Raw genomic sequence first — 57,671 nt, 5'->3', positions numbered from 1 at the left:
AGTCAATACATTTGAGGGGGTGCTGAAAACAACCGAGACAGGTTTGTACGAAATAACCGTGTATGTGTACGATGCCCGCACAGGCAACACTGGCGTAGACAAAGTAAATGTAGTAATTGGGAAGTAACAATACATTCCCCTCAAACACCTATTTTATCAGGAAAAATTCTTGTGCAAAAACCTTAGCAATACTTACAAAACAGGCATTGCTAAGGTTTTGGTTTTAAGGCGTACCCAAAGCTCTTTGCTTTTGCAATGCTTCAGCGTACCAATCAAACTCGTTTAAAAAACGGGTAATGCGCTTAAGATACGCCTCGTCCTGAAGCTTTCCTTCGCTGTTAAACACCTGACCTATTTTAGAAAAATACATAATAGAAGGAATACTGGGCATTCCCAGCTCTCCTGTCAGGTTGCGTAAATGCATGGCTACTCTGGCTCCTCCAAACGCCCCTGGTGAATAGGTAACCAATCCACTTGGCTTGTAGAAATACTCTTTTTGAAAATGGTCCAGCATATTCTTAAGGGCAGGAGGCACACTATGGTTGTATTCACCACTTACCACCAAAAAACCATCGGCTTTGGTAAGTATTTGGGCTATTTTCTCCATATTTTCAGGGGCTTCTCCTGCAGGATATTCTTTGTACATTTTGTCGAGCAATGGCAAAGGCAACTCAAGCGGATCTATAAGTGTAGCAGTGTGCCCACGTGCCTCGACCTGCTGGGCTACAAACCGAGCTACATGAATACCTTTGCGATTTTGGCGTACTGAACCATACAGTAGAGCAATGTTTAACGACATAGTTTGAGATTGTTAAGTAAGGTTTAAGGTAATTTAAATAACATTTGCTATACAACAACCGTTTTTTTAGCTTAATTCATCAAAGCCCCAGTCTTAACAATACACTAACACTCTTGCTGTTGTATTACCACGCAAAACTATTTTAGCTTTATATACCCCCACTTGCGACCTTTACGCACCAATGCTATTCCGTCAGAAAAATCATACGCTTCCTGAAACTGAGGCTTAATCACAAATTCGCCTTTTTTATTAATGTATCCCCATCGATCGTTTTTTTCAACTGGTGCCAAGCCTTCTGCAAAAACCAACGCCTCGTCGAAACTGGGCTTAATCACATACTTCCCTTTTTTGTTGATGTATCCCCACTTGCCTTCGTCTTCTACCCTTGCCAACCCTTCTGAAAAATCATCTGCTTTGGCAAAAACAGGCTTGACTACAAACTCCCCCTTTTGGTTGATAAACCCATAGCTGTAGTTGTATTCTACACAAGCAAGTCCTTCGATAAAATCATCAGCAACGCTGAACTTGGGCGCAATCACTATTTTTCCTTTTTTGTTGATATACCCCCATTTTCCTTGCTGTTTAATGGGTGCCAGCCCTGCCGAAAAAGCCCAGGCTTCGTCAAACTGTGGTGTAATCACTATCTTTCCGGCTTTGTTGATATATCCCCATTTTTTGTCTTGACGAATAGCCGCCAACCCTTCCGAAAAATCTCCGGCAATGATATACTGTGCTGCAATCACAAAATCACCTTTTCGGTTAATGTAGCCTTGTTTATTGCTTTTTTGTACTCTTGCCAAGCCATTGGGGGCAAAGTTCCAAACCATTTCAAACTGAGGCTCAATGACCATTTTACCTGTTCTGTTGATGTAGCCGTAGCGATTATTTTGGGCTACAAACGCCATTTTTTGAGAAAAAGCTCCAGCACGCTTGTACTTTGGGGCAATTACCCACTCAAAAGATTGTTGTGCAGTTGCCCAATGATGCGTTATTAGGCAAAAAATTAATGTCATAATTGTTCTCATAGTTCTTTTATTTATCAGAGTAATGATTTTGCTCAACCTTTCTCTGCAAGGGTGTAGCTTTTTGTTATAATTCCTCTCTTCTAACATACAAAAAAAGCCCTTGTTACTACAGTAATTTTATAACTTTAAAAGTCACACAAATACTAATTGTACTATTTTATCTTACAATCTTTTTAAGTAAACATCAAGATGTTCCCAACCTGGCGATGCCTTCTTTGATTAATACAATAAAACTTTTCCATTCATCCCAAATATTGATACTTTTGTGCAATTATTTTTTTGGTCTACTTCTAAATTTGACTTTTTAATTCAAAATGATATCTGTATCAAATCTATCCCTTCGATTCGGGAAACGAACCCTTTTTGAGGAAGTTAATATAAAATTCACCCCTGGAAACTGTTACGGCGTAATTGGAGCCAACGGCGCTGGAAAATCTACCTTTTTAAAAATATTATCAGGGGATGTAGACCCTACCACTGGTCATGTAGAAATCACCCCTGGTGAGCGCATGGCAGTGCTTAAACAAGACCACTTTGAGTTTGACGAGTATCCTGTGTTAGAAACTGTCATCATGGGGCACGACAAACTTTACAGCATCATGAAAGAAAAAGATGCTATTTATGCCAAACCTGACTTTAGTGAAGATGACGGCATGCGTGCTTCGGAACTGGAAGCTGAATTTGCCGAAATGGATGGTTGGAACGCTGAAAGCGACGCGGCTGGTTTGTTGAGTGGCTTAGGGGTAACCGAAGACTTGCACACCAAAACAATGGGCGAACTAAACGGTGGCGATAAAGTAAAAGTATTGTTGGCGCAATCGCTGTTTGGCACCCCTGACATTCTGATTTTGGATGAACCTACCAACGACTTGGATGTACACACCATTAAATGGTTGGAGGACTTCCTGATCAACTTTAAAAATACAGTAATTGTAGTATCTCACGACCGTCACTTCTTAGATACGGTATGTACCCATATAGCAGACATTGACTATAGCAAGCTTAACCTTCATACGGGTAACTACAGCTTTTGGTATCAGTCAAGTCAGTTGGCAGCCCGTCAACAGTCTGACCGAAACAAAAAGAACGATGAAAAACGCAAAGAGCTTCAAACATTTATTGAACGATTTAGTGCCAATGTAGCCAAGTCTAAACAGGCTACAGCAAGAAAGAAAATGCTTGAAAAGCTTTCAGTAGACGATATAAAGCCATCGAGCCGCCGTTACCCAGGCATTGTGTTCAAACCCGAACGTGAAGCGGGCGACCAAATACTAATGGTTGAAAACCTAAAGAAAAGCATAGAAGGTAAAACCTTATTTTCTGGGGTTAGTTTTATGCTACACAAAGGTGATAAAGTGGCTTTTGTGTCTAAGGATAGCCTTGCTGTCAGTAGCTTTTTTGAAACCTTGATGGGTGAGTTGGAACCTGACGAAGGAACTTATAAATGGGGACAAACCATTACTGCGGCTTATTTGCCTAATGATAACACCAAATATTTTGAAGGGGTACAAGATAACCTGATAGATTGGTTGCGTCAGTTTACCAAAACCGAAGAAGAACGCGAAGAAACTTATGTACGAACATTTTTAGGACGTATGCTTTTTACAGGCGAAGAAACACTGAAGAGTGCATCGGTACTTTCGGGAGGTGAGAAGGTAAGGTGTATGGTATCTAAAATGATGCTTCAGCAACCTAACTTGCTAGTGCTAGACGAGCCTACCAACCACTTAGACCTGGAATCAATTACAGCTTTTAACAATGCATTGATCGACTATCAGGGTAATGTGATGTTTGCTTCGCATGACCACGAGTTTATGCAAACAGTGGCCAACCGTATCATTGAGCTTACTCCTAACGGAATGATTGACCGCATGATGTCTTATGACGAATACCTTGAGCGGGATGATATTCAGAAGGTACGAGAAGAAATGTATAGTTAGGTAATGCTCCCCCATATTGGGTAGTTTTTATAGCAAAAAGCGAAGGGGTACCCAAGTGTACTGTTTCGCTTTTTTGCTTTAATTATGGTAATTAAAGCATTCAGAATCAAAGCTGTTCAAACAATTGGACAAATTTATTGGTATAAAATTAGTATGATGAATTAGCATATTTTACATTCTTATACTTTCGTAATAAAGCTTCTCATGCAAGCCATTATATTTACAGGCATACAAGCTACCGGAAAAAGTACTTTTTATAAACAAAAGTTTTTTGACAGCCACGTACACATTAGTCTTGACCTATTGCGTACCCGCCACCGTGAAAAGGTATTTTTAGATGCTTGTTTACAGACCCAACAATCTTTTGTCATAGACAATACCAACCCTACAAGACAAAACCGACAACAGTATATAATGCTGGCAAAGGCAAAAAGTTATGAAATTATTGGCTATTATTTTGAGTCTAAAATAAAAGACGCCATCACACGCAATAATTTACGCTCTGGCAAGGCACTTATTCCCGAAAAAGGAATCAAAGGTACCTATAACCGCCTGGAGGTGCCATCGTTAGACGAAGGTTTTGACCAATTATTTTATGTACGCCTCAACCACAATGATTGCTTTGACATAAGCCCCTGGAAGATATAAAACCCAGGTCAAATTTTATAGATTTAACTCCTCAGACAATGACAGACTCTATCCACAGTAAACTAGACATTATAGAAAATATCACTCAAGCTTTTGATCAAGTATCAGGCTTTATGTATAGCCTCACCTCGGCTCAGTTTATGCAAGCCTCCACTGGCCAATGGTCAGTCGGACAACACCTTCATCACCTGGTGCTATCTACCTTGCCTATCAATGCTCTATTATTGGGCGATATCGAACATATCAAGGTTTTTGGTGCTCTTGAACGTGATACTTGGAACTACGAACAGCTTGTGACCCAGTATCAAGCATACCTCACACAAGGGGCTAAAGCCAAAGGTAAGTTTGTTCCGGATGAGCTTACACCGTATGATAAACAAGAAGTGATTGAAGCCTTTGTGCAGGCAAAAGAGGCCTTGATACTAGCAGTAGAACAATGGGATGACGATCAACTGGACAACTATTGTATTCCTCACCCACTGTTAGGCAAGCTATCGGTGAGAGAAATGCTGTTTTTTACAATTTATCACACCCGTCACCACTTCCAAGGAATCAAGCGATTGTTACGAAATATACTGAACTAAATATAGCAAAATGAAATTTGATGAACTGGATGCCAGAATGCGGGTTTTCGAGAGCGCCAACGATTTTCTGGTACTGCCCAATGTGTATATGGTTGCCCGACTCGATGGCAGAGGATTTACCAAGCTTACCAAGCAAAACTTGTCGCTCGAGACGCCTTTTGACGTGCGATTTAAAGACTACATGATTGCTACTACTACTCACCTGATGACGTGTGGGTTTAAGTTTGTATATGGCTACACCGAAAGCGATGAAATATCTTTGCTGTTTGACCTGGAAGAAAATATTTTTGGACGCAAAACCCGCAAGCTGGTGTCTTTGCTGGCAGCCGAAGCCAGCGCCAAGTTTGCTCTATTGATTAATCAGGTGGCCAGTTTTGACTGCAGAATATCGCAGCTGCCCCGCAAACAAGATGTCATAGATTATTTTCGCTGGCGCAATGAAGATGCTTTTCGGAATTCACTGAATGCACATTGCTACTGGATGCTCAGAAAACAAGGAATTTCGGCTAAAAAAGCCAACGATGAAGTAACAGGGCTATCAGTAGCTCAAAAAAACGAGCTGCTTTTTCAGGCAGGTATCAACTTTAATGATTTACCTTTGTGGCAAAAAAGAGGGGTGGGTTTTTACTGGACCACTATAGACAAAGAAGGGTTCAACCCTCGAACTAATGAAAAGGTAACGGCACAACGAAAAACACTGGTAACTAATGATGCCTTGCCTATGAAAGATGCCTACAGTAATTTTCTTACCGATTTGCTGTAATTTCAATAGTCCAGAGGGAGTTACCAAGTCTATAAAGTATTGATTTTCAGAAATTTATAAAAACAGCAGTTAAAAGCAGACTCGAATAAATGTTTACCTTACTTATGCTTGATCATCAAAGAGTGAAAGTAACTTTATTTATATAGGGCTTTCTTATAAAAAATGAGAAATCTCTCTGAAGCTTACAAAGTTCGAGGTATCGATCGGGCGTGAAGACACTGCCCTCCGAGGACAAGCTCGGAGCAGGCAAGGCGGGAATGTGGTTTTCGAGGGTATATTCTCCTGAAAAACCACATCACCGCCTCCGCTAGTGTCTCCACCTGCGGATGAGTACATGAATAAAAACTTGAATAAAATGTTGATAATGAGCCTTATATAGGTTTTATAAGAAAACCTTGTTTATTTATATGACTGATTATCAGCAAATACTTTCACTTGAAATCACTGCAGAGTATTGGTGATTTAGAAAGTTTGCTTTATTATATGGTGTTATAATTAAAAACTCCCTGACAAACTTAGTCTTGTCAGGGAGTTTTTGTAGTGGGTAATAAAGTAGCTTAGTTTAAATTTTCTTTTTAGACTCAGCCTCTATAGTTTCCACTTTACCATCTTCATATTTTGATGGACACTTCATCAAGATTTTGCTTGCTACAAACTCATTGCCTTGCACTTTGCCTACTACTACTACTTGTTCGGCTCGCTCAAAATCATTGGGTTTGGGGCTATGGTAAGTTACTTTTACCGAATTGCCTTTGTTGTCTACCAATATAAATTTAAACAAGTTCGGGTCTATGTGTGGGCGATATTCCATTCCAGTATATTTCCCGTTACTGTCTTTTTTAAGCTTGCCTACTACGTGTACATTCTGATTGTTCCCGTTTTCGGCTTTGGCAAATGCCTCGTCAAAGCTTACATATTGGCTGGCATCTCCTGCCGCTACTATGATCATCGAAATGGCGATGGCTATTACTACAATACCAATAATATGTGATGTTTTCATTCTGTATAAATTTTATTCTGAAAAAGCTACCTTGTTAACCACGTACTTCCTTTTCAAGTTTTTTTATTTTTCTATCCAAATTAATCAAGTACAAAAATACTCCAGTGAGTACTATGCCCAGCACCAATACTACCACATAGATTTTCCCATTTTGCCTCAGCACATCTGCCATAGGAGCATCAAAAGGGCGCTTTACCTTAGGAGTTTGGGCATACAAGTTTATAAATGAAAGTGATATAAACGCAATGACAAATGTTAGTTTTTTAAATATTTTCTGCATAATTATCATTTTTAAGATCCTGCTATTTCCTTTTCATACTCTTTGTCTATCATTGTTTGGGTTACTTTACGTAACCTCACTCTAAGGGTAATGATCCACCACCCTAACAATGACCAACCTATAATGGCAGGATAAAACACCACCCGCATAGCTGAGTTTACATCATTTTGCACATTAAAAGTAGAGTTTTCGGCACTACCAGGGTGCAACGATGCCACCAAACGAGGCAAAATATACAATAATGGAATAAGGGCGGCAAAAGCAAAAATATTATAAACAGCTGATATTCGGGCTTTTTGCTGCTCGTCTACCAGCGAACCTCTCAGTACAAAATACGCCAGGTAAATCAAGATACCTATAGCCGCCATATTTTGTTTAGGATCGCCGCTCCAGTAGCCACCATCGGCTATATACCAGGTAAATCTAGCCCAAATCATTCCAGTGACTAACCCCAACACACCAAATATAATCCCGGTGTTGGCGGCTTCTACTGAATAGTGGTCATAAACAGGGTTGTTGGTTTTGAGGTAACGAATCGCATTGTATACTGACACAGTAAAGATAATGAGCATACTAAACCACATAGTGACATGAAAGTACAGGTTCCTTATGGTTTCGTTGAGTATGTCTTTACGGGGAACATCAAATAGAAAACCTCCTACAAGTGTGTAAAATAACAACACTATGCATAGAAGCTTCCACCAGGCGAATTTCTTCATATATAAGTTATCTAATAATCATCGTCATAATACGTGGGCAAAGTTAATGATAAATATTTTCTTCTTAACAAAAACTTGAAGGATGTATGCAGGCATTTCTTACATGCCTTATTCAAAAATGGTGGGTAATCTCTATCATCTCATTAAGCCTTATTTTTATTCTCAAAAAAACTTGAAAACTAATTTTTGAGAATATATATATATTCAAGTAAGAAAATCAGTAAAATAGTAACTAAAAAATACCCATTAGTGGGTATTGTGCTGCCTTGCCTCAGACCGTAAATTTGTAATATAAATTAAAACACTGTGGTACACCACCACATCATACGGCATTCTAAGAGAATATAAACATTACAATAAACACTCAATCATCGACAAGTATTATGAAAAATGAAATCGCCTTCAAAATGTTACAGGAATCGCCCAAAAGCCTGATATGTACTCCTGAGTTTCAAGAAAGTATTCAAAAAATTGTACGCAGGTTCAAAAGCAAAGGAGGATTTAAACGCGAGAGTATCGCAGACATTGTTCAGGATATTAATACTCAGTTACTTACCAACAAGCTGGCTTGTATCCAAAGAAACTATAATCCTCAATATGGTTTGCTAAAGCAATACTTTGAACGCACAGTATACAATATTGCTATAGAGCTTGTAAACGCTTCTAATAAAAGAAAAGAGACGAGTTATGATCTTGACCAAATTAACCCACAGTATTTGTCCAGAGCAGACGAGGAGCAAAATGATTTGATGACAAATGAGTTGAAAACCCTACAGATATTTTTTAAAACCGAAAAACGTAAAGCAGCCAAACTATGGCTATTGCTTAAGCTTTATAGCAGGTCTGTCATTACCCCGCAAGATATTAAAAACTATCACCCTGTTGCCAACAACAAAGTAATTGCCGAAACACTCAAAATATTTGGTAACAACTACGCTACTTTTGATGATAATTTTTTGTACAGCAAAATCAGTGGCTTGATCAATCATGCTGAAGGCAAAAAGAACTCGGCAGATGCTTTACGCAAATGGTTGAGTTCTCGTTTAAACGATTTGAATAGTTGGATGAACCAACGTTCGTCGTTTACTTATGACAACGAAGCTTTGAGAAACTTAATGCAAGTGTTTTTTATGCATCATCAAGAGAAGGCACTTTACTAAAGTTTACTGGCTTTGCATACAAATATGTCAGAGCCTTCGGCAAGAAATACCGAAGCAGGTGTTGTGCTCAAATAAGGTACATACTGACTGCCATATAATTGGGTAAAGTCGCACTGTACATTCAAGTCATTTACCTGGTATGCTTCCCACTTTGGGTGTCCTACTTCATATTCCAGCGTGCCCCCCTTATGGGTTACTCCATATCCCCAGTAATGCTCTGCGATGAACTCTTCCTGAGAGCCCGCAACCAATGGAACAGAAGTTGGGTTGGCTTCTACTTCTATAGATTGCCAACTTTTTGCCATTTTCCACTCATACTTTACTTGCAACAATTCAGCCGTATGATGGATGTTATGTCGCATGGGCATAGACACATAGTTTTCGTTAAAACGCCAGTTGGCAATTGAGGCAATCATTGTTTTGGGGACAATCTCTTTGATAAATACTACCCCTCTACGCCACTCGTTTTGGTGTTTGTGCCTGACATAAAATCTTAGATTTACCTCCTCAAAATTGACGTGGAAAGGAAACTTTAGGCCTCGCACTTTAGTATTTAAAAACATAAAGGCTACCAGGCTTACATAGGTCTTACCGTTCCAATAATCTATTTCTGTTTGAGGTGGCACCAAAGGCTCAAGCACTTGGGGGTCTATCTCGTAGTTTACCATGATTAGCTTGCGCCATTCAGCGGTTAAAAACTTGGGCTGAGGTGTACGTTTTTTTTCCATAAACAAATTGGGGGTTAAGAAGCAACGGCTAATCCATTGTATCCATCTCTCATGTTTTTAAATTGCTCATTGGGTACCAACCCTTGCTCGTCTGCAGATAGCTCAACTTTGATTCGGCGAACAAAATACATATCTATCTCGCCTTTGCCTTTGGCAGTTACTTTGCCCCGATGCTCACATTCAAAAAAATCCTTGACCAACTCATAAGTTTTGCCCGATATATTTACTTTACCCACTTCTCCGCTCGACTCCATCCGGCTTGCTGTATTTACAGTATCGCCCCATACATCATAAGCAAACTTCTTTTTACCAATTACTCCGGCAATGAGCTTACCAGTATTGATCCCTAAGCGTAGCTCCCAATAAGGCTCACCAGCCGCTTGTTTTGCCGCCTTTAGTTCGTTCATATACCTTTGCATTTCCAATCCGGCAAGTATCACATCCAGTGGGTTGGTTTGATTAGCAATAGGAATACCGCCCGCTGCCATATAGGCATCGCCTATAGTCTTAATTTTTTCAATGTTGTATTTTTCAATAATTTCATCAAACCTTAAAAAACACGTTTCCAGTTCACGCACCAAGGCTACTGGCGTTATTTTTTCGGCAATGCTGGTAAACCCTTTAAAATCGGTAAATAATACAGATACCATTTCATACTGGCGAATAGAGGCTTTTCCGCTTTCTTTCAGTTCCTCAGCCACCTCACGAGGTAATATATTGAGCAATAAGGTTTCGGAACGTTCTTTTGCTTCTACAATTTCGGCTTGTTGACGACTAATAATTTGGTTTACTTTTTTCTGACGGCGATAACTGTAAAATAAGACGCCAACAATGACAAAAACCAATACAAAACCCACAATCATAGAGGTGGTTAATAACCTTGACCTTTTGAGTTGGGCTTCTTGGGCAGCAATTTTTAGTCGGTGGGCCTTTTCTTCATTTTCTTTTTGTATTTTCAGATTTTCGCTTTGTAAGGCACGCAACCGGATTTCACGTTTGGCAGATTCAATTTTACGGCGTTGGTTGGCAAGAGCCAACGAATCTTTTTCTTTTTCTACCTTTTTAATCTGGAGTTCGTTTTTCAAGGCTTGCTGCTTTTTTTCCAATAACTCCTGGTTTAGCTTTTGGTTCAGCAACTTGGTTCTTGAAACCACCAGGCTTTCGTCTTTTATTTCAGAAGAATACTCCCCAAAACGAGTAAATAACATTCTGTATTTGTCAGATGCCTGCTTGTAGTTCTTTTTCTCTGAATAATAAATATCCGCCAAATCACGATAAACAGTAATTACTCCACCTTCGAGAAACCTAAGCATTTTGGTACGACTGAGTTTGCCCTGGCTATAAAGTTTGTCATAAAGATCAAAAGATTGGCGGAAATACTGGGCGGCCTTTTCATAGCCTTCTGTGGGGTCGCTTTGTTCATCAGCAAGAAAAGCACTGGCCTGCCCCAAATTGGCGTAAGCGTCGGCAAGTCCTTCCCGATATTTAATTTTTTTGGCTACCTCAATAGATTTTTGGGCATACTTAATGGCCGCCTGGGTATCTTTGGCTTTATATGCCTTACTCAATGCATTGAGAGATTGTACTTGCTGGTAGGTGTTTGGGCTTGAGTTTATAACCACCTTGAGGCTGTCTGTATTTTGGCTCATGGCAGGAAGGACTCCACCCAGTATACATATTATAATAGCAAGTATTTTATGCATTAATCTTTAGTTACTGTTTTTAGGGCTTGTTTAAAATTAGCCGAAAAGGCTGCCCCCTCCGAACTTGGCTCGGAAGGTTTAGGAACTCATCTTGTTTATTCTGTCTATTGACTTCAAGGTTTTTTCATCACCATCGCACTATGCTTCTTCTTGCTAAATTCCGGTCTGTCAGAAAAAAAATCTTGTCATTCAACAAAAGCAATGGTTTTCACAAACATTCAGAAAACAGAGGTAAGCTAAGGCTCTTCGGTTTTGCATTCAAAGTACTTGAATCCCGAATTTGATTTGGGCAGAGCTATGGGCAGTAAAAAAAACAAAGCATCGATAGCGAAGATCATTTCTGAAATAGAAAGCTTACAGTTCCAGTTCATCAGAGTTATTTTTTGCCCGCTACTAAATGTAATATTTTTTACACGGTCATACAAATTACTCTCATCAAATGTTTTGCCTAAACAACAGTACCCTACCTATGTTGATGTTTTAACTTGATACCCACAGACCTGAAAACTATCAAAATTAACTAGAGTGGTCAGCTACAATGAGCCATTGCCCTTTGATTTTGCGCCAAAGCAAAGAAAAATGACCATTGGGTGTATCGTTTTTTCGGGTAAGGTGCCATTTTCCAATCACAAACGCAGCATCATCGGATATTTTTTCAACAGATAAAATGGTAAACTTGAGTATGCCCATTTTTTCCTTACTAGGATAGCCCTTTTGATACCCCTCCAGGGTGGCTTTCCAACCGTATTTTACTCCTTTGCTGCCAACAAATTGTAGCTTTTTTGACTTCCAATAGCCTTGCATAAAACCTACCAAATCGCCTTTGTTCCAAGCTTTGCTCTGGTTATCCAGTATTTGCCTGATTTGCTTCAGGTCGGCATCATTGTTTTTTTGGGCTTGCAACATCAAAGGCGCCACCAACAATACAACTAAAATGAATACTTGTTTTTTCATAAAATTAAAGGTTTTAAAATGCATCTTTTTCAAATATTTTTATATACTCTAAGCCTTTTTTGACATAATTTGGATCGTAGGTGCGTGTACCTATGCTGGGCATAGGTTTGCCCGTATTATGGATATGAAAAGCATCGCCAAAACGTCTTTTTTTCAAATATTTACCATAACTTTTCTTCACCCATTTTATGCTATAGTATAAAGCAAATTCTTCTTTTAGCCAATGTAAGGGAATTTTCATTGCAATGGTTTGGTATCCCATTACCTGCAAAGGTCCCCAGGATGTGGCCAGGTCTTTCAGGGTTTTGTCAGAAAACTTTTTCAAATGTGTTTTAGTCAAACTTCCATACCTTTTCCTTTTGCCCCTTTTTACTTCAGACAATTTGTGGTACACATGACGTTCATATCGGCTTTTGGGCGGAAACCTTCCTGAGCATTCCAGCACAATCAAGGCTTTGAAATAGGCTGGAGGTAAGTCCATTTCTTTGCAAATCTGGTTGACTTGCTTGCTGTAGTTTTGCCGGGTCAATTCTACCGATGACAAATGTAGCTTTGGTCTTGCCTTATAATTACTTAGCCAATAAAACACAACTACCAGCCCTAAAACAATCAACCATTTTATATTCTTCATCGACTTTGTTGGTTTACCTCCTTATTTTAATCAACAACGTATCTTTCTTTTGTACATTCAGCAATGTCAACTCCTTTGCAGAAGTTTTTTCTATCATGAACTTTACTTTTACTCCCTCATTACTCTTCAATACAAGCAGGTTATTTTGGGTTGCCCAAGTACCACGGTCTTTAGTATCAAAAACTTGCATACTGTAGGTTTGGTTTGATTTAAACCTGATAAACGCTTTTTTTAGTTTTTTTTGATAAGTGGCTCTTTCTACGGGAGAAAACTTTTCATACTCTTGAAAAAATGAAGCAAAGCCACACCAGGTAATTTGCCATTTATGAGTTAAATTCACTTCCTGAGTCGCACTTTTGGGCAACAACAATAACATACATACACTCAAAATCAGTATTTTCATTATTTACAGTTGGTTTGGGCGCAGGTCAAAAGCCGCAGTTTTTACCCTCTTACTGATGGTATTGTCCGACATGCGTTCTTCTAAAATCATGTGTTGTATCTCTTTTTGTTCAAATACCTCTGGCATCGTCCTGATTTGCCCGGCAGGTACTCCATTTTTGTGAAATACCCCCATTATCTCGTCCAAATCAAAAGTTTGGATAGCGGGAGCAAGTGCTTCTTTCAACGCTTGGCGGTTTTGTACCCGATACTGATTTTGGGCAAACCGATCATCACTAGGTAAATGAGGTAAATTTATACACTGACACAAAGCAATAAATTGTTTTTCGGTGCCTACAGCCAAAATCACAGGCTTCTGGTTGCGGGTATAAAAAATATCGCCGTAAGGGGCAATATTAGGATGCATAGTACCCATACGTTGTGGCACGTGCCCTGCCATGAGCCAGTTGGTCGCCTGATTTGCCAATGAAGCCACCGCTGCTTCAAGCAAAGATACCGATACATAGCTTCCTTGGCCTGTTTGAGTACGCTGATACAAAGCAAGCAAAATAGCTTCTTTGAGTTGGTGCGCTGCCAAAATATCAATCAATGCTACGGGCATTTTCACAGGTTCACGATTGGGCTCTCCTGTCATAAACAAAAAACCTGCTTCTGCCTGTAGCACCACATCAAAAGCCGTGCGATGACTCTCTTCGCCAAAAGCACTGAGGTAGGCATAAATTAAACGAGGGTTAAGGCTTTGCAAATGAGTAGCAGCCATTCCTAGTTTTTCGGCAGCACCCGCTTTATAGTTGGTAATGACTACATCTGCCGACTTGATCAACTCTTGTACCTCAACACGGTCTTGGGCATCTTTTAAGTTCAACAGTTTTACTTGTTTGCCCCAATTTACACTACAATAATAGGCTGAATAGGCTGTATTTTTTTCTTCTGAGGGAAGCTTCCAACGGCGGGTTACATCTCCCTGAGTGGTTTGATTTTCAATTTTAATCACCTCGGCACCTAATTCGGCAAAAAACATTCCTACCGATGGTCCTGCCAATACACTGGCAAGTTCAATAACCTTTAAACCTTTAAATATAGTTGTTTGCATGATTCAGTATTTAACTAGCCAAGTTAAATAGGGAACAGCACAATTTTTTATTTTTTTTACTATATTTTAATTTATTATACTCTTTAATTAAGGAGAGGCAACTTTATATTTTACTATATACAAATCTGTGAATCTTTTATGAAGTAAGAATAGTATAAATATTAATATGTTTTTAATAAATATTGAAAAACTACCTAAGCATATTACTTAATCATTTAACTGTGCACCAAATCCGGAATATATGAAAGTTCAAATTTCCACTGAATCTAACAAATACTTTACTGCATATTTTGACGTAGATTTATGTTTGATTGAAGTATACTGGCAGGAAGAATCGTCAGATATGACAGATGACGATTACAAAGAATTAATGGGTGGGGTTATTCAACGAATGCTTGACAACAATTACCTTCCTTTGCTTCGGTATCAGCTATTAGACAATAGGTCTAACTTGTTTACCATGTCGCCTGAACTACAAGAATGGCAAAACGAACATGTTGGTAAAAAAGTGGTAGAAGCCATAGGAGACTACCCCAAAACTGCCTTCATTCAAAGTGAAGATTTTATTACTCAGCTTTCATTTGAACAAACAATGGAAGAAACCGACGAAACATCTGGTTTGGTAAGGTATTTTGACAATGTAATAGACGCTAAATCTTGGCTACTAGGAGTAGCCGATTCTACTGTCTAAAGATTTTCGGGGGCTATCTTACCCGAGGCACCCCCTTTTATCTCCGGTTGGTTAGCCAAGACTAACTACACATTCTCTCCAACTAAAATATTTTACTATGCCTTACCTTTATTCCAATATTTGGTGTATCATAGTACTTATATATTAAACTCCTAAAAGTATGAGAATTCAAGCATCTAGCAAAGACAACACTTATTTCGAGGCCTTTCTTGACGAAGATCTAAAACTATATGAACTTTATTGGCTGGAGGGTTCAGAAGATATGACAGATCAAGAATATGTCACACTACTAACGCATCAATTTGATATTGTACTAAAAAATGATCACATCAAGGATACCCAAAGTTTTTGCCAACTGCTAGACAATAGGTTCAATTTTTTTACTATGTCACCTGAGTTACAAGAATGGCAAAACGAATACATTGGGAAAGCAATTTTTGATACACTGGGTTACTACCCTAAAACTGCTTTTATCCAAAGTGAAGATTTTATCACTCAGCTTTCATTTGAGCAAACAATGGAGGAAACAGAGGAAACATCTGGTTTGGTAAGGTATTTTGACAATGTAATAGACGCTAAATCTTGGCTATTAGGAGTAGCCGATTCTACTGTCTAGAGATTCTCGGGGGATATCTTATCCGAGGTAGCCCCCCTTTTATATCCTGTTGGTTAGCCAAGACTAACTACACATTCTCTCCAACTAAAATATTTTACTATGCCTTACCTTTATTCCAATATTTGGTGTATCATAGTACTTATATATTAAACTCCTAAAAGCATGAGAATTCAAACATCTAGCAAAGACAACACTTATTTCGAGGCCTTTCTTGACGAAGATCTAAAACTATATGAACTTTATTGGCTGGAAGGCTCAGAAGATATGACAGATCAAGAATATGTCACGCTACTAACGCATCAATTTGACATTGTACTAAAAAATGATCACATCAAGGATACCCAAAGTTTTTGCCAACTGCTAGACAATAGGTTCAACTTTTTTACTATGTCACCTGAGTTACAAGAATGGCAAAACGAATACGTTGGGAAAGCAATTTTTGATACACTGGGTTACTACCCTAAAACTGCTTTTATCCAAAGCGAAGACTTCATTACTCAACTGTCTTTTGAGCAAAGCATGGAAGAAACCAACGAAACCAATGGTATGGTCAAGTACTTTGACAATGTAGAAGACGCCAAACTCTGGCTATTTTATGAAACTGAAGACTAAAAACTGTTTTTAGTCTTCAAAACCTACACACCTCTTATACTCCCTTAATTAAACCTAAAAAAGCCATACTTTATATCCATAGAACCATAACTAATTTGGTATATAGTTATAGTAATCACTAAACATTGCTTACAAGTAATGTCTATATTTTTTAACTATGTATTAAATCCTAAGAAAATGAGAACTCAAATATCCTCCCTATCCAACAACTACTTTACTGCATATATTGACACAGATTTAGATTTATATGAATTATACTGGCACGAAGCATCAGCAGATATGACTGACGAAGATTACCAAACGCTATTATCTGAGGGGCTCAAAGTTCTGATAGACGAGGGTTATATTTCGTCATTTAAATATCAGTTGTTAGACAATAGATTTAATTTTTTCACTATATCGCCTGATCTACAGGAGTGGCAACACGAAAACATTGGCAAAAAAGTAGTAGAAACAATTGGGTACTACCCCAAAACAGCTTTTATCCAGAATGCAGATTTTATTACCCAACTCTCTTTTGAACAAACCATGGAGGAAACAGGTGAAACTGCTGGCTTAGTCAGGTACTTTGACAATATAGAAGATGCCAAAGCCTGGCTGTTTGATGATGCTTAAGTTTAAAAACACCAACAGTTTACGGTTCCCGTTACTTAATGGGAATTGTAAACTTAAATACACTCCCCGCTCCTTCTGTGCTTTCTGCCCATATTTTACCTCCGTGTACTTCTACAAACTCCCGACACAAAATAAGCCCCAAACCTGTCCCTTTTTCATTTTGGGTACCACTGGTAGAATAGTGTACATCAGGGCGAAACAACTTGGCAATGTTTGTGGCACTAATTCCCATGCCAGTATCTTTTACACTTACAGTCGCTTCCTGAACACCTGTGGTAACAGTAATAGTAATTGTCCCACCTTTGGAAGTAAATTTAATAGCATTAGACACCAGGTTTCGTAGCACTGTGTCTATCATATCACTGTCCAATACCAAGTGGTGTACTTCTTTTACCCTTAATTCAAAGCTTACCTCCTTATCTTGTGCTTTTTCTTTATGCAAGTCAATGTTGTTCTGAATAAGCTCGTTTAAAGAGCATACTGCAGGGTTAAAGCTAATGCTTCCGGTTTGGGTTTGCGACCAACGCAACAGGTTGTCTAGCAAGCGAAAGCCTTGCATTGATGACTCTTTGAGGCGTGCCACAAACTGCACAATTTCTTCAGTAGTAAAAGCCTCTATGTGATTCTCCAACATATCGGTAAAGCCTATCATTTGAGAAATGGGGCTACTAAGGTCGTGTCCTATAATGCTAAAAAACTTGTCTTTGGTGGCAATGAGTTCTTCCAGTTGTTTATTCTGTGCCAATAGCTCTTCGTTTTGGCGCTCTATTTCGGTGGCCTGGGTTTGAATAGTACTGTAAGACTGCATCAACTTTAACACTGAAGACGCCCTTGCCCATAGTTCTACTTTTTGAATTGGTTTACGCAAATAGTCGTGTGCTCCTGCATCCAGCGCAGTTTTGAGGTCTTCAGAACTGGTATACACTCCTGTAATAAGCAATATAGGAATATGTTGGGTAGAGGCATTGGTTTTAACAGCCTGAGTAAGCTCCAGTCCATTCATAAAAGGCATATCCCAATCAGTGATGATCAGGTCAGGTAGGGTCTTTTTAGCCACCTCAAAAGCAATCTTACCGTTTGATGCAATCAGGAGTTCGTACCCTTGCTGTGCTTCTTCCAAAAAGTGAGTGATAGTTTGAATATTCTCACTTTGATCATCTACAATAAGTATAGTGGCCTGGGGCAATTGATTTTCTGGCATGTTACCTCCAAATTTATCTGTTTTTGTATACAATACAACCTTTCCATATACAGGCTTGCCGCATGTCTGATGAGATTTACCTCAATTAAAACAAAAAGAAGATAAAAACGCTGGATGAACACTAAAAAATCTAATATTACCGATAAAACTTTACTCATACATATTTACTGGCACCAACAACTGATAATATTGGGGCCTTAGCAACTTGATTGATTTGAACAAGTATTGGTCGGCCTGTATTTCATATAGCTTTTGTGGCAGTTGTGGGTACGATTGAGCTATTTTCGCTGAACGATTGATATACGCCACTCCTTTTAAGCAAGTTTGCCTATCCTCCCCATTCAATATTAGGCTTAGTCCGGCAGACTTGAGGTATTGCGACAGTCTCATGTCATAGTCTTTAGGGTTGTACTTGGCAAGTTCTTCGTATATTTTTATGATGCGGGTTTGGTGTGCCTCTTCATTGAGGCAGTAAATCAACTCATGCATATACTTATGGGGTTCATCTAACGCAAGGGTTTCATAAATTTTCACTGCTTTATCGGCTTGTTGATTATTTTTATAAAACATTGCCAAGCTTTCATACAACTCAGTAGCGTAGCGTTTGGCATGGGGGTGCCCTGGGTTCTTCTTCTTAAGCGTTTGGTAATGATACCACTCGTTCAGATAAATATTTTCGATGGTTTCATTATGGTTTGCCGAAAACCCAAAGCTCTCCAGGTTCCACAATATAGTCAGTAATGCATAGTTATGCTTGCGTGGCAGTTGTTCGGCAAGCTGACGGCTAATAGTAAGCCCTTTTTTATAATAACTCAATGCTACCCGATAGCGCTCTTCCTCAGGTATATTGTTCCAATCGCGGTAAAGGTGCCCTATGCAATGCAAATTATAGATCATACGTGGCAAAAACCTTCCAGCATTTTCAGCCGCCAATCCTTTATTAATTTCCATGGCTTTCTGAAAAAACAACAAGGCCGTATTATAATGCTTTGCCTCACGGTACCAATTGCCTAAGTACTCATAACACTCGGCAAGATACGCCCGGTATTTTCCCGCATCTTGAGCAACTAGTTTTTTATAGTATTTCATTTGATGGTGGTAGAGTTGAAACTCTGCCTGGCGGTAAATTGGTGCCTCACAAAAACTATATAAAAATGAGGCTTTTTCCATGCTTTTAAGCTTTTGTTCATCGGTTTCGGAAAGCGCCATTGCCCTCAAACACCAAGGAATAATCTCTTCTTCACTACACTCTTTCTGCTTGGGGTTACGCAGTACTGACGATGCCGAACTCAAGTATTCGACATAGTACATCAGGTATTGATAGCACTCATGGTGCTTAATGGCTGCTCTAAAACAAGCTTCTGCCTGGTCGAACTGTTCATTGGTGACTAAAAAATGGGCTTTGAGTATTAAAAATCCGGCAATATGGGTAGGGTTTTTAATCTGCTTTAGGCTTTTTGGCGACATCAACAGTTGATTCACTTGTTCGAGCTCACCTGCCACAAAAGCGTTGAATATCTGACGATACAAGGGGAAGTTGCACTTAAACTGTTTGTCGGAAAATAACAGCAATAAATGACGCACCTGACGCAACACATTATCTTTATACCTTTGAAGCTCTGCAAGTTTGGGTTTAAGATTGTATGCTTGTTGTTCGTTTGCATTTAATATGCTTTGGCGATAAACCGCAATCAGTTCATCTTCATAACCAGTATATTTTTTTAGAAATTTCTGAAATGATAATTGTTTGGGTGTTACCTCTTTAGACTCAGGGCTTAGAATAATCGTATCAGTTTCTTCGTCAAAGAAAAGATACGGGTGGGGAGTTTGTTCCATGGTCATTCAAATAATTGCTGTCGAACAAATGCTTCTTAGGGTATTATTACTTAATGTAATATAATAAAAAAGATGAATTATAGGAATCATTTGATCGAATTATCCATCAGGTACTTTGCATTAGAGGGCTTTATTCGCGAGAAAATCTTCTATGACAGGCTTTTTGGCAAATAGTTATTTTGGCAAAAACACCACACGTTATGAGCGACGCTGAGGGAGGAAGCAATACACAGGTTTTTGTATTTGGTAAACCGGAGAGATATAAGCACCAGCCCTGGTTAGTTGGGCTGGTGCCAACAATATTTTACTCTGCCAAGACAATCATAGCAGCATCGTTAAATACTCCATTGAGTAGGGTAGTAAGGCTATTCTCTTTTTTGTTACTCATTACAAGCTCTATTTCGGCATCAAAGCCTTTATTGCGGGCTTTGATGTGATCAAATAAGTTCAATACCTCTTGTAACTTCCCAAACTTTGTCCCCACTTGTTGTTTAATATGTTGCTGAGTGCTTTGATTGTATTCATCAAAATTAAAGTTAAAATAACCAAAACCAGTACACTGAGTGGCTTCCTTGTATAAACCTACCATAGGCACAGGTTTTTGTTGTTTACTCCAGAAATTTTGCACAAGTTTTTCCTGATTGCTCACAACCAAATGATTTGCCCTGACAGCTACATACATTGTAAGCTCCATCCACTGAAATTTATGATAGCTTTTTCTTGGGGTCAATTTGGTATACTGCCCCAGTAGCTTTAACAGTTGTTGGGCAACTTGCGAATTTTTGACGCTTAATACAGCCACCAGCTCTGGCGCAGGCTTTACCCGCACTTTTGCAGGTATTTCATCCAATCTTTTTCTAAAATCTTCCAATTTCTTCTCCCCTACCTTATGTTTTTTCAGCATTTCGGTCAAGTAATCGCCGTAAGGTGAGCCTTTTTCTTTTACCTCAAACTTTTCGTACCCGGTCACTGCCAACATCAATTCACCTTGTAAAGCATCGAGCAACTCTTGTGAGGTAAAGTTCATAGACTTGGCTGTTTTTTCAAATTGCTGTTCTACGTCTTCTACTCGCTTGAGCCAATCATATAAACCGCTAAAATTCCAACTGAAGCCTAAAAAACCTATAGGCTTGTGATCGTGTAACTTTGCCAGTAACTCAGGGCTTAAAGTTTTTCCGTAGGTTTTGTTGTAGAATTTTTTCAGATGATCATTTAAATCATAATGTGTAGTTGCTCGTACTTTACCTTTTTCAAAATTCAACTCGTAATGAATGTACGCATCCGAAAAGTTAAAAATTTCGTCAAGCACTTGTTGATCGTTTTTTGAATAATTAGAGGTTTTCAATGCCACGGTCATCTGTTGTTTCACTGCCTCAAGGTTGTACCATAGCGCCAAGTCATTGTCTTTGCGAATAAAGGCCTGAAAATTACGGTTTTTACTTAACGATTTTTCTGCCGGAAAGCTAAAAAACTGTTTCAAGTAAGTACTAGCTCCAAGTGGCTTACCTACTGAATTCATTTTAAAGTCAGGTGCAGAAATCATCAACATTGCTACCTTTTTATTCCAGCCTAAAGCCAGGTTTTCTTCCAGCTCTACCCACTTAAAACCTTCTTTTCCGGTTTGTATGACTAGTTTTTTGCTCCATTTCCTGACCATTTGTTCAAACTTACTGGCACTATTCAATGCTACTAATATACCACGATTGGTATTGATTAGGTGGTGGGTGGGGTAGTCGAACACAAAAACTTTACGCTCAAAGTTTATCCCACTGGCAAAAGGGTTTTGAAGGTTATCGAGCAATATACTGCCCAAATCTTTGTTTTGGCTCAATACTGTAGTCTGCCATTTTTTAAACCCAGCGGTGCTTTGTATTTGCTTAAAATCTGCTTTAAAATACAACTGTTTTAAATCTATTACCCCTACCATAGTTGCTTCCATAGGTATGTAACGAGTTTGAGGCTCGCTTGTGGGGCTACACTGTATAAAAAAAACACAGGCAAAAGTCAGTAATAATAATGATTGGATAGGTGTTTTTAGAATGACCATTTTTTTGTAGTTCATTTGAGCTGTTATATACTGTTTTTTGCTACAAGTTGATTTCCTAATAATAAATTAGCATAAAAAAATGATCCTAAAGCAAAAATCCCTGGCTAATTGTGTAAAAACAACCTACCAGGGATTTTTCAATGAAGCAAAAGAAATAGACATCTTAAAAATGGACTTTGCCTGACCGGTTCTATATGCTGCTAAAACTTACCTCGCAAACTCACAATAAAATTACGCCCTGGCGCATTGATACCTGAGGCGAAAGTACGGTAATGTGTATCTAAAATATTCTCTACTGCCACCTGAAGGGTAAGAGCAGGGTGCAGGTTATAACTTGCCCGATAGTTAAGCGTAACCCAGGCTGGAATGCCTTTATCGGGTACAGCAAACTGAGGACGGTCTACACTAGAGTCACTAAATTCGCTTAAAAACTTCCAGTATTGATAGTTGAAAAAAACCTCGTGACGCATTTTCCGGTGCTTAAACTTAATACTGGTTTGTCCAAAAGCAGGGGGAATATGATCAAGGTTGCGGTTAACAGCCCCTTCGGTAAGGTCTTCGCCTTTTGCCCAGGAAAGCGATGAAAAGAGCAAAATATTTTGGGTGATTTCAGCCCGCACACTGGCAAAAACTCCATAAATCACGCCTAAACCAATGTTGCTATTATGTTGAACCTGGCTCATCTGTCCGTCAAAAAACAACGAATCTTGCCCGTTAATAGTAGTATTAGAAATACGCAACATGTCTTTTAACCATATATGGTACCCAGTAAACTCTAGGTGTATCCTGTCATCTGCCAACGACTTAAACACACTTAAATCTATATTATAGGTTTTTTCGGGTCTTAAGTCAGCATTAGGTACTCTTACCAGTCCTCCTCCCGAATCAAACAATTTTCCAGCATCATCAACATTAGGGGTTCTAAACCCTGAGGAAAGGGAAAAAGCTACCCGCCATTTTTTAGGTAATTTAGCAACCAAGCCTAAGTTTCCGGTTACCCCCTTGTTGTCTTGCTCTACCACATCAAAGGGCAGGTTTAGTGGGTTGTTACCAAAGTTGGCATACAAGGAGGTCGCACTTACTCTTGCTCCAGCCGAGCCAACCAACCAAGATCCGATATTTTTCTTCACGTTGATGTATGCCCCAAAAAATCGCATGTTGCTGCCTCCTTGTGGGTAACGGGTTTCAGCTGGGTCGATAGGGTCATTACTGGTTCTTACCTCGTTGGTTTGTACGTTTTCTTCGCGGTTGTGCGAGCTTACTTCATTGCTGTAAAACTCAAAACCATAATTGAACTGTAAAGTTTTGCTGTATTGTTTTTGCCAATCAATGTTTAGCCCCAAAATGTTCAGCTTTTCAGTGCGAGTACGCAAACGGGTACGTCCAAACTTACGGTCTATGCGCGACTCTTCTATGTTTTGAAAAGAGAGGGTAAGGCTCATCTCATCATAAAAACGATTCTTGGTAGTTTGGCTCAACCTATAGCTTCCCATTAAACGCCTTTGGGGGCCATAGTTCCATACAGCACTTTCGGGTGTACCATCATTCTTAATCATTGATAAGCGATCGTATCGTGGAATATCGGATGAAGCAGAGTATTGGAAGTTGAATAAGTGCTCAGTATTACCACCTGACTTAATCATTACTTTTTGAGTAAGGTCTAGCTGACTATACCCAGTATTTCTTTGCAAAAGAGGGTCATCGTTAGGCACTGCCACATCTACCCCATTTCTTGTTTCGGCATACGCCGGAAGCTCCCAGCGATACCCATTGACAAAGTTAGAATTGGCACCTGAGCGCAAATCGCCAAACTTAGAGTAAGATACACTGGTGAGGAAAGATATGTTTTTGAGACCAATCGTAAAATCCAGGTGACCAGTAGCCTCGTTGTTTACTGAGGCATAACGAGTCATTACATTTGCTTGAAAGGGAGTATCATAGGTAGGGTTTTTTGAGTAAAAATGCATTACCCCTCCCAGGGCATCACTGCCGTAAATTACTGAACTAGATCCAAACAATATCTCTACCCGCTCTTGTATGTTGGGGTCAAGTGTAATCACGTTTTGCAGGTGCCCTCCCCGGTAAATGGCATTATTCATTCGCACCCCGTCTACTACTATCAATACCCGGTTGGCTTCAAGCCCACGCAACACTGGGCTTCCCCCACCCAACTGGCTTTTTTGAACAAATACTTTTCCAGTAGACGACAATAGGTCAGCTGAACTGGGGGCATTTGCCATCTTAATGTCTTTTGCCGAAATCACTTCTATTTGCTGGGCAATGTCTTCACGTTTTTCGGGTAAACGATTTGCCACCAGTACTACTTCACTGGTCGACACTACATGCTCTTCCAGCGAAAGTTGCACTACACTACCTGCTGTCGCATTTGACAACGGGTAACGCAGGGTTTTGTAACCAATAAACTGAATAAATATAGTGTCGGTGTTTTCTAATCCTTTTACTTTGATTTTACCCGAACGATCGCTCACTGCCTGAAAAGTTTTATCAGTGTTGTAAGCTACTGCGCCTACCAGAGGCTCCTTAGTGCTTTTGTCTTTGAGTTGGATAGTGATTTGGGCGTTTGCGGCTACCGCCACAATGCAGGTTAAGGTAAGTGCAAATAATAGATGTTGTAATCGTTTCATGTTTTCTTTGATAGTTGCCTGGCTAGTACTATTGGTACAACACAGGCTAAATTATAATTTAAAATTAATCAGCAATTCATTAATAGATTTATCCAATGTATAAACAAGTATTATCCTTTAGATGATATCATCAACAAATAATGGGAGGTAATAATAAAGGGTGATATACTTGCTCCGAACAAACATTGCCATACTTCAATGCAGGAATCCAACAACCTGGCATTGCTATAAAGCTAATATTTCCCGAAACAAGTATATAGATTTGTTCTAAAGTCGTGGTATACCACAAAGCAATCGTTGGTCAGCTTATCAACTGATACACAAACCAATTTAAACCAAGATTGAAAGGTCTAAACCAACAATTACACCATACAGGGATCATCTTTACAACAGGTAGATAGGTACACAAATCAAAAAACCCAATCTACAATATGCAAGATACACCCTTGTTGGGCAACCAATATCAAACTGAAAACTCTACAGATTAGGGAAGAGTTGCAAATGTTTTAAATTTAGGGTCAAAAATGCCTACTTTACCTGCTTATTGTGAGTCATTACTAGCTCAGTTGGGTCAAACCCAAGTAAAAAAAACGCTTCCTCTTTGATAGAAAAGCTAATTTCTACGAAGAAGAGTAACCTTTATACTATTTCCGAAGACACAAATGAATACACAAGAAATCACCGTATGTTGGATGGCAGCTTAAAAACAGTTTTGGATAGTGAAAAGCTCAACATTAGCTTGTTGGCGAACAATAGCGAATATTTCAAGGATAAGGACTATGTAGTAGTATTGCATGATCCCAGTGACATTCGCAAAAAATATAGCCAAGAGGCTGACCACCTGTGTAAAGTATTGGACTTGGACAAAAAACTGATTAATGGCTACCGTTCCCTGAGCAGTGCTTGTGTCGACATTCGTGGCAAAAACCTTCGTTTGCTTAGGTGTAGCCCCTACAGCACAACCGACGCTAACTATTTAAAGGTAGAGGAGCTTCGGCTTTATGAAGATAATAAGCTTAAGGATCAAAATAGGGCAAAAGAAATAAAGTTAGCTCTTACTTCGGGGCAAGGTTATAACCTCAAGAGCTTGGTCAAGGATCATACCAGTCAAATTACTGGGCAAATTCGTGCTTCTAATCCCAATGCTGTCATTGTAGATGTATATGACCGAGGTTTCGATGATACGGAGGTATTTGAACATGAAACGGATTTGGGTAACCTGTTTGTAGTTCGCAGCAAGCTCAATAGGGTCTCCAATGAATTACAAGTGTGTAGTAGCGGGAAGGAAAAGAACATCAAACTGAGGCATCAGCAGTTTTTTCAAGGGGATGAAGTTCATTATCAGAAAATGACTTTACAGGGCAAGACCTATCAGGATGCAAAGGGGGTTTTTGAGTGGAACGAAGTAGAAATCAAAGGTAGGATATATAGTGTAGTAAAGATTCGCTTTTTTGACCGTGCTGGACGGAATATTTTTAAAAACCCCATGTTGCTTATCACCAATATGCAGGTTGATCAGCTTCAAATGGCGCAAATGGTGTTTGAGTTATACTGCAAGAGAGCCAAGATTGAAGGGGTATTTAAGTTTTGTAAGGAGGTTTTAGGTTGGGAAGATAACAGGATACCTGACTACAATGTGGTTAAAAACCTTATTTCTCTCATTTACTTTGTCGCAGGCTACTTTTATGAAATAGAGGATCAGCTTACTCAGGATAAAACTATTGAGTGGATTGCACAACTGGGAGGAGGAAAAGGGAAAATAACAAGGCATTTTATATTAAATGGCTTTGCACAACTCATTAACTACAAACTTGCTCAGCGATTTTTTGAACAACAAGACATCTCTCCAGAACAAGTCAATGATGCCCTAAACAGGTTTTCATTTGGTAACGAATAATCTGTAGAGTTTTAAGTATCAAATGATAGATTCCTCTCCTTTACTGCCTGAAGCAACTATCAGAGTATCAATTGTTTGGCTACCAACAACAGTTGGTATACTTATATATTAACCACAGGCTGAGTGCTCATAAATACTAGCCCACCTTGATACCACCAGTAACCACTAAAAAAACCAGTGAGATACAAGCGAAGGTTCGCATCTACAAAAACAAAGCTTGACACTAACAAATAAGTCATAGTTAGCCCTGTTAGTGAGCTATCACAGGTAGTTTTCAAGCTGGTTGTAAACTGTTTACCTGCTAAAATATAAGACTAAAGAACAGAGAAATTAGCCGCAGATGATTTGCGGGGGAGGTGAAAGCACCTCTAAAAAGAGGTGAGGCAATTTGCTAGTATTTGAAGGGTATAATTGTACTACGAAAGGTAAGGTAGGACTTAACTGGGAAGCAAACAAATGGTGTAGCCAGAGTTTTTCGAACAATTGACTTACCAAAGCCCCTGTTTCTTGAGCATAAGGGCTTTGTTGGGCAACTTGCTGTTGTAGTGATTGCTGGAGTTGTTTTTCGTGCTCATCCCACACACAATAAAACCGGGTGACTTTGCCCAAAGGTTTTATTTTTACTACATCATACAACTCGTCCTTATACTTTATTTCTTTTGAATTTACCCAGACAAAATCATCGCTTTGTAAATCTTGCTCAGTAAGCTCAAGTAAAGTGAGCTGTTGCTCAGGCAATGGTTGGGTTGAAATAAGCGCATGCATACTTTTACGTTGCCACTGAATGTCAACATAAAACCACAAGGCCGCCAATGAATGTACATTGATGACAATGATCAGTAAATATGCAATGAGTTTTTTCAAAATATTTTTTAACAGTTACTTTTGTAAAGGAGCTGTGACAAAATCAAACGCCCAGGAAACTACAGATAACACAAAACTGAAGGCAAACGCCCAGAAAACACCTTTTACATCAAAACCTTTTTGTACCAACTCATCTACTAACAAAATAAGCCCTGCATTGATGATTAAAGGAAATAGTCCCATTGTAATCATAGTTACCGGAAAGGTTAAAAACTTAAGGATAGGTTTAACAAAAGCATTGATGAGGGCAAGCAAAATGGCTACAATCACTGTAGGTGCTGTCCCCTCAAGGGTTACTCCTTCTTTGAGCAAACGAGCTGTAAACCACACAGAAGCAAGCGCTACACCTGCTTTTACAATCAGTTTTGTCATTTAGTAAAATCTTTTGGTATATACAGTTAAAACCTGAAGGCTTGACTGCTTATTATGCAAATATAGGGGTTTTAGAAATATTTTGCGTTTAAATGATAACAATACTTGAGTAAAACTAGCCTTAACCCTACATTTTTATGAGTTTGACAAAATTTTTTAGAGATATTGTTGAGCAATGATACAATAGCACAAAATCTTATTTAACTTCGTATGGGGATATATTTCTCCTTTTATAATAAGCCTAACCAAGCCTTGCCAAGGTGTAATACACTGCCCAAAAGTGAGAAATATTTTTTTTTAGTATGGAAAAACTTAAAGATTTATTTAAATAATAAACAATGAGAATTTGTATGATGAGATATAAGACCTACTTACTATACAACAAAGTGCTTACTCTGTTGTGTTTGGTATGCCTGTCTGCTACTGTGTCTGCTCAGTACGTGCCTAAAGACAAAAGAAAAAAAACACCTGCCAAAGACTCCGTAACAACTAAAAAAGAAACTCCGCCTCAAAAGTCAGAGAAAAAACAAAACCCTAAAAAAGACAATGACATAGGGAGACGCTGGGTATTTGGAGGGAACTTTTGGGTACAGTTTGGCAATGTTACTTTCATAGACATCGCCCCTACTATAGGGTATAAGCTTACCAGAAACCTGATAGCTGGAGTAGGTATAGGCTATGTATATGCCCGTTCGCGGCTTGCTACCAACCTGGGCAACCTCGATGTAGAAAACCAAATATATTCGGGACGCACTTTTCTTCAGTATATCATTAACACTGAGGCGTTGTTTGGCGAAGGCAACCGCTTATTTTTATACTCAGAGTATGAAGTACTACGCTCAGACTATTATGACCGGGTGCTTGACCGACAAAACTCTATATGGGTAAGGCGCCCACAAATAGGCGGTGGAATCCAACAAAAACTAGGCAACCTGTATGTAAACCTGTTGGTATTATATAACCTCAATTACCTGGAAGACATTACCCCTTACCCCAACCCAATCACCATACGTTTAGGTTTCAATGTAGGTTTATAAAGACACCTACTTTCTTTGCTGGAAGGGGTTCATAGCAGATCATTTATTTTTTTTACCTGCAAAATAATACTGCTACCAAGAATTTTAGTATTTTCGTTATTCATAAGGAGGGTGTACCCTCCTTTTTTGTTCTGCGTATCAGAAACCCGGTTTGCAAAAAGTCACCACTCAAATACAAGTATATGAAAATCAAAACATTGAACAATCAAAAGCTTTCCAGCGCTTACATATTATGTATAGTACTTTTTTTTGCCAATATGTCTATTAGTTATAGCCAGTTTGTAGAGAAAAAAGCTGATACTACTAAAAAAGATACTGTAAAAACATCTCCTGCAAAACCAGTCAAACCAATTATAAAAACTGTTATTAAAGAAGTCTCCGAAGCGGATTACGACATACCGCAATGGTCGTTTGGAGTGCAGTTAGTACCTCGCTTTGGTAATACTACCCTGATAGAGGTAGCTCCCTTTGCTGCCAAGAAAATAAGCAGTAAATTGCTTGGAGGTTTAGGAGTAGTGTATGCCTTTTCGCAAACCGACAATGGAACAACTACTACTTCACGTAGTCATTACGGTGCAAGGCTGTTTGCTCAATATTATCCCACCAAATACCTGTTTGGACACGCCGAACTGGGCGCAATGAGCATAGAGTCGGGTGGTACCACTACCGACCCCACCACCGGACAGACTGTTACGGTAAGTAACCGTAATACTGGAACAGATTTGATTGTTGGTGGAGGCTTTCGTTTTCCGGTAGGCAAAAAACTCGCCCTGCAGGTAATGGTATTGCATGATATGATCCGCCAAAATAATACAAGTTTGCACGGGCTTACTTCCATAAGACTAGGCGTTACTTTCTAAATACTTAGTAATTGATCCACAAGGCTGTCTCATAATTCAAACGTTGCCTTTTAAAAAAAGGCAACACGTTTTTCAAGAAATTTTTTACCTGGCAAGTTTCAAAATCTGCCAGGTAGGGTGAGTATGTAGAACAATGTTCTACTAAAACCTATGATGTGATGAGATAGCCTCACATTCATACTTTTATACCTTTTATCGCTCCATATTGTTTTTTCTGCTTTTTTTGATCAAACAATAAATCCAAAAACGATATGCCTGATTATATCATCCAAATATTGTTGTTTGCTTCTATTCCTATATCGGGAGGCTTGGTAGGTTGGGGAACCAACATTATGGCCATTAAAATGACTTTTTACCCTATAGAATTTGTTGGTATTAAACCCATTGGCTGGCAAGGAATTATTCCTTCTAAGGCAAAAAAAATGGCGGTCAAATCGGTAGATATGCTCACCACAAAACTCCTCAAAATAGAGGAGCGTTTTGAACTGGTAAAACCCGAACGAATAGCTATGGAAATGGGTCCGTCGCTCAACAAACTTGCCCGCCAAATCACTGACGAAGTAATGCAGGCTCAAGCCCCTACCATTTGGAACTCCACTCCTAGATTTGTGAAAAATCAAATTTATGAGAATATCACCAAGGAACTGCCTCAGTTGGTAGTGCAAATGATGAATGATATCAAAGATAATATTGACGAACTGCTAGACTTGAAAACTATAGGGGTAAATGCACTGACTAAGAACAAGGCTTTGCTCAATGATATGTTTATTCGCTGTGGCAAAGAAGAATTTAAATTTATCGAAAAGTCGGGCTTGTACTTTGGTATTCCGTTTGGGTTGGTACAAATGTGTATTGCCGTATATTATGTCAATGTATTGGGTACTGGCACTCCCTGGTGGTTGTTGCCCGTTTTTGGGCTAGTAATAGGTTACGCTACCAATTGGTTGGCGCTAAAGCTGATATTTGAACCTTTGTACCCTCGCAAATACTTGTTTGGATTATTTGAGTTCCAGGGTTTGTTTATCAAGCGACAACCCGAAGTAGCTGTAGAGTATGCCAAAATTGTATCAGGCAATATATTGACCACCGAACGGTTGTTTGAATTTATGGTAAGAGGTCCTGGCGCCACCCGCTTGGCAGAAATTGTACGCGATAACCTAGAGAAATCAATCGAAACTACCATTAGTAGCACCAGAGGTTTGGTAAAATGGGTGGTAAGCGACAAGCAACTTGAGGTAATTCAAAACATTGCGGTATACCGTTTTATGCAAGAATTGCCTATTTCTATCCGCGATACATTTGCTTACGCCGAAGAAGCCTTAGATATGGAAAATATGCTGGAAGAAAAAATGGCTGGCTTGACTGAGAAAGAATTTGAAGGCTTTTTGCGTCCAGTGTTTCAAGAAGATGAATGGATTCTGATTTTGGTGGGTGCTGTACTAGGAATGGTTGCCGGAATACTACAGTACCTAGTGCTATTTCAATAAATGGATGCATCGACTCGACAAAAAAAAGACCCTACACCGTAGAGTCTTTTTTGTTTCCTAACCACAAAGCTTATTAAATATCTTTGATTAGTATATATTCAAACCAAAGACCAAAAATAGAAGCTTGGGTAAAACAAATTTTAACTTACTGATAATCAATAAAATAAACTTAATTACTTTTTTCGCAAGGGGTATTTACAGTGAATAAAACAAACACTTTTTTACGAAATATCGTTTCTATGTTGATATTTCGCACATAAGCTTAAGCTAAAAATCGCGCCATCTGCGCCAGTTCTTCTTTGTACTCAATATTTGCCAACCAATACTGAGGCAATGCCTCTACCCCTATAGCCGCTCCTACCAAGCCCCCCGCCAGGCAAGCTATCGAGTCAGAATCTCCCGAAGTACATATTGCCCTTTGCAATACTTGCACAGGATCATCAGGAGCGCTTAAAAAACAATATAAAGCCGTTGCAAACGATTCTTCGGCAGTCCAGCCAGCCCCACCAATGATACAAGGGTCTGTATTTGAGTCAAAATTTTGCAAACCTTGCCTCACTTGTTGCATTTGGTTCAGGCACTCCAACCAACCTGTACTAATAAAAGCAGCAGGACTGTCAAAAGGTGGGCGATCCCATATTTGCTCCAGGTATGCCTCATGATACACATACAACTGTTGTTGGACGTGGGCTGTCAACGCGTCTATTAGGTCAGCGGGCTTTACCCCTTCCAACAATTTTCTGATAGCCACAGCGGTTAGTTCAGCTGCTGCCAATGCCGTAGGGTGGGCGTGGGTAAGTACAGCTTGAAACTGCGCTACTTTACCTATGCTTTCAACAGATCCTCTGAGTAAACCTACCGGTAGCACCCGCATATTTGCTCCACAACCTTTAGAGCCTTTGTTGGTGGCTTGCTGCCATGGCATCCCTTTTTCCAAACGTTCACAGCTGGTTAGACAAGTCATACCAGGCGCCCGGTTGTTTTCAGAGTCATTGAGCCATTGTACGAAACGCTTGCGTAAGTTTTGCTCCAGTATGGCAAGTGTATCACCTTCACTTTCGTGTAAAGCTTGCCCTACTGCCAGGGCCATTTGAGTATCATCCGTGATTTTAATTGACGCATCAGACGCATGAAAAAAACCGTTGGGCAAGCGTTTGTTTTTTATTTCATCAAGGGTTAAAAATTCGGCGGGGGCACCCAGACCATCGCCTACTGCCATGCCATAAATGGCTCCTTTAACTTTAGACTGCCTCGCGCTGAATTGGCGGTAACGCTCTTGCCCTATTTGCCAAAAATCTTCTTCCTCTTCCAGTTCATTTAAAATAAACAAGGGGCTGGCTGACACCAAATATTTCAGCCAATCTACTTGGCTGGTTTGCACAAACAAGGCCAGTTCATAACCAGTGCGCAAGCAATATTCTGGGGTTTGAATAGTCAACCTGATGTTTTCTCGCAGGGCAAATACAAACAACTTGTGCCAGTCTATGGTAGGGTTGGTATTTTTATGTAGTGTTACGCGCTCCAGCTGATGCAACCACTGCTGGTCTTTTTCTTCGTTAGCAATGATTTGGTGCAAGTGTTGTCTTTCTATTATCAAGGAAAAAGCCTCAAAAGACGACGCCAAATCCAGCAAAAAACGTAATACCTTTTGTTCGGCACGCAAATAACTATTGACTACCCCTTCGTTTTTGTCTTTGAGGTTTACTACCGACATAAACTCCTGCGCAGCGAACTCTTCACGACTCAATACGTGGTCAAATCTATCTATCCAAAAAGTTTTCATAACATGATTTATATTGACCAGCAAAAATAGTAGAAAGTAACTATGCGCTGTCATCCAAGCACTGATTTAAAGCTTGAAGGCACCTTGTTTTTTATGAAAGCACAAAACCTGACTTGAACATTTTTGCCCGCGTTGGCTTTGATTATGCCTGTAAATTGTTAAATACCTATCAAATCGGGGAAATGACTCGCTGGGCAAGCAAAACAAAGTTTTTGCCTTTTGACCTAAAAACCAAAAACGGTTTCTTTGGTGAAAAGTACTTTTACACACTTTCATTAGCAAACCTTTTTTCAGTTAATTTGCCTAACAATTCTCCTCTTCCTCATCTACCTTTTTTGCTTGGGTCTCGTACCATGTGATAGGTGATCATTTGTATTGAACCACTTAGTGATCTTTCATAAATAATTTGAGCCATTAAAGTGTATCTATTGCCCTCATTCTTCTCAAAAAAAAGTTTCATAGCTTTGGCTATGCACCGTTTTTTTTGAATCGTCTGAGAACGATATATTTTCTTGAATTGGCACAGCTTATTTTTTCAGATCACTAAACAAATTCTTTTGTCAAACACCCATTATATAATCAACAAAAATGGATACCATTACCTGCATTAGCTGCCGACAAGAGGTAAGCTACCAAAAAGACTACCATTGCTCCAACTGTCAAGCGCTTTGGTGGGGTTACGAAAACAAAGACCGTATTCCGTCTTCTTTTCTTAAATCTCAGCAAAACCCTTTGGGTATTACCACTTCTTTTCACGAAGAAATAACTCCTCCACCCTTGTCTCACAGTAAAAATATGATCATTGCCTGGTTGGTGGTACATACCGAAAACCAACCCACGCTTCTGCACGAACTTAAGCAAGGCAAATATGTGATTGGAAGGGCGATTCCGGGCAACATACCTGATATCACGCTTAACAATGACCAGTTTGCCAGCCGCAAACACGCAGAACTAAAGGTAGGCACCCATGAAATACACATTATAGACCTGGAAAGTAGGAATGGGGTATACGTCAATGGGCAAACCCAACCAGTGGGCAAGAGTTTTCCTCAGGCGCTTTCTGACGGAGACACTATACAGGTAGGCGAGACCAAAATGGTGCTAAAAACCAGAAATGTAGTACAAGACGAAATTACGGCGTTGAAAACCGTAAGAAAGCTATCCTACACGCCTACAGTCAGGGTAAAAGCTGAATAATTTTTACTATATTAGAAGAAATTTTTTCTAATATGCAACCTTTTTAGGGTAGGATGGCTCATGTTATATGTACAACTTTACCCTATTTTTATAAGTAATCAGGAATAATTTAACTCGTCATCCAATATGGCGGGTTAATTACCATATATACCATAAATGAAAAAGAATGGCTGTTTTTAAACCTAAAGATATATTTGCCGGGCGCTACCAGCTACAGAAACTGTTAGGGTTAGGGGGGTTTTCGGAAGTATGGCAAGTAATAGACCAAATGGCTGAAAATGCTTTAGTGGCACTTAAGATTTATGCTGCTGGTACTGGGCTGGATGAAGATGGAATAGAACTTTTTAGACGCGAGTATGCACTTACTGTTTCGCTCAATCATAAACATTTATTAAAACCCACCTATTTTGATATTACCGAAGGCTCTCCCTATTTGGTAATGCCGCTTTGCGCAAAAGGATCTCTTACCAAAAAACTTTTCAAACAGGGAGTATTGTCTGAAGCAGAACTTGCTGTGATGATGTCGCACGTAAGTGATGGGCTTGCCTACTTACACCAACGGCACCCGGTAGTGTTGCACCAAGACATAAAACCAGACAATGTACTCATTACAGAAAAAAACGAGTTCTTACTGTCAGACTTTGGCATTAGTAGCCGTATGCGGCATACTATGATGAAAAGCACCCGAAGTACTGCTTCATCCAATTCGTTGACCATTGCTTATGCTCCACCCGAAAAGTTTACCAGCCGACCCAAGAGCATGCCCGCCAGCGATATATTCTCTTTTGGGGTAATGTTATATGAGCTTTGCACCAATGAAGTACCCTGGATGGGACACGGAGGGCAATCGTTGTTAACAGGATCGGCAGTACCCGAAATTCCCGAAGAGTACTCACCTGAGCTTAATCAAATAGTACAGGCATGTATGAACCGAGAACCTACCCAACGCCCCACGGCTGAACAACTGCATCAGCTATCGTTGGTATACCTTGACAAGGGCAAGTGGGAAGGTTTTGAAAAAATAACTCGTTACAAGGCAGATTCCTTGTCGGCAATACCAGAGGGTTCGGCCACTCAAACACCCACCGAAGGGGTTACTTCAGAAAAAACAAATACACCCATACACAAAACAGAAGACCACCCAGACCTACAGCTTGATGTAGAAGATTTGGAAGGCGTAGATGACAACGATGTGCCTGTGGTAAGGTCTGAACGAGTAACCGAAGCGGTAGACAAGAAAAAAAGAAAGGCAGTAGCCGCTACAGGCAAACGCACCTTTGATCGTAATGTGTACATGTTTTTGGGCGCAGTCATGATTGTATTGGTAGTACTGATAGGCAGAGAATATGTACAAAAAAACCTGAGCAAAAGTAAGCCAGAGTTAATGGCAAACAACGATACCTTGGCAATGAATGCAAATGACCAGCCCGAAAAATTATCAGAAAATAAAAAAAATAAGGAGGTCAAAAAGCAAACAACAAAAAACCAGCAAAAAGCCAAAGACTTGCAGGAACAGTTGCGCTTAATGGAGGAACAGTTGCATAAGAAAAATAAAAAACTGAAAGAAAAAAAACAAGAAGAGTCCACTTCCGATGTTGAAGAACTTACAAAATATGATGAAAATGTACCTGAACCACCAACCCCTCCTGGCAAGGATAAACCTTCTTTTGTGATTACCGAAAACGGGGTGATCATTGCTGGCAAAGGAAAGAAAGGTAAAAACAGCATTAACATAGATTTACCAAAAGAGATTATAGAGTTGGTAAAAGATGCTACAAAAAACGCCAAAAGCAAAGAAAAAGTAAACGAGTGGAGCCGCAAGATGAGTAAAAAGTATGAGCACCTGGGCGAAAATTACGCCAAGGATTACATGCGAAAAAAAGCCGAACGAGAGAGGCAAAGACATCGGGCACATAAACGCTCGCATCAGTCTGGCAACAATAGCCAATATGACTATATAGAAGAGTACCCTACTTGTTTTTTAATAGAGCAAAACAACAGATGGGGATATCTTGACCGCAAAAAGAAACTGATTGCCAAACCCCAATATGAAAGTGCCTGGCCGTTTTATGAAGGGCTTGCTGCCGCAAAAAAGTACGGAAAATGGGGGTATATCAATCGATACGGAAAAACAGTCATTCCTCATAAGTTTGACAAACCCGGACATTTTTACAATGGCAAAGCCAAAGTCGTTTACAGAGGCAAGAAAATGTATATCAATCGCTACGGAAAATGTGTACAGGACTGCCTGTAAATAAACAGGAAAATATTTAGTTTAGTAATGGACAAAAAATAATCCCCGATTCATCGGGACTGTAAGCTTTCGATTTAGGAAATGACCTTTATTACTGATACTTCGTTACCCCGGCAGTTCGCCGGGACTGTGAGTTTTTATTGCTCGTAGCGCTGCTACGAACGCAACCGTCGCGCAAGCTGGCTCAACATCCATAGGATGTCGCCATCTCGCCTCAGTGGTAAATCTCTATCTCCAAATGGATACCTTATTTTTCAACCATTACTTAGGAATCAAATTTATATAGTGAATTGTGTATGATACAATGTGTGTGCTACCTGAAAAACCACCATTGAACATACTAAGGAATTGCGTATGACAAATAAAGAGACCCTGGCGGAAAAGGGCAAACAAACTCAACCCAACCGCGCTACACAGGCTTTTGCAACTGGACTGAAAATTCTGGGAGGGGCTGATGTGCCCATTTATACCCTGCAACACCTTACCAATACTGACAAGCACCCAGCAGGTAGTTACGAAAAAATCGTGGTTCCTTACGTAGAAATAGGACGTGCCAACTCTTGTGTCATTCAGTTTGACGATGGTTGTAATACAGTCAGTCGTAAACACGCCGCCATTGAGCGCAAAGGCAAAGATATTTTTATTAAAAACTTGTCTGCCACCAACCCTACCCTTATCAACGGCAGACCAGTAGCTGAGCAGTGGTACCTGACCAACGGCGATGAAATACAACTATCGCTTGAAGGTCCCAAGTTATTGTTCAATGTGTCGGCCACAGGTACTGCCAAACTAGGGCTTACCAACCGCATGAACCTGGTCATTAAACAAGCAGTTAAGCCTTATAAAAATGCTTTTTTATCCCTTTTATTCTTACTCATTGCCAGCATAGCGGTGGCTGGTTACATCATTAGCAACCAAGGCAATATTATCAAAAGTAATAAAGACACTATAGCCCGCCAGCAAATCACATTGGCAGGACTCAAAAAAGCCAATAATACAATTGTAGACTCATTAGATGCCGCGCATAAAAACAATACACGGGTACAAAAAGAATTGTCAAACACTAAAGATCAAATGGAAGCAGTGCGCCAGGCTTTTGAACAAAGGTTTAGAGCTCTCAAAGCCAAAGCATCTAATAACAGCAGCAACAGAAACAATCCGGGTGGCGGAGGCAATAGTAACAATAACACTGACAATCCGGGAAATGCCAACATACAAGGCTTGCTCAAACAAGCTGAGGGTGATGTATACTTCATTTATTCTACCTCGTTGGATGTAACCTACCCTGATGGCACCACCGAAGAGATAAAGTCGCAAAATGAACTTTGGTCGGGCACTGGTTTCTTACTCAATGATGGAAGGTTTGTAACAGCACGGCATGTGGTAGAGCCCTGGTATTATTTTAAAGACAATAAAGACCCTATGATGTTGTTGAATACTTATGCCAACAATGGGGGTAAAATTGTAGCCAACATGGTGGCAGTGTCTCCTACTGGAAAAAAAATAGCCCTGACCAATACCTCTTTTATAGTAGACCGTACCAAAGATCAACCTTATACGGTACAAGTAGATGAAGATGAATTTGCCATTAAAAAAGCCCAGTTGGGCAATGGCACTGATTGGGCCTACTTTAAAACCTCGACTACGGGTAGCCTACAGGCAAATGCTGCTTTGTCAAGTAGTTTAAAACGGGGAACCGAACTACATGTATTGGGTTTTCCGTATGGTTTGTCGCTGCAAAACCAGCAAAAACTAGAGCCCGTGTATAGCAAAAACGAAGTGGGTCAAAACGGCTTGGTCAATGAGTCTATTACAGTCACTGGGCGTAGTTTTGATACAGGCAACTCTGGTGGCCCTGCATTTACCACTGCCCAGGGCAAACTCGTGGTCATAGGCATTATTTCGGCAGGCAGGGGAGTTACAGGCAGTATTATCCCTATATCAGCCATCAGGTGACAACGCCATTACTGAACAGATATGGATAGCTATCAGTAGCCAATCATCATGAAGTATACCTAACCATTAAACATCATGAGTAACTCTATTTTGTAGTTACTCGCCGCTAAAAAACTACTAATCACACAACATAAAGCATAAAATAAATTACTACACACTATGAAAAAAAGATTAATTGCAGCAATTGTTTTATTGGGACTGGTGGGCTCGGTCAGGGCGCAAGACACTACACTGACACTTAAGCCTATTCGACACTTTGTGTCTGGCACCAGTATTGTCAAAAAATCGCTTGCAGGCGCTTTTTATCTTATTCAGCAAGACTATAACCTTCAAAACAAAAAAGGGCAGGCATTTACCAGAAAAAACCAGGCGTATTTTGGCAGACACTACGGCATAGGGGTCAATGCACAAAATGTGCTTTGGACAGAAAAACAGGTACTGTACCCTTGGCTTGTAGATAAGAGTTATAAGGTAATGGCAAAAGATTCGTTATTCCCTGCCAAAGGGCTCACTAAAATAACCAAATATCGCTATAACAGCTCTAACTGCAACTGTAAGTACACCGCTGTAGAGTTTGAATCTGACTCGGTGGCTTTGCGGGCACTGGCTTATTATAAATTGTCTAAAAAAACACCTACTCTAAAGCTACACCAAACCGAAATACCCAGTACAGGGATTATGGTGATTTTTTATAGCCCAGGGAGTGAACCTATATCGCCTTATAGCAAAATAAAAATGTCGGTCACTAAACAGTACATCCACTGGAACGACGCCCGAAGCACTGGACAACTCAAAAAAATGAACCTGCCAGGTACAGTGGTAGGCGGCGCCTTTTTTTCGGCAAATTATGAGCTGGGTACCGTTGCTTATCATTTGGTAGCATTGTATACCCGCCAACCCCAAAAACCGGAAACATGGGAGCTGACTGCTTTTCAGAATGAGTTTACCAAAAAGCTCACGCTGATTGAAGGTAATGGCAAGAAAAAAAAGAAGAAAAGAAGAAGTAGAAGAAACAGAAGAAATCGCAATAATTAACCAGGCTTTGGATATATTCATTTTTTAATGGAAATTAGCCTGAGGAATCGACAAAAAATAAACGTATTTATAGTAATAAATTGAGTGTTACAAATAACATAGAGGAAAACAAAACCGATGCATTGGTCAATATTTTTGGCAGAACTGATGTAGGCAAGGCACGCGACCACAACGAGGACAACTTTGCCATTGGACAAGACATTAAGGCCAACCAGTGGGAGTTTAACCAACACGCCTTTAAGCAAGGGGCGCTTGGTTCGGTAATGGTGGTAGCCGATGGTATGGGAGGAACCAACGCAGGAGAGGTAGCATCTGAAATAATGGTAAATACTGCCAAGCAGATGTTTCAAAAACTGCAAGCCCTGCCTGAGTCGAGTCAAGCTATCAAAGATTACCTGAAAAAAGTGATCAAGGTTGCTCATAAAAATATTTTGGCGCATGCTGCTGCCCACCCCGAAACCGAAGGAATGGGTACTACGGCTGCTATAGCCTGGGTAATAGGACTTAAAGCTTATGTGGCCTGGTCGGGCGACAGTAGGGTGTACTTATACCGCCAGGGAGTACCACTGACTCCAGCTACCGATGACCACTCTATGGTGTGGGAATTGGTACAAAGCGGGCACCTTACGCCCAACCAGGCAAGGTTGCACCCACAAAGTAATATCATTACCCAGAGTTTGGGCGAGGCACGCAACCCGCCCAGCCCCGAAGCTAAGACCTTGCAATTGCAAACCGGCGATCGATTGTTGTTATGCAGCGATGGGCTCAACGGCGAACTGGACGACCCTGACATTGAGGCTATCCTGGAAAAAACCCAAGGAACCTCTGAGGCCTGCCAAGAACTGGTAAACAAAGCCAACCTTGCCGGAGGCAGTGACAACATTACGGTGCTGTTGATGGACATGCTCGACATAAATCGGGTAGGCAAAAACGTGCAGGTAAGAGATACTGCTGACCAAAAGGCGGGGCTGGATGCTCAAAAGAAAAAAATCATACTGTGGGTTTCTTTGTTGATTTTGATATGTAGCCTTTATTTGCTTTTTAGCAATTTGGGGCAAACTGACAACCCCGCACAAATAAACAAAGCAGCCAACAAAGCACAAAAACTGCCCGTGATGATAGACTCTACTCAAACCAAACACGAGCAAACATCAGGCAAAGATACCACCAGTAAAGAACAAGGTGCCAGTACTGGTAGAAACGAAAAAGAAAATAGACCACCTGTGTTGCTGCGAGAAGAAAAAAAGGCTGATCCAAAAGAAGTAGCTGCCTTAGAAGCCCGCCTAAAAAAATTACTGGACGACAAGGCTAAAGTACTGAAAAATATAGAAGGGCTTAAAAAGAGTTATCAAGACATACCTGCTGAACTGAAAAAACTAAAGGCTTTGCAACAACGACTCACCAAAGAAATAGCTTCGCCTTTGGTGGCAAAAAAAATTATTAAAGGCAGCAATGAGTTTGTAGCACCCACCACGCCCAAAGCATTGAAAAAAGCCATTTATACTATAGAAAGAGTGGAAGCCAGCCTGTATGATATACAGGAGAAAATGAAGCATTGGCAGCTTAGCCCCAATGGTTAAACTGGTTTGCTATTCTATTTACAAAGGTAATACAACACCCCAAATACAAGTTCGGTTCAAAAGACTCCGAACTTGCTGACGTCCGGTTTACCTCACCAGTACAAAACCTCAGAGGGCAAGCATTGCCGTTTGGCTAACTTTAAACATGCTCTTGGCAACAAAACTGCCCAAGAGTGGCAAGCACCCTTGAATGTTGCCCGATAGATGCATCAGGAACACCAAAGTATGCCACTGCCAATCTACCATATTTGAAAACATAACAGAAAGGATACCAACAATGTTAAGATGTAATACTTGTGGATATATAAATGATGAACACACTAAAAGTTGCGCCAAATGTGGCGCAGCCCTAAATGATGCAAAAAAAACCATTAACAACAGCTCGGCTCAGGGGTTTTTGCCTACTACTGGCAGCGACCCATTGGCGCATCAAAAACCATCGCAAAAAACGGTAAAAGGTGGTGAACCTGATCAACCTTACCTTGATAATCCCAGAAATGAGCAAAAGCCAGAACAACAAGCCCAACAAGAGGATCAGGCAAATGGTTGCAGCAGCTGTAGGTATCCTTTGCGGGCTCACCAAAACATTTGCCCCAATTGTGGGTTTGACAATGCAGCAACCAATGCTACTGACTTACACTCGACCAAAGGGTTTGACGAAACAAACGAGGAGAACGCCCCCGTTGAACCACGCCACAAAACTATTTTGGACCCTTGGGAGGTAACCAATATTGGGGATTCTAAAAAGTTTAGTTTGGTAACTGATAAAGGAAAAACTACCCTGAACTTTGAAGGAGAAGAAGTAGAGTTGAACCGCCAAAACCTGGATGCCAACAACAAGAGCATATCGGGAGGGCAACACGCTAAAATTGAATATGAAAATGGACAATGGTACATCAAAGACCAAAGCTCTAATGGTTTTACTTTTATTCAAGTACGTGATCGGGTACCTATTCAACCAGGAGATATGATTATTATGGGTAATAAACTTTTTGTTTTTAAAGAAAAATAAGCCCCACAGGCAGGTTTAAATCATTGATAATAAACTAATTATAGTGAATTCTTAGATGTGTTAACTATGAGTAAATAGTGTGTTTTTTTATCTAAAACTTCATATTATTTGCCAACTGTAGATGATGACAACAAAATTGACCCAAATAAAAAACTAACAATGAAAATTTGTTCGCATTGTGGATACTACAATAAAGCAGATGCCCCTAAATGTATCAAATGTGGTTTTGACTTGAGTCGTGCCGCTACGGTTACCAAAAACGAGGCAATTGCTGACAAAGACATAGTGCCCGAAGCAGTAGATCTGCATAAAGGCGATGAAGTAAAGGGGATTAAAAATAAATACCAGATTGTCAATAGCATAGACAAAGGCGGCTATGGACTGGTATACCTTGCCCAAGACCAGGAAAAAAACCAGTATGCGCTCAAAGTAATAGAAATGCGCAAAGTGTTGCCTAATGAACACCAGGAGATTCGAAAACGATTTGAGCGGGAGTTTGAGGCAGGGCAGATTCATTCTGACTATATAGTAAACAGCATGGACAAGGGCAGCCTACAAGGGAACCCTTTTATTGTGATGGAGTATTGCCCAAAGGGTAATTTGCGTGACCAAATGTTGTTTGAATGGAACCATGAAGAAACGCATGCACTAGGTTTAGATATGCTGCGAGGCTTGCACGACTTGCACACTTCTGGCATTATTCATAAAGATTTGAAACCCGAAAATATTTTGTTTAATGAACAAAACCGGGCACAACTGACTGACTTTGGCATTGCGGGCTTTATCAAACGACGCGAAACCCAACGTAACCTGATGGGCTACGCAAAAAATGTATTTGGTACGGCTATTTATGCCCCTCCCGAACAATTGAACCCTCAACAGGCTTTTAAGATTATGGGGCCTACCAACGACATCTTTTCCTTTGGGGTGATCATGTATGAGGTATTTACCCAGGGGCACTTGCCATTTGGCTCTTATCAAGAGTTTGAAAAGGACATGCCAGGCTACTACAAACGGATTAGAAAAGGAAAGCTGACAAAGATTAATAAAATAAGAAAAGACGTGCCGGATGACTGGCAAACGATTATTCATAAATGCCTGGCTCCCAAGTACAAAGACCGCTACCAGAGTGCCAATGATATATTAAAAATATTGGGGCAACCTGCCAGGTTAACCCCACAATACGCCTCAAAAGATATGTTTGGTAAATGGTCGTTACGAATAATGAATGGTGAAGAAGTAGGCAGGGAATACAACTTAAGCAAACTTGCCGACGCTAAAGAACAAAATCTGCTAACCTTGGGCTGGTTCAACGCGCAGCAACCTTTCTCGAATGATATAGGCATTGTAGAGTCGTTTACCAAGTATATATCGGGCAGGCACGCCACCCTGGAGCGGGTAAAACAAAAAAACGGGTCATGGCTGTGGTTTATAAGAGATGGGCAATGGTACGAAAAAAACGGCAAAATGGGCTGGCACTTGTCACGCAATGGGGTGTTGGTAAACTCTACCGATGTAAAAAAATCGGGGCACAAACTCAATCCCGAAGATATTATTACTATAGGCGATACTACGCTTAAAGTACAAGTAGAATATTAAATCAACAGTTGAAAGATTTGCTGATGCATATACACCCCTTGAGAGCACATATTGAAGAAGTATTGCCACTTACCGACCAAGAGTTTGACTTTATATTGAGCCATTTTACTCCGGTATCTAAACGAAAACACCAATACCTTGTGCAGGAAGGTGAACTTGTAAATAAAGAACATTGGGTGATCAAGGGGTGTTTAAAAGCTTATTTTTTTGACCAAAACGGTAAAGAATATATAGTGCAGTTTGCTATGGAAAACTGGTGGATTACTGACTATGAGGCCTTTAATAACCAAATAAGGGCAAGTTTTTCGGTAGATTGTATAGAAGATTGTGAATTGCTTGCTATTGACTATGCCTCTAGAGAAAAGCTCAGCAGTGAAATGCACAAAATGGAGCGTTTCTGGGCTAAAAAAACCAAGCTTGCTTTTATAGCTTCACAAAAAAGAATTTTATCGCTGTGCCGAAATACAGCTAAAGAACGCTATGAGATGTTATTGAACCAATACCCTCAATTGGTTCAGCGTGTTCCTAAAAAAATGCTCGCCTCTTACCTTGGTGTCTCCCGCGAAACTTTGAGCCGCCTGTAAAAATAACGATCCTCCACCAAAAATTGCCTTTAGTGATCTGGAAAAAATAAGATGTGCCAATTCAAGAAAATATATTGTTCTCAGACGATTCAAAAAAAACGGTGCATAGCCAAAGCTATGAAGCTTTTTTTTTGAGAAGAATGAGGGCAATAGATACACTTTAATGGCTCAAATTATTTATGAAAGATCACTTATAATACCTCTCCTTTCCCTCACTTCTTACTTGTTGCCAAAGTGTGATCTACCTCACATGTATAAAGTGACTTGTGTCCTGTGGGTTCATACACTCCTGCCCTAACTTTGTAGTATCAAATTATTACAAATATCAAAACATTTATATTATGCCTTATATCAATATCAAAGTGACTGATGAAAATGTCACTAAAGAACAAAAGCAACAATTGATTGCTGGTGCCACTCGGTTAGTAGTAGAGGTACTGAACAAAAACCCAGCAACTACGCATGTAGTGATTGACGAGGTACACATAGACAACTGGGGAGTCAAAGGAAAACAATATTCTGAACTAATCAACTCACAAAACTAACTCCCATGAAAAACAAGACAATTGTTGTAACTGGAGCCTCTACAGGCATAGGCAAAGCCATTGCAAAACTATTTTTGGACAAAGGAAGCAATGTGGTTATGAACTCTTTTCACGAAGAAAGACTCCAAAGTACCTACCAAGAGTTTGGTTCGCCCCGTCAAGCCGTTTTGGTGGCAGGAGACATTAGCCAACCTAAAGTCGGAAAACAGTTGGTAGCAACTGCAATAGAGCACTTTGGCAAAATTGACTTATTGATCAATAACGCAGGCGCATTTCAACCCAAGCCTTTTTTGGAGGTAGAAGAACAAGATTTAAATCGTTTTTTAGACACTAACCTCAAGGGTACTTACTTTGCCTCACAGTCGGCTATTCGGCAAATGCTCCAGCAAGGTGGTGGCAGTATTATAAACATAGGTACCGTGTTGGTAGACCACGCCATTGCGGGTTTTCCGGCATCGGCACCTGTAGCAAGCAAAGGCGCTATTCATGCTTTGACCCGCCAACTGGCAGCTGAGTTTGGCAAAGACAACATAAAAATCAACACCATTGCTCCTGGCATTATCAGGAGCCCACTGCAAGGCAAAATAGGGGTAGAAAATGCCGATAGCCTGGCGGGGTTACATTTGCTCAACCGCATAGGCGAGCCCGAAGAAATAGCACAAGCAGCTTATTACCTGGCTACGGCCGATTTTGTAACAGGCGAAACATTTAACGTGGCTGGAGGCCATACTATAGGACACACAATTTAAAGCTTGTTTAAAATTCATTAATTAGGTCTTTTACGTGATTTTTCTGATTATATATTGTCAAATTTATTGGCAATAGCGCTGCTATTCCCTCAAAATTTGACGCATCTAATCCAAAAACTCGTCATAAAATCTCCTATGACCGAAAATTTAAACAAACTCTTAATTAAAAACTATGTACACCAACAAGCTCAAACAAATAGAACACACGATACAAAACTACTTTGAAGGAATTTTTTATGGAGATGTATCCAAGCTAAAAAGTAGTTTCACAACAGAGGCACTCCTTTATGGCGATGTTGGCGAAACCCCCTACCGTAAAGGTTTAGACGATTACCTGGAAGGGGTCAAAAACCGAAAAAGCCCAAAAGCACTGGGGGAAACCTTTGCCATGCAGGTGCTAGGCATAGAGGTTTTGGGCAAGATAGCCACTGCCAAGCTGCACGTACCTATGCTAGGCTTCAATTATTATGATTATTTATCGCTTGTGATGGTAAATGATGAATGGAAAATTGTAAATAAGCTTTTTACTCATGTGGAACAAAACTAAAGTTACTCAACTATTGGGGCTTGACTACCCAATTATTCAAGGACCTTTTGGCGGAAGATTTTCTTCTGCCAAACTGGTTGCTGCGGTATCTAACCTTGGTGGGATGGGATCGTTTGGCTTGAACTCTTATAGTCCCGAAGAGATTTTAAAGGTCAACTCGGCTATTCGGGCACTTACAAAAAAGGCCTATGCGCTTAATTTATGGGTGCCTCAAAAACACCCCTCCCCCCCAATATTTGGACAAGAGCAGTTTGAAACAGTCAAAGCAGTATTTAAACCTTATTTTGACGCACTCAATGTGCCTTTACCAGAGGCACCGCCTGCGGCTCAAACCCAACATTTTGATCAACAGATGGAAGCTATTTTACAAGTCAGCCCACCTGCCATGAGTTTTATATTTGGGGTGCCCCCCAAAGAGGTTATACAAGCTTTGCGCAAAAGGCAAACTGTGGTAATAGCTACCGCTACCCACCCCGAAGAAGCCCTGCTCTTAGAAGAAGCAGGCGTTGATATTATAGTAGCTTCTGGGGCACAAGCAGGGGGGCATCGAGCTTGGTTTTTACCCAAAAACAAAGAGGTTTTAATGGATACTCCTTCTTTGCTCACTCAAACAACTGCCCAGGTAAAAACACCTGTCATAGCAGCAGGTGGTATTACCAATGGGCAAGAGGCTTTCTCTGCGTTGCAGGCAGGTGCTTCGGCCGTACAAATAGGCACTGCTTTTTTAGCTACTCAGGAGTCTAACGCACCAGATGTTCACAAGCATAAGTTGTTGCAAGAAGTACCCCAAACCAACCTTAGCCAAACATTTATCGGGCGCTTGGGTAGGGTCATTTCCAATACATTATCTTTGCAGAATATCCCCGCAGACAAACTAGCCCCTTATCCTTTGCAAAGTGCTTTTCTAAGTCCTTTGAGAAAAGCGGCACTGGAGCAACACCGACATGACTACGTGGGGTTTTGGTCAGGGCAATTTTCAACTCCTTTGCAACATACCTCAGCCAGTAGCCTGTTTCAATCGCTCATAGATGAGATAAATAATTTAACCCCAGCATCATAAGTAACCGCAAGTATACCTATTCACACTACAAACCTGCTACACTACACACTTTGAACTACCTTACCTTTTGGGCAATATTGTCTGAAAGGTTTTTTATCTATCATTTTTTATGCTCCTTGTTAGCGCCTACTGCTCTTCTTTTTTTACTGTAAGTGGCTTTCGCCGAAAGGCTTAAACTCACCAAACATATAAAGCCCAATGCCATGGGTGGCAACATAAAAACTATTCTACCTACCCAACTAAATGACGTGTTCATCATCACTGTCTGTTTTTAGTTTAAATTGTTTTGCCATGAAGAAATAACATCGTTGCTATCAGTCAATTTTTTGCCTTAACTGGCTATTTTTACCAACGGGCTTTTCATAAAGGGTAGCATAGCGTCAAAAGCTTGGGGGTAGTTTCTTACAAATCTTCCATGAAAAATAAGGTTGAAAACAACACGACCACCAGCCTAAAGATTGACAATTAAAAAATTATGCTTAATTTACGGGCTCAAGACTTTCAAATAATCGACAACATCAATGATACCGGTAAAGTTAACCTTACAAGGAGTTTATTCTTACCAAAAAAAAGCAGAAATAGATTTTACTAAACTTACCGATTCGGGTTTGTTTGGTATTTTTGGTATGGTGGGTAGCGGTAAGTCTACCATTCTCGAATCTATCTCTTATGCTTTATATGGGCAAGTAGAGCGGTTGAACAAACAAGACAAGGTGACTTATAACTTAATGAACCTTAAGTCGAATGAGTTGTTGATTGATTATGAGTTTAAAGCCAGCGACAACGAGTACTACCGCTTTGTGGTAGAGGGCAAACGTAACAGCAAAAACTTTGAAAAGATTCGCACCTTTGACCGCAGTCATTACCAAATGGTAAAGGGCGAATGGACACCCACCGACAAAACGGCTCAAGACATTCTGGAGTTGAGTTACGACAACTTCCGTCGTACCATTATTATTCCGCAAGGCAAGTTTCAAGAGTTTTTGCAATTGGGCGATACCGATCGTACGCGCATGCTCAAAGATATTTTTGGGCTGGGTAAGTACGACCTTGGGCAAAAGTTGCGCCCCGTAGAAAAAGAAAACGATGAGAAGATTACCCAAGTAGAAACCAAACTACAGGGGGTGGCTGAAGTAACCGAAGAGGGTATCAACGAGCAACGGGGAATTTTGAAAGAATTGGTAGCCTCGCTGGAAGCCCAGCAAAACCAATTACAAGAAAAGAGCACCAAAAAAACTGCCCTTGAGCAAATCAAGGCATTGTTTGCTGAACTTGCCCACCAAAAAGAAGAACTTGCCCGCCTAAAACAACAAGCTGATGACTTTAACAGCCTGGAACGTAGGGTAAAGGAGTATGAAACTTGTTTGTATCAGTTTAGCGACTTGCTGGAAACCCATAAGCTTACTCAAGTCAAAATCAAGCAGTTGCAAGAGCTTATCCAACAAAAAGAAACCCACTTTGAGCAAATTCAGCAAAAACTGGTACAAGACGAGCAAAGTTTTGAAGAAGTAAAAACACAATACAATGAGCGCGAAACCATCAAACAAAAAATAGATGAGTTTACCAAGATTATCAGTATCAATGAGCTCAATAAAGAACTGGTAACACTGGAAGAACGTGTAGAAAAAGGCAAGCCTGTAATAAAAGAGTCCGAAAAGAAAATTGTAAAACTACAGACGGAAATTGAAGACAAAACTTTTTTTATCAAGCGCCAAAAAGAAAACCTGCCCGACAATAATGTATTGTTGGCAGTGAGTAGTTGGTTTGCCGAGAAAAAGAAAATATTGAGCAGCATACAAAAGGTAAATCAGGAAACCCGCCACATAGAACGCGAAATAGAGAAAATCCGCAAAGAGAAAAAAGAACTGTACGAAGAACATTTGAGGGACTTGTTGCCCGAAGCACATCCCAAGACAATCATTGGTGAGCTGGCTGACATGATACTCGACAAACGGGATGAGCTAAAAGATAAACTGATGCATACCCAACACAAGCTGTCGGGGCTTACGATTAAGCTTAAGCTACAGGAGTATGCCGAAAATCTAAGTGATGGAGAACCTTGTCCTTTGTGTGGTTCGGTACATCACCCCGACCCGCTTAAGCCTGACAAGATTGATGCAGCTTTGCACGCTTTTCAAGAGGCACGCGAAACCCAAGACGTGCAAATCAGTTTATTAACTGATTTGCTGGACAAGGTGCGACAGCTCAAAGTACAAATTGACGAGAAAAAGAAACAACTGGAGCGACGCGATGAGGAAGCACAGGCAGAGGCCAATAAGTTTGACTTGCATTTGTATAAATTTAATTGGAAACCAGCGTTTGACCCTGATCATGACGAAGATGTAGAAAAGAAGAAAGCAAAAGCAAGCCGCTTGCAAAACGCCATTGACGATGCCGACAAAGAGCGCGAACAAATGCAGCGATCGCTAGAGGAAGAACGCAAAAAACTGGACAAGTATAAAACAGCCATTGCCGATCTGGAAAACCAACAGTTGACCAAAACTACCCAGCTCAAAACCTTAAAACGTCAGTTGCGAGTGTTTGATTTGGAAGACTACGCCCAACATGCTGCCTCGCAGCTCAAGCAAGAGATAAGAAGTCTGGAGGATTTGTATGAACGCCTGGAACGCAAATACAAAAACCTGGAGACGCAAATAAACGAAGATCGTAATCAAAAGGTGCGCCTTGAAAGCGATTTACGCAATAGTCGCGAAAACTTGTTGCAAGACGAGCAAAACCTGCAAACCAACCAAAGTAAACTTCAGGACAGGTTGGCAAAGTCAGATTTTGACACGTTGGAAACAGTAGAGAATATTTTGCAGAATAAGCTGGATATCGAACGCGAAAATCAAAAAATCAAGGAGTTTCAGACCAAGCTCCATCGTGCCGAAGATGAATGCCACAAGCTGGAACGACAAACGGCGGGCAAGGTATACAACGAGGCTGAGTACCAACAAGTGCTCACTGATATACAAAGCCTCAAAGAAGACATTCAAGTAAAGCAAGATCGACGTGGAGGGCTTAAGAGCGAAATAGAACGCCTAGAGAGTGACTTGGCGCGTAAGTTTAAGTTACAGAAACACGCTGACGCTTTGCATTTACGTCGAGACGATATAAGCACACTGAAAAAAATGTTCCGCGAAAGCGGTTTTGTAAATTATATTTCGTCGGTGTATATGCAAAATCTTTGTAACCTTGCCAACGAGCGTTTTTACCGTCTGACCAAACAGCAGCTCAAGCTGGAGGTAAACGAGGACAATACTTTCTATATCCGCGATTACCTCAACAATGGACAAACCCGTAGTGTGAAAACCTTGTCGGGAGGGCAAACCTTCCAGGCAGCACTATCGCTGGCGCTGGCACTTGCCGACAACATTCAGCAGTTTACCAAGTCGAACCAAAACTTTTTCTTTTTGGATGAAGGTTTTGGCTCTCAGGATGAAGAATCGTTGGATGCGGTATTTGAAACACTGACCAGCTTACGCAAAGAAAACCGCATTGTGGGTATTATCTCGCACGTAGAAAGCTTGCAACGCGAAATTTCGGTGTACTTGAAAGTACGTAATCAAGAAGAAACAGGCAGTGTGTTGCAAAAGAGTTGGGAGTAGGCGTCAATAGGCTTTCTTGCCTTAATATTTACAGAATGGACTAAAAAAACTAACAATTAGCCACCTATCATAATATAAACCCCCACTCATTACTTAATGAGTGGGGGTTTTGTTTGTACTGATATTCTATGAGGTCAGTTAATAAGTTTGCCCAATACAATATTAATCGCCGGAAAGGCTTGATAAAATATTGATGACATACCAAAACAGTAACATTACAGAACCAAACAGCCCTAAAGAAGCCGCTACATATTGTTCAGCATGGTATTTATGCAAAATAGCTGAGGTTTGATATAAAATAGCTCCAGCAGCCAATGCGACCATTGCAAAAGAAAACCATAAGCCCAGCGAGAATCCAAATATAAGCCCAGCTGCAATAAGTCCAATAGCTACCAGCGTACCTACCGAGAGGTAAATCCTCAACATAGAGAAATCTTTTTTGGTGATAAATGCTACTGAGGTAATACCCAAAAATAAGGTAATAGTAATGGTAGCTGCCTGATTGATAATGGCAGTATCTCCGGTCATTTTTATTGCCAGATAAATAAGTGGCGTAAACAAAAGTGCTTCTGCTACTACATACAACAGCATGGCAATGTATTGGTAGGTTTTAGAGCTTGTGCTCATTGCCCAATTTTCGGAAAGTGAGGTAATCGCAAAATACCCACCTAACAACAGTAGCCACGACCAACCACCCAAAAACGAAAGGGTAAAGTTAATGATGGTAGGACTGCGTAAAAAAATGGCTTCTATGAGAATAAAAAGTAGTATCTCGATCGCCAAGAATGTGTATGTTCTTTCGATAAAGGTTTTTCTTGCCTCAAGGGGCTGTTCCGCGACAAAGGGAAGAGTTGCTGCGTCTTCTTGATAGTTTGATTCTAACATTTTGTATTTAGTTTGATTTTATTAAATAATATAATGATTGTTGTATTATACGTGATAAACCAAATACAAGGTTAAAATATTTTTAAATTTAGGGTACAACTCAGCTCTTTTAAGCTCTGGACAATGCGTCACTAATAATCGCAGAACAACCTTCTACGCTTGTTTTTCGGAATACTGAAAAGTGCCCTTAGGTGCTGTAATCGGGGTCGGTTGTTAAAAGTGTTCTGTAGGAGACTTGAAAGTTTGGATAAATGGAAGTCTCCCAACTTACTTGAGTAGCAAAACCTCTCAAAATACTATGGGGCGCCAAGCGATGAAATTTACTACGCTAGGGCAACCATAAAGGATTGCCCCTACAAAAGGGAATTTAACACTTTAAAACCAACACTTACGCCGTTGCTTGTGTCTTCACAAGCAATCAAAAGACAATGCGTCACTAATAATCGCAGAACAACCTTCTATGCTTGTTTTTCGGAATACTGAAAAGTGCCCTCAGGTGCTGGAATCAGGGTCGGTTGTTAAAAGTCTTCTGTAGGAGACTTAACACAACAATGTTAGCACAATTAATGGGTTTAAGAAATAATCACTACCTCCACAACAAAATACCTGTCCAGACAGCCAATGGTACAATGGTACCCCATATCAATTGGTTGCGGTAAAAACGGCGTTGACGACGTTCCCACTCGTCGCGTTGATTGGTGCGGTTTTGAGTAGCCAATATTTCATTTTGTTGTTGCAAGGCAAGTTGCCTCAGTTCTTCTTGTTTGGCAAGGGTTTTATCAAGGTATTGTTTTGCCTCACGATTTTCGGGGCGGTAGTGTAACGCATCTTTTAGGTCAAACTCGGCATTGTTGTAATCTTGTAGATGATAATAAGCAATACCCCGTTGCAAATAAGCTTGAGCATCATAAGATTTTTTTTGTAATACAATGGTGAAATCTTTAATAGCTCCAGTATAGTCTTTCACTTTGAGTTTTGCCTTGCCCCTTTCGGCATACATAGCACTATAGTAAGGCATGCGTTCAATGGCTTTATCCAGGCTGACAATGGCAGCGTCGTATTGCCCAGCCTTGACCTGGGCTTGTCCGGTGTGGTAGTATTGTTTGTATTCAAGTACTTTTTGGGCTTGCGCCTGATAGGCCAAACCTGTGATCAATAATATTAAGTAAATGGTGTTTTTCATAGTATCTTAATTTTGGTTATAGCCTATACGCTGGCTGTTGATAAAACGCTTAATAATAGTAATTATTTTTGTCTACCCCTCCTCCTTCTTTATTGCTTTTTTGGGTAAAAACCCACGCTGCCCATTATTTTGGCTTCCGCCAATTTTATTATCAAAAAATAAAATAAAGTTACTTAGCGTCGTTTTGTGGCTAGTTTTCTCCCACCGTCAGACTGGAAGGTTTAAAAAACACTCAACCCCAAGCTAACTACTTGATTTTCAAAGCATAAATTCAGACTAGAAATCTTGCTAAAAAACTAACCCAAGCAAAATTTAAGCAAAAAAATCAACTAAAGTTGGCGTAGGTTTTTAGTTGGCAAACACAGGTGAGTATAGTACCTTTGCTCACATAATAAACAAATCACTACACAACTTACTCTATTAACTTACTAAATAACACTATGAACACCCAACACTACTTTCAACAATTGACTTCTTTGGAGATAACGCAAACACCTGAAAAAAATGCCCAAAGCATAGTCGAAGTCAAAAAAAGGATCAATCGGAGCATCAAAAAAAGGAAGTCTGCAAGGTGGGCTTTCTTTTTAAATGAATAACAAACCTTTAGATACCGATTTGGGGCAACAAGTAATGTACGACTAACTGCTTGCCGCTCGTCATATAAAACCAAGACAATCAAAATATAACCCAAACACTATGAACACTACCTACTGGCAAAATGCACAATCCTTGAACCAACGCCCTGCCAATCAACCACCCAAAGGAAACATTGCCCGCAAAAAATTTAAAAAACTAAGGGGCATTGACTTATGCTGGGAACTGGTACAACCATTGTCAGAAACAGTAGCCCAGTCAGACAAAGACAAAAAACTGAGGGGTTTTTCACCAGGGCAACAAGCCTTGTTTACCCTATGGCACCTAGACAGTGAGGTAACCAGTGGGGGGTTTGTCCAGTTTTTTTGGAATGGTTACGCGGTGTATGTACCTGTGTTGAGCAACGGCTTAAACCTGATTGAAGCCAAAGCCATGGAACAGCTCATCACTGAAGCTTACGAAGAGTACCAACTACAGCAAAGCACTTTTACCGAGTATGCTTCGCTCATAGACAGCCCACTTTATGCTGAGTTGGAAAAGTTGAACCAAATGGATTTTGAGTATTTCAGGCTACACAAAAAAACCATTGACAAAATGGAGCAATACATCAGAAAATATCCTGAAGAATTTATAGCTTTTACAGACTAACTACTATCTGACTATCCGTAGTTTTTTTAAAGGGGTAATAGCATCTGGTTTTTGACTGGGTGCTATTTTTTATTGCTTTTATTTTCTTTTAACCCTAATAAGAAAAGAAGCTATTGTCCTGAAACTTTTCAAAAAAATATCAGTTATATGAGCAATCACTTTCAACTAAATTTAACAAAAAAAATGAGTAACATTATATTAGACACGCCTTTTATCACTTATAAATACTTTGAAGAACCAGGTTTATTTGTAATTGACTATAAGTCCTCTACTGAGCACATGTCGCTTGATGAATACCAAGAGTTTATTTTGGAACTAAAACAATTGACCCTAGAGCACAAACCTCAGTTTTTGATAGATAACTCGATCAACCGCATGTATATTGTAGGGCTTGAAATGCAAGAGTGGACAGTAGCCCAACTAGGGCCTGCCTGGATAGGGTTTGGATTAAAAAAATACGTGCAAATACTCGCCAGAGATCTGGTAGCCAACCTTTCGGGACAACAAACAATAGAAGCTACCAAGAGTATTCCGAACATGTTTGAAACCAGATTTTTTGAAAATACTGACGATGCCCTTGCCTGGTTTGGTATAAAGGTAGACTTGAGTAGCTAAACTCACCTCTAGCCACCTTCCTAACCCATTGACTTACCTTCACCTATCCTTCTTTTTGGCTTGTTGTTTTCCCAACAAAAAAAATTCCTTTCCGGCAAAGCCAAAAAGGAATTTGTCTCATAGTCTATTGTGAGCACTTAACAGGCCCACTCATTCACACTTTTTTTACTCATACTGTGCCGTAGCTTTCTTGTAAGCCACCACCTGCTGATGATAATGGCTCAAGGCATCAATATATTCGCTTTTGGCTTTTTGCACATCTGCCTGGGCTTCCAACAACTTAGAAAGCGGCACCACTCCAGCCTTGTGGCGGTCTTTGATCGTTTGCAAAAACTCTTCGTGTTGGGCTACCTTTTTTTGCCCCAATGCTATAGCCTGCGCGCTTTCGGTAAGGGCATAATATGTTTTTTGGATTTGTAGCTTGAGCAGCTCTTTGGTTTCATCTAATTTGTTTTGTGCCATTTTTTCGCCCAATATGTGTTTTTTCAGCGAGTGGCGCTTGCTCCACATATTAGATATTGGAATCCTGGCCGCCAAAAACACCCCTACTCTAGCCAACCTGCCGTCACTGCCATGTTCCATCGCATCAGAGTAAAAAGCACTGGCACCCAGCCCTACTTCGGGCAAGAAATGCCCACGCTCAATCTGAGTTTTCATTTCTTCGGCTTTTACCACCTTTTGCAGCAATTGGTACTCGCTACGTTTGGGCACACTAGCGGCAGCTTCTGCCTGTATGTGCTGAGGCAAGTTGTTGGTAGGCAAAGCATCAGTCAAACGAATATTTTTGCTATAATCGATGCCCAAGTGTTGGCAAAAAGCCATTAACGCCAACTGTCTACCATTTGTAAGCTTCAGTTTGTTCAATGCTACTTCGCTTTGTTTGAGCCCTACCTTGAGCACATCACTTTTGTCAATTAGCCCCGCTTTGCGCGCATCTTTGGCTTCTTTGAGTACAGTTTCCAACAATTTCTCATAAGCATCCAAGGTTTTTTGCTTCTCGTCAAGCGCCACAATCTGCCAATACATACTTTCGGTTTTGGCAATCAACTCAGTTTTAGATAAGCTTACCTGAAGCTTGCTTACCTCTACCCCTAGCTCGCTCAAACGATTGCCCGTTTTGATGCGTCCGCCCGCATACAATGGTTGCATCACAGTAATGTTTCCGGTATGCATACGGTCGCCTGCCCCCAGCGAAACAGCAGGCAAAAAAGCAAACTGGGTAGCTGTAGGCAAGGTTCTGGGGTCGCCATTGTACACCGGCAAGTTGCCCGAAGGGTTGTCAAACTCTATCATTTTTTTGTTGAGTTGCACCGCATAAAAACCCGCCTCTACTTTGGGCAAGTGGTGCATCCAGGCTTCTTTGCGCACTGCTTCAGCTTTTTGTTGCTGTAGCTGAGCATATTTCATTTTTTTACTATGCTGCAACACCAAATCTTTGCATTGTTGCAGGCTATAGCCTTGTTGGGCAGTGGCGAATGCCCCACCCCACAGGCTAAAAATCAGAGTAAATATTATATGTTTGTTCATTTCTATTTAGTTTTTTAGTTGGGAGTCCATAGTCGGGAGTTTTTTTAGTTCACAGTCAATGAGTAGCTGGCAACAGTTTTTAATAGTTAGCCTACCCCTTCATTGGTTGTTAATTCACATTCTCAATTTTGCAAATACAATAAAAACCTACTACTGACTATAGGGCTTTCTTATAAAAAGTGAGAAACCTCTCTGAAGCTTGTAAAGCAGCCTCAAGCTAAAGGCTAACGGCTAAAAGCTTAAGGCTGTAAAAGCCCCTAACTACCAACTCCCGTCTCTTGACTATTGACTCTTTTATAAAAAAACAACCAGTACAGTACAGGCAATACAAATAGGGTAAGGATCATAGAGAAGGTAAGCCCAAAGCATATCACCGTACCCAATGGTCCCCACAATGGCGACCCGCTCAAGATCATAGGCACTACCCCAATGGCCGCCGCCGCTGAAGTCAAAAAGATGGGGCGCATCCGTCGCTTGCCCGCCGAGAGTGCTGCTTCTTTGATAGTCAAATCACCCTTGGCAAATAACTCTTCGGCGTATTCTACCAGTATAATCCCGTTTCTTACCACAATCCCCATCAAACTAATGAGCCCCATAAAGGCAGTAAACCCAAATGGATAACCAGTGAGTTGCAGGCCCAACGTAGCTCCAAAAATACTTAAGGGCATGGTAGACATAATCAAGGTGGCAAGCTTCACCCGTTTGAATTGAAACAACAAAATCAAAAAGATAGCCACCACACTGGTAAGCATCGAAAGCCCCATCGGGATGTAGTTTTCCCAAGAACTTTCATACTCGCCCCCGTGGGCAATTTGTACCCCTTCGGGCAAAGCAAGCGCCTCCAGTTGAGGTTTTAGTTTTTTAAATACATCAGAGGGAATGGTACCAAACGCTACATCGGCACGCACCGTCAGGGTTTTTACCCCATTGCGTCTGATAATTTGCCCTTCAGTCCATTCAGGCTTTAGTTCGGTTACCGCACGAATGGGCATCGAAGCAAAAGTCATGGGCGAGGTAATATATTGATCTCCAATATCTTTCACCTCGTCGCGGCGGTCTTTGTCCTGAATAAGCACCACCTGCACTGGGTAGTCACCCTCCCAAAGAGTTACGACAGGCAAACCTTGCATGCCTATGGCAAGCGAGGTAGACAACATCGTTTTGCTTAAGCCCAATCGGTTGGCGCGTTCGCGCAATAAATTGACTTCTACTGCTTGGCGGGCTTCGGCAAAATCATCGCGCACCCAAGTTACCTTAGGAGTTTGTTTGAGCAAGCTACTCACCTTGGCGGCGGTTTGCTTGAGCAAGGGAATGCTATCGCCCGAAATACGTACCTCGATGGGTGCCTTGGCTGCCGACATATTCAACTGTTTCCACTTGATGTGGGCATCGGGAAAATAACCTTCATATTTTTTCGAGTATTCTTTGATCAACTCCTCGGTGGCTTGGCTAGAGGTGGTATTGACCAACAACTGGGCGTAGTTATAGACGGAATGTGCTC

Annotated in this window: 53 protein-coding genes (1 of these 53 running past the window's edge); 30 read left to right on the top strand and 23 right to left on the bottom strand. The window is 40.4% G+C overall.

What is annotated here, in order from left to right:
• Positions 1-127, top strand: partial view of a hypothetical protein gene (locus M23134_RS30010; protein ID WP_002702928.1) — the end only. It extends 650 nt beyond the left edge of the window; only the last 127 of its 777 coding nucleotides appear in the window; its start codon lies beyond the left edge, outside the window; its stop codon occupies positions 125-127.
• Positions 128-223: 96 nt separating this feature from the next.
• Here the strand turns inward: M23134_RS30010 and M23134_RS30005 are convergent, their stop codons facing one another.
• A complete protein-coding gene (locus tag M23134_RS30005) occupies positions 224-799 on the bottom strand; it encodes an NADPH-dependent FMN reductase (protein WP_002702927.1) in 576 nt (191 codons plus the stop codon).
• Between the two features lie 137 nt (positions 800-936).
• Positions 937-1,812, bottom strand: a complete 876-nt coding sequence (locus M23134_RS30000; protein WP_198145114.1) for a WG repeat-containing protein — start codon at positions 1,810-1,812, stop codon at positions 937-939.
• A 326-nt stretch (positions 1,813-2,138) separates the two neighbouring features.
• On the opposite strand from M23134_RS30000, the gene M23134_RS29995 reads away from it, so the two are divergent.
• The 4 genes from M23134_RS29995 (at position 2,139) to M23134_RS29980 (ending at position 5,759) form a co-directional block, all read left to right on the top strand.
• Positions 2,139-3,764, top strand: coding sequence for an ABC-F family ATP-binding cassette domain-containing protein (locus M23134_RS29995; protein WP_002702925.1), 1,626 nt, complete (start codon positions 2,139-2,141; stop codon positions 3,762-3,764).
• Positions 3,765-3,968: 204 nt separating this feature from the next.
• Complete coding sequence (locus M23134_RS29990) at positions 3,969-4,412, top strand: bifunctional polynucleotide phosphatase/kinase family protein (RefSeq protein WP_002702924.1); 444 nt, start codon at positions 3,969-3,971, stop codon at positions 4,410-4,412.
• A 38-nt stretch (positions 4,413-4,450) separates the two neighbouring features.
• Entirely contained in the window at positions 4,451-4,996 is a 546-nt protein-coding gene (locus tag M23134_RS29985) for a DinB family protein (protein WP_002702922.1), read from the top strand.
• Positions 4,997-5,006: 10 nt separating this feature from the next.
• Positions 5,007-5,759, top strand: coding sequence for a tRNA(His) guanylyltransferase Thg1 family protein (locus M23134_RS29980; protein WP_002702919.1), 753 nt, complete (start codon positions 5,007-5,009; stop codon positions 5,757-5,759).
• Between the two features lie 562 nt (positions 5,760-6,321).
• Here M23134_RS29980 and M23134_RS29975 read toward each other — a convergent pair.
• From M23134_RS29975 to ccsA, 3 genes are read right to left on the bottom strand one after another with little or no spacing between them, the layout of a single operon-like run.
• Positions 6,322-6,759, bottom strand: coding sequence for a cytochrome c maturation protein CcmE domain-containing protein (locus M23134_RS29975; protein WP_002702917.1), 438 nt, complete (start codon positions 6,757-6,759; stop codon positions 6,322-6,324).
• 34 nt (positions 6,760-6,793) lie between these two features.
• Positions 6,794-7,039: a CcmD family protein gene (locus M23134_RS29970; RefSeq protein ID WP_002702915.1), complete on the bottom strand. Its 246-nt coding sequence runs from the start codon at positions 7,037-7,039 to the stop codon at positions 6,794-6,796.
• Positions 7,040-7,050: 11 nt separating this feature from the next.
• On the bottom strand, positions 7,051-7,758 hold the full coding sequence (ccsA, locus tag M23134_RS29965; protein WP_045114621.1) for a cytochrome c biogenesis protein CcsA: 708 nt from the start codon (positions 7,756-7,758) through the stop codon (positions 7,051-7,053).
• Between the two features lie 383 nt (positions 7,759-8,141).
• Here ccsA and M23134_RS29960 point away from each other — a divergent pair, with 383 nt between their 5' ends.
• Complete coding sequence (locus M23134_RS29960; protein WP_002702907.1) at positions 8,142-8,918, top strand: hypothetical protein; 777 nt, start codon at positions 8,142-8,144, stop codon at positions 8,916-8,918.
• Here M23134_RS29960 and M23134_RS29955 read toward each other — a convergent pair.
• The 6 genes from M23134_RS29955 to M23134_RS29925 all read right to left on the bottom strand — a co-directional run bounded on the left by M23134_RS29955 (position 8,915) and on the right by M23134_RS29925 (position 14,429).
• Positions 8,915-9,646 carry a YqjF family protein gene (locus tag M23134_RS29955; protein WP_002702906.1) on the bottom strand — a complete coding sequence of 244 codons (732 nt, stop codon included), beginning with the start codon at positions 9,644-9,646 and terminating at the stop codon, positions 8,915-8,917. The two genes, M23134_RS29960 and M23134_RS29955, sit on opposite strands and share 4 nt — an antisense overlap.
• Positions 9,647-9,660: 14 nt before the next feature.
• A complete protein-coding gene (locus M23134_RS39135; RefSeq protein WP_053337417.1) occupies positions 9,661-11,349 on the bottom strand; it encodes an adenylate/guanylate cyclase domain-containing protein in 1,689 nt (562 codons plus the stop codon).
• Positions 11,350-11,865: 516 nt separating this feature from the next.
• On the bottom strand, positions 11,866-12,303 hold the full coding sequence (locus M23134_RS29940; protein WP_045114631.1) for a YybH family protein: 438 nt from the start codon (positions 12,301-12,303) through the stop codon (positions 11,866-11,868).
• Between the two features lie 13 nt (positions 12,304-12,316).
• On the bottom strand, positions 12,317-12,934 hold the full coding sequence (locus tag M23134_RS29935) for a hypothetical protein (RefSeq protein ID WP_002702900.1): 618 nt from the start codon (positions 12,932-12,934) through the stop codon (positions 12,317-12,319).
• Between the two features lie 13 nt (positions 12,935-12,947).
• Positions 12,948-13,337 (bottom strand): hypothetical protein, encoded by a 390-nt coding sequence (locus M23134_RS29930; RefSeq protein WP_002702899.1) that lies wholly within the window; start codon positions 13,335-13,337, stop codon positions 12,948-12,950.
• A gap of 3 nt (positions 13,338-13,340) precedes the next feature.
• On the bottom strand, positions 13,341-14,429 hold the full coding sequence (locus M23134_RS29925) for a CaiB/BaiF CoA transferase family protein (RefSeq protein ID WP_002702898.1): 1,089 nt from the start codon (positions 14,427-14,429) through the stop codon (positions 13,341-13,343).
• A 241-nt stretch (positions 14,430-14,670) separates the two neighbouring features.
• On the opposite strand from M23134_RS29925, the gene M23134_RS29920 reads away from it, so the two are divergent.
• The 4 genes from M23134_RS29920 to M23134_RS29905 all read left to right on the top strand — a co-directional run bounded on the left by M23134_RS29920 (position 14,671) and on the right by M23134_RS29905 (position 16,963).
• Positions 14,671-15,120, top strand: a complete 450-nt coding sequence (locus M23134_RS29920) for a hypothetical protein (RefSeq protein WP_045114620.1) — start codon at positions 14,671-14,673, stop codon at positions 15,118-15,120.
• A 160-nt stretch (positions 15,121-15,280) separates the two neighbouring features.
• The gene (locus M23134_RS39130) at positions 15,281-15,736 is read left to right on the top strand and encodes a hypothetical protein (protein ID WP_002702895.1); all 456 of its coding nucleotides are present in this window, start codon (positions 15,281-15,283) and stop codon (positions 15,734-15,736) included.
• Positions 15,737-15,898: 162 nt separating this feature from the next.
• Positions 15,899-16,348 (top strand): hypothetical protein, encoded by a 450-nt coding sequence (locus M23134_RS39125; protein ID WP_002702893.1) that lies wholly within the window; start codon positions 15,899-15,901, stop codon positions 16,346-16,348.
• Positions 16,349-16,525: 177 nt separating this feature from the next.
• Positions 16,526-16,963 carry a hypothetical protein gene (locus M23134_RS29905; RefSeq protein ID WP_075164092.1) on the top strand — a complete coding sequence of 146 codons (438 nt, stop codon included), beginning with the start codon at positions 16,526-16,528 and terminating at the stop codon, positions 16,961-16,963.
• Between the two features lie 31 nt (positions 16,964-16,994).
• Here the strand turns inward: M23134_RS29905 and M23134_RS29900 are convergent, their stop codons facing one another.
• The 4 genes from M23134_RS29900 to M23134_RS29885 all read right to left on the bottom strand — a co-directional run bounded on the left by M23134_RS29900 (position 16,995) and on the right by M23134_RS29885 (position 24,692).
• Positions 16,995-18,164 carry a hybrid sensor histidine kinase/response regulator gene (locus M23134_RS29900; protein ID WP_002702890.1) on the bottom strand — a complete coding sequence of 390 codons (1,170 nt, stop codon included), beginning with the start codon at positions 18,162-18,164 and terminating at the stop codon, positions 16,995-16,997.
• Between the two features lie 150 nt (positions 18,165-18,314).
• The gene (locus tag M23134_RS29895; RefSeq protein WP_002702888.1) at positions 18,315-20,000 is read right to left on the bottom strand and encodes a tetratricopeptide repeat protein; all 1,686 of its coding nucleotides are present in this window, start codon (positions 19,998-20,000) and stop codon (positions 18,315-18,317) included.
• A 304-nt stretch (positions 20,001-20,304) separates the two neighbouring features.
• Positions 20,305-21,939, bottom strand: a complete 1,635-nt coding sequence (locus M23134_RS29890; protein ID WP_157558717.1) for a DUF4836 family protein — start codon at positions 21,937-21,939, stop codon at positions 20,305-20,307.
• A 308-nt stretch (positions 21,940-22,247) separates the two neighbouring features.
• Positions 22,248-24,692: a TonB-dependent receptor gene (locus tag M23134_RS29885; RefSeq protein WP_053337416.1), complete on the bottom strand. Its 2,445-nt coding sequence runs from the start codon at positions 24,690-24,692 to the stop codon at positions 22,248-22,250.
• 601 nt (positions 24,693-25,293) lie between these two features.
• Between M23134_RS29885 and M23134_RS29880 the strand changes: the two genes are divergently transcribed.
• Positions 25,294-26,589 carry a transposase gene (locus tag M23134_RS29880; RefSeq protein ID WP_157558661.1) on the top strand — a complete coding sequence of 432 codons (1,296 nt, stop codon included), beginning with the start codon at positions 25,294-25,296 and terminating at the stop codon, positions 26,587-26,589.
• 330 nt (positions 26,590-26,919) lie between these two features.
• On the opposite strand, the gene M23134_RS29875 is transcribed toward M23134_RS29880, so the two are convergent.
• Together M23134_RS29875 and M23134_RS29870 are read right to left on the bottom strand one after the other, a co-directional pair.
• A complete protein-coding gene (locus tag M23134_RS29875) occupies positions 26,920-27,453 on the bottom strand; it encodes a hypothetical protein (protein ID WP_002702878.1) in 534 nt (177 codons plus the stop codon).
• 15 nt (positions 27,454-27,468) lie between these two features.
• A complete protein-coding gene (locus M23134_RS29870) occupies positions 27,469-27,825 on the bottom strand; it encodes a phage holin family protein (RefSeq protein WP_002702876.1) in 357 nt (118 codons plus the stop codon).
• A 350-nt stretch (positions 27,826-28,175) separates the two neighbouring features.
• Between M23134_RS29870 and M23134_RS29865 the strand changes: the two genes are divergently transcribed.
• From M23134_RS29865 to M23134_RS29855, 3 genes are all read left to right on the top strand, one after another.
• Positions 28,176-28,862 (top strand): hypothetical protein, encoded by a 687-nt coding sequence (locus M23134_RS29865; protein WP_002702871.1) that lies wholly within the window; start codon positions 28,176-28,178, stop codon positions 28,860-28,862.
• Between the two features lie 182 nt (positions 28,863-29,044).
• Complete coding sequence (locus M23134_RS29860; RefSeq protein ID WP_002702868.1) at positions 29,045-29,722, top strand: hypothetical protein; 678 nt, start codon at positions 29,045-29,047, stop codon at positions 29,720-29,722.
• Between the two features lie 251 nt (positions 29,723-29,973).
• Positions 29,974-31,209, top strand: a complete 1,236-nt coding sequence (locus tag M23134_RS29855) for a DUF445 domain-containing protein (protein ID WP_002702866.1) — start codon at positions 29,974-29,976, stop codon at positions 31,207-31,209.
• Between the two features lie 262 nt (positions 31,210-31,471).
• On the opposite strand, the gene M23134_RS41905 is transcribed toward M23134_RS29855, so the two are convergent.
• Positions 31,472-32,992 (bottom strand): ADP-ribosylglycohydrolase family protein, encoded by a 1,521-nt coding sequence (locus M23134_RS41905; RefSeq protein ID WP_002702863.1) that lies wholly within the window; start codon positions 32,990-32,992, stop codon positions 31,472-31,474.
• Positions 32,993-33,105: 113 nt separating this feature from the next.
• Here M23134_RS41905 and M23134_RS41900 point away from each other — a divergent pair, with 113 nt between their 5' ends.
• From M23134_RS41900 to M23134_RS29785, 13 genes are all read left to right on the top strand, one after another.
• Positions 33,106-33,351, top strand: a complete 246-nt coding sequence (locus M23134_RS41900) for a hypothetical protein (protein ID WP_045114618.1) — start codon at positions 33,106-33,108, stop codon at positions 33,349-33,351.
• A gap of 229 nt (positions 33,352-33,580) precedes the next feature.
• Positions 33,581-34,189, top strand: coding sequence for an FHA domain-containing protein (locus M23134_RS29840; RefSeq protein ID WP_002702858.1), 609 nt, complete (start codon positions 33,581-33,583; stop codon positions 34,187-34,189).
• A gap of 166 nt (positions 34,190-34,355) precedes the next feature.
• Complete coding sequence (locus tag M23134_RS39120) at positions 34,356-36,443, top strand: protein kinase domain-containing protein (protein ID WP_002702856.1); 2,088 nt, start codon at positions 34,356-34,358, stop codon at positions 36,441-36,443.
• Positions 36,444-36,797: 354 nt separating this feature from the next.
• Positions 36,798-38,399, top strand: coding sequence for an FHA domain-containing protein (locus tag M23134_RS29830; RefSeq protein ID WP_002702854.1), 1,602 nt, complete (start codon positions 36,798-36,800; stop codon positions 38,397-38,399).
• Positions 38,400-38,558: 159 nt separating this feature from the next.
• Complete coding sequence (locus M23134_RS29825; RefSeq protein WP_002702852.1) at positions 38,559-39,434, top strand: hypothetical protein; 876 nt, start codon at positions 38,559-38,561, stop codon at positions 39,432-39,434.
• Between the two features lie 80 nt (positions 39,435-39,514).
• Positions 39,515-41,014 (top strand): protein phosphatase 2C domain-containing protein, encoded by a 1,500-nt coding sequence (locus M23134_RS39115; protein WP_002702850.1) that lies wholly within the window; start codon positions 39,515-39,517, stop codon positions 41,012-41,014.
• 277 nt (positions 41,015-41,291) lie between these two features.
• On the top strand, positions 41,292-42,026 hold the full coding sequence (locus M23134_RS29815) for an FHA domain-containing protein (RefSeq protein ID WP_002702846.1): 735 nt from the start codon (positions 41,292-41,294) through the stop codon (positions 42,024-42,026).
• 159 nt (positions 42,027-42,185) lie between these two features.
• Complete coding sequence (locus M23134_RS29810; protein WP_157558716.1) at positions 42,186-43,625, top strand: FHA domain-containing serine/threonine-protein kinase; 1,440 nt, start codon at positions 42,186-42,188, stop codon at positions 43,623-43,625.
• Between the two features lie 23 nt (positions 43,626-43,648).
• Positions 43,649-44,209, top strand: coding sequence for a Crp/Fnr family transcriptional regulator (locus M23134_RS29805; RefSeq protein WP_045114624.1), 561 nt, complete (start codon positions 43,649-43,651; stop codon positions 44,207-44,209).
• 341 nt (positions 44,210-44,550) lie between these two features.
• Complete coding sequence (locus tag M23134_RS29800) at positions 44,551-44,754, top strand: tautomerase family protein (protein WP_002702840.1); 204 nt, start codon at positions 44,551-44,553, stop codon at positions 44,752-44,754.
• 5 nt (positions 44,755-44,759) lie between these two features.
• Entirely contained in the window at positions 44,760-45,503 is a 744-nt protein-coding gene (locus tag M23134_RS29795) for an SDR family NAD(P)-dependent oxidoreductase (protein ID WP_002702838.1), read from the top strand.
• A 172-nt stretch (positions 45,504-45,675) separates the two neighbouring features.
• Complete coding sequence (locus M23134_RS29790) at positions 45,676-46,050, top strand: nuclear transport factor 2 family protein (protein WP_002702837.1); 375 nt, start codon at positions 45,676-45,678, stop codon at positions 46,048-46,050.
• Positions 46,034-47,110 carry an NAD(P)H-dependent flavin oxidoreductase gene (locus tag M23134_RS29785; protein WP_002702836.1) on the top strand — a complete coding sequence of 359 codons (1,077 nt, stop codon included), beginning with the start codon at positions 46,034-46,036 and terminating at the stop codon, positions 47,108-47,110. The genes M23134_RS29790 and M23134_RS29785 overlap by 17 nt, the downstream gene beginning before the upstream one ends.
• Before the next feature lie 100 nt (positions 47,111-47,210).
• Here M23134_RS29785 and M23134_RS41475 read toward each other — a convergent pair whose 3' ends face one another.
• On the bottom strand, positions 47,211-47,369 hold the full coding sequence (locus M23134_RS41475) for a hypothetical protein (RefSeq protein WP_157558715.1): 159 nt from the start codon (positions 47,367-47,369) through the stop codon (positions 47,211-47,213).
• Between the two features lie 262 nt (positions 47,370-47,631).
• On the opposite strand from M23134_RS41475, the gene M23134_RS29780 reads away from it, so the two are divergent.
• Positions 47,632-50,718 carry an AAA family ATPase gene (locus M23134_RS29780; RefSeq protein WP_002702834.1) on the top strand — a complete coding sequence of 1,029 codons (3,087 nt, stop codon included), beginning with the start codon at positions 47,632-47,634 and terminating at the stop codon, positions 50,716-50,718.
• Positions 50,719-50,880: 162 nt separating this feature from the next.
• On the opposite strand, the gene M23134_RS29775 is transcribed toward M23134_RS29780, so the two are convergent.
• Together M23134_RS29775 and M23134_RS29770 are read right to left on the bottom strand one after the other, a co-directional pair.
• On the bottom strand, positions 50,881-51,603 hold the full coding sequence (locus M23134_RS29775) for a Bax inhibitor-1/YccA family protein (RefSeq protein ID WP_045114617.1): 723 nt from the start codon (positions 51,601-51,603) through the stop codon (positions 50,881-50,883).
• 586 nt (positions 51,604-52,189) lie between these two features.
• The gene (locus tag M23134_RS29770; RefSeq protein WP_002702832.1) at positions 52,190-52,786 is read right to left on the bottom strand and encodes a tetratricopeptide repeat protein; all 597 of its coding nucleotides are present in this window, start codon (positions 52,784-52,786) and stop codon (positions 52,190-52,192) included.
• A 696-nt stretch (positions 52,787-53,482) separates the two neighbouring features.
• On the opposite strand from M23134_RS29770, the gene M23134_RS29765 reads away from it, so the two are divergent.
• Together M23134_RS29765 and M23134_RS29760 are read left to right on the top strand one after the other, a co-directional pair.
• Positions 53,483-54,028 (top strand): DMP19 family protein, encoded by a 546-nt coding sequence (locus tag M23134_RS29765; protein ID WP_002702830.1) that lies wholly within the window; start codon positions 53,483-53,485, stop codon positions 54,026-54,028.
• A gap of 183 nt (positions 54,029-54,211) precedes the next feature.
• The gene (locus M23134_RS29760) at positions 54,212-54,643 is read left to right on the top strand and encodes a hypothetical protein (RefSeq protein WP_157558714.1); all 432 of its coding nucleotides are present in this window, start codon (positions 54,212-54,214) and stop codon (positions 54,641-54,643) included.
• 165 nt (positions 54,644-54,808) lie between these two features.
• On the opposite strand, the gene M23134_RS29755 is transcribed toward M23134_RS29760, so the two are convergent.
• Both M23134_RS29755 and M23134_RS29750 read right to left on the bottom strand, forming a co-directional pair.
• A complete protein-coding gene (locus tag M23134_RS29755) occupies positions 54,809-56,170 on the bottom strand; it encodes a TolC family protein (RefSeq protein WP_002702828.1) in 1,362 nt (453 codons plus the stop codon).
• 257 nt (positions 56,171-56,427) lie between these two features.
• A partial coding sequence (locus tag M23134_RS29750; RefSeq protein ID WP_045114615.1) for an efflux RND transporter permease subunit occupies positions 56,428-57,671 on the bottom strand: 1,244 nt, incomplete at its 5' end.

Source organism: Microscilla marina ATCC 23134 (assembly GCF_000169175.1).
Taxonomy (GTDB): Bacteria; Bacteroidota; Bacteroidia; order Cytophagales; family Microscillaceae; genus Microscilla; species Microscilla marina.
The sequence above is the reverse complement of the archived record's forward strand: the minus strand, read 5'-3'. Positions and strand labels throughout refer to the sequence as shown.

Excerpts from the sequence above, each read along its gene's own strand:
- M23134_RS29775 (WP_045114617.1), bottom strand. The coding sequence starts at position 51,603 with ATGTTAGAATCAAACTATCAAGAAGACGCAGCAACTCTTCCCTTTGTC.
- M23134_RS29890 (WP_157558717.1), bottom strand. The coding sequence starts at position 21,939 with ATGGAAGCAACTATGGTAGGGGTAATAGATTTAAAACAGTTGTATTTT.
- M23134_RS39120 (WP_002702856.1), top strand. The coding sequence starts at position 34,356 with ATGGCTGTTTTTAAACCTAAAGATATATTTGCCGGGCGCTACCAGCTA.
- M23134_RS29985 (WP_002702922.1), top strand. The coding sequence starts at position 4,451 with ATGACAGACTCTATCCACAGTAAACTAGACATTATAGAAAATATCACT.
- M23134_RS29925 (WP_002702898.1), bottom strand. The coding sequence starts at position 14,429 with ATGCAAACAACTATATTTAAAGGTTTAAAGGTTATTGAACTTGCCAGT.
- M23134_RS29975 (WP_002702917.1), bottom strand. The coding sequence starts at position 6,759 with ATGAAAACATCACATATTATTGGTATTGTAGTAATAGCCATCGCCATT.
- M23134_RS29760 (WP_157558714.1), top strand. The coding sequence starts at position 54,212 with ATGAGTAACATTATATTAGACACGCCTTTTATCACTTATAAATACTTT.
- M23134_RS29885 (WP_053337416.1), bottom strand. The coding sequence starts at position 24,692 with ATGAAACGATTACAACATCTATTATTTGCACTTACCTTAACCTGCATT.
- M23134_RS41475 (WP_157558715.1), bottom strand. The coding sequence starts at position 47,369 with ATGATGAACACGTCATTTAGTTGGGTAGGTAGAATAGTTTTTATGTTG.
- M23134_RS29790 (WP_002702837.1), top strand. The coding sequence starts at position 45,676 with ATGTACACCAACAAGCTCAAACAAATAGAACACACGATACAAAACTAC.
- M23134_RS29860 (WP_002702868.1), top strand. The coding sequence starts at position 29,045 with ATGAAAATCAAAACATTGAACAATCAAAAGCTTTCCAGCGCTTACATA.
- M23134_RS29795 (WP_002702838.1), top strand. The coding sequence starts at position 44,760 with ATGAAAAACAAGACAATTGTTGTAACTGGAGCCTCTACAGGCATAGGC.
- M23134_RS29770 (WP_002702832.1), bottom strand. The coding sequence starts at position 52,786 with ATGAAAAACACCATTTACTTAATATTATTGATCACAGGTTTGGCCTAT.
- M23134_RS29870 (WP_002702876.1), bottom strand. The coding sequence starts at position 27,825 with ATGACAAAACTGATTGTAAAAGCAGGTGTAGCGCTTGCTTCTGTGTGG.
- M23134_RS29785 (WP_002702836.1), top strand. The coding sequence starts at position 46,034 with ATGTGGAACAAAACTAAAGTTACTCAACTATTGGGGCTTGACTACCCA.
- M23134_RS29805 (WP_045114624.1), top strand. The coding sequence starts at position 43,649 with ATGCATATACACCCCTTGAGAGCACATATTGAAGAAGTATTGCCACTT.
- M23134_RS29755 (WP_002702828.1), bottom strand. The coding sequence starts at position 56,170 with ATGAACAAACATATAATATTTACTCTGATTTTTAGCCTGTGGGGTGGG.
- M23134_RS29810 (WP_157558716.1), top strand. The coding sequence starts at position 42,186 with ATGAAAATTTGTTCGCATTGTGGATACTACAATAAAGCAGATGCCCCT.
- M23134_RS29900 (WP_002702890.1), bottom strand. The coding sequence starts at position 18,164 with ATGCCAGAAAATCAATTGCCCCAGGCCACTATACTTATTGTAGATGAT.
- ccsA (WP_045114621.1), bottom strand. The coding sequence starts at position 7,758 with ATGAAGAAATTCGCCTGGTGGAAGCTTCTATGCATAGTGTTGTTATTT.
- M23134_RS29970 (WP_002702915.1), bottom strand. The coding sequence starts at position 7,039 with ATGCAGAAAATATTTAAAAAACTAACATTTGTCATTGCGTTTATATCA.
- M23134_RS41905 (WP_002702863.1), bottom strand. The coding sequence starts at position 32,992 with ATGAAAACTTTTTGGATAGATAGATTTGACCACGTATTGAGTCGTGAA.
- M23134_RS29920 (WP_045114620.1), top strand. The coding sequence starts at position 14,671 with ATGAAAGTTCAAATTTCCACTGAATCTAACAAATACTTTACTGCATAT.
- M23134_RS29895 (WP_002702888.1), bottom strand. The coding sequence starts at position 20,000 with ATGGAACAAACTCCCCACCCGTATCTTTTCTTTGACGAAGAAACTGAT.
- M23134_RS29815 (WP_002702846.1), top strand. The coding sequence starts at position 41,292 with ATGTTAAGATGTAATACTTGTGGATATATAAATGATGAACACACTAAA.
- M23134_RS29855 (WP_002702866.1), top strand. The coding sequence starts at position 29,974 with ATGCCTGATTATATCATCCAAATATTGTTGTTTGCTTCTATTCCTATA.
- M23134_RS29780 (WP_002702834.1), top strand. The coding sequence starts at position 47,632 with ATGATACCGGTAAAGTTAACCTTACAAGGAGTTTATTCTTACCAAAAA.
- M23134_RS29940 (WP_045114631.1), bottom strand. The coding sequence starts at position 12,303 with ATGAAAAAACAAGTATTCATTTTAGTTGTATTGTTGGTGGCGCCTTTG.
- M23134_RS29935 (WP_002702900.1), bottom strand. The coding sequence starts at position 12,934 with ATGAAGAATATAAAATGGTTGATTGTTTTAGGGCTGGTAGTTGTGTTT.
- M23134_RS29995 (WP_002702925.1), top strand. The coding sequence starts at position 2,139 with ATGATATCTGTATCAAATCTATCCCTTCGATTCGGGAAACGAACCCTT.
- M23134_RS30000 (WP_198145114.1), bottom strand. The coding sequence starts at position 1,812 with ATGACATTAATTTTTTGCCTAATAACGCATCATTGGGCAACTGCACAA.
- M23134_RS29905 (WP_075164092.1), top strand. The coding sequence starts at position 16,526 with ATGAGAACTCAAATATCCTCCCTATCCAACAACTACTTTACTGCATAT.
- M23134_RS39135 (WP_053337417.1), bottom strand. The coding sequence starts at position 11,349 with ATGCATAAAATACTTGCTATTATAATATGTATACTGGGTGGAGTCCTT.
- M23134_RS29825 (WP_002702852.1), top strand. The coding sequence starts at position 38,559 with ATGAAAAAAAGATTAATTGCAGCAATTGTTTTATTGGGACTGGTGGGC.
- M23134_RS29830 (WP_002702854.1), top strand. The coding sequence starts at position 36,798 with ATGACAAATAAAGAGACCCTGGCGGAAAAGGGCAAACAAACTCAACCC.
- M23134_RS29980 (WP_002702919.1), top strand. The coding sequence starts at position 5,007 with ATGAAATTTGATGAACTGGATGCCAGAATGCGGGTTTTCGAGAGCGCC.
- M23134_RS39130 (WP_002702895.1), top strand. The coding sequence starts at position 15,281 with ATGAGAATTCAAGCATCTAGCAAAGACAACACTTATTTCGAGGCCTTT.
- M23134_RS39125 (WP_002702893.1), top strand. The coding sequence starts at position 15,899 with ATGAGAATTCAAACATCTAGCAAAGACAACACTTATTTCGAGGCCTTT.
- M23134_RS29930 (WP_002702899.1), bottom strand. The coding sequence starts at position 13,337 with ATGAAAATACTGATTTTGAGTGTATGTATGTTATTGTTGTTGCCCAAA.
- M23134_RS30005 (WP_002702927.1), bottom strand. The coding sequence starts at position 799 with ATGTCGTTAAACATTGCTCTACTGTATGGTTCAGTACGCCAAAATCGC.
- M23134_RS29990 (WP_002702924.1), top strand. The coding sequence starts at position 3,969 with ATGCAAGCCATTATATTTACAGGCATACAAGCTACCGGAAAAAGTACT.
- M23134_RS29800 (WP_002702840.1), top strand. The coding sequence starts at position 44,551 with ATGCCTTATATCAATATCAAAGTGACTGATGAAAATGTCACTAAAGAA.
- M23134_RS29960 (WP_002702907.1), top strand. The coding sequence starts at position 8,142 with ATGAAAAATGAAATCGCCTTCAAAATGTTACAGGAATCGCCCAAAAGC.
- M23134_RS29840 (WP_002702858.1), top strand. The coding sequence starts at position 33,581 with ATGGATACCATTACCTGCATTAGCTGCCGACAAGAGGTAAGCTACCAA.
- M23134_RS29955 (WP_002702906.1), bottom strand. The coding sequence starts at position 9,646 with ATGGAAAAAAAACGTACACCTCAGCCCAAGTTTTTAACCGCTGAATGG.
- M23134_RS29765 (WP_002702830.1), top strand. The coding sequence starts at position 53,483 with ATGAACACTACCTACTGGCAAAATGCACAATCCTTGAACCAACGCCCT.
- M23134_RS29865 (WP_002702871.1), top strand. The coding sequence starts at position 28,176 with ATGATGAGATATAAGACCTACTTACTATACAACAAAGTGCTTACTCTG.